This window comes from Saccharopolyspora mangrovi (genome assembly GCF_035320975.1).
Lineage (GTDB): Bacteria > Actinomycetota > Actinomycetes > Mycobacteriales > Pseudonocardiaceae > Saccharopolyspora > Saccharopolyspora mangrovi.
Genome location: NZ_JAWLNX010000035.1, coordinates 1 through 55,960, shown reverse-complemented (window position 1 = coordinate 55,960; position 55,960 = coordinate 1). Strand labels below are relative to the sequence as shown.

53 protein-coding genes (1 of these 53 cut by a window edge) are annotated in these 55,960 nt (G+C 70.1%); 26 read left to right on the top strand and 27 right to left on the bottom strand.

Annotated elements, in window-relative coordinates; genetic code table 11:
- Positions 1-2,147, top strand: partial view of a hypothetical protein gene (locus tag R4I43_RS31770; RefSeq protein ID WP_324269412.1) — the 3' portion only. 631 nt of this gene lie to the left of the window's left edge; only the last 2,147 of its 2,778 coding nucleotides appear in the window; its start codon lies beyond the left edge, outside the window; it ends in the stop codon at positions 2,145-2,147.
- Positions 2,148-2,198: 51 nt separating this feature from the next.
- Here the strand turns inward: R4I43_RS31770 and R4I43_RS31765 are convergent, their stop codons facing one another.
- The 4 genes from R4I43_RS31765 to R4I43_RS31750 all read right to left on the bottom strand — a co-directional run bounded on the left by R4I43_RS31765 (position 2,199) and on the right by R4I43_RS31750 (position 5,954).
- Positions 2,199-2,756, bottom strand: a complete 558-nt coding sequence (locus R4I43_RS31765; RefSeq protein ID WP_324269411.1) for a family 43 glycosylhydrolase — start codon at positions 2,754-2,756, stop codon at positions 2,199-2,201.
- A gap of 590 nt (positions 2,757-3,346) precedes the next feature.
- Positions 3,347-4,492 (bottom strand): damage-control phosphatase ARMT1 family protein, encoded by a 1,146-nt coding sequence (locus R4I43_RS31760; protein WP_324269410.1) that lies wholly within the window; start codon positions 4,490-4,492, stop codon positions 3,347-3,349.
- A gap of 77 nt (positions 4,493-4,569) precedes the next feature.
- Positions 4,570-4,803, bottom strand: a complete 234-nt coding sequence (locus R4I43_RS31755; protein WP_324269409.1) for a hypothetical protein — start codon at positions 4,801-4,803, stop codon at positions 4,570-4,572.
- Positions 4,800-5,954, bottom strand: a complete 1,155-nt coding sequence (locus R4I43_RS31750) for a collagen-like triple helix repeat-containing protein (RefSeq protein ID WP_324269408.1) — start codon at positions 5,952-5,954, stop codon at positions 4,800-4,802. The genes R4I43_RS31755 and R4I43_RS31750 overlap by 4 nt, the downstream gene beginning before the upstream one ends.
- 302 nt (positions 5,955-6,256) lie before the next feature.
- On the opposite strand from R4I43_RS31750, the gene R4I43_RS31745 reads away from it, so the two are divergent.
- From R4I43_RS31745 to R4I43_RS31730, 4 genes are all read left to right on the top strand, one after another.
- Positions 6,257-6,853 carry a hypothetical protein gene (locus tag R4I43_RS31745; protein ID WP_324269407.1) on the top strand — a complete coding sequence of 199 codons (597 nt, stop codon included), beginning with the start codon at positions 6,257-6,259 and terminating at the stop codon, positions 6,851-6,853.
- Positions 6,846-7,796 carry an SRPBCC family protein gene (locus R4I43_RS31740; protein WP_324269406.1) on the top strand — a complete coding sequence of 317 codons (951 nt, stop codon included), beginning with the start codon at positions 6,846-6,848 and terminating at the stop codon, positions 7,794-7,796. The genes R4I43_RS31745 and R4I43_RS31740 overlap by 8 nt, the downstream gene beginning before the upstream one ends.
- A gap of 107 nt (positions 7,797-7,903) precedes the next feature.
- Complete coding sequence (locus tag R4I43_RS31735) at positions 7,904-8,779, top strand: crotonase/enoyl-CoA hydratase family protein (RefSeq protein WP_324269405.1); 876 nt, start codon at positions 7,904-7,906, stop codon at positions 8,777-8,779.
- 100 nt (positions 8,780-8,879) lie between these two features.
- Complete coding sequence (locus R4I43_RS31730; RefSeq protein ID WP_324269404.1) at positions 8,880-9,830, top strand: esterase/lipase family protein; 951 nt, start codon at positions 8,880-8,882, stop codon at positions 9,828-9,830.
- Positions 9,831-9,846: 16 nt separating this feature from the next.
- Here R4I43_RS31730 and R4I43_RS31725 read toward each other — a convergent pair whose 3' ends face one another.
- From R4I43_RS31725 to R4I43_RS31710, 4 genes are all read right to left on the bottom strand, one after another.
- A complete protein-coding gene (locus tag R4I43_RS31725; protein WP_324269403.1) occupies positions 9,847-10,326 on the bottom strand; it encodes a Pycsar system effector family protein in 480 nt (159 codons plus the stop codon).
- A gap of 96 nt (positions 10,327-10,422) precedes the next feature.
- Positions 10,423-11,736, bottom strand: coding sequence for an MFS transporter (locus R4I43_RS31720; protein ID WP_324269402.1), 1,314 nt, complete (start codon positions 11,734-11,736; stop codon positions 10,423-10,425).
- A 182-nt stretch (positions 11,737-11,918) separates the two neighbouring features.
- Entirely contained in the window at positions 11,919-12,173 is a 255-nt protein-coding gene (locus tag R4I43_RS31715; protein ID WP_324269401.1) for a DUF397 domain-containing protein, read from the bottom strand.
- On the bottom strand, positions 12,170-13,027 hold the full coding sequence (locus tag R4I43_RS31710; RefSeq protein ID WP_324269400.1) for a helix-turn-helix domain-containing protein: 858 nt from the start codon (positions 13,025-13,027) through the stop codon (positions 12,170-12,172). The genes R4I43_RS31715 and R4I43_RS31710 overlap by 4 nt, the downstream gene beginning before the upstream one ends.
- Before the next feature lie 121 nt (positions 13,028-13,148).
- Between R4I43_RS31710 and R4I43_RS31705 the strand changes: the two genes are divergently transcribed.
- Together R4I43_RS31705 and R4I43_RS31700 are read left to right on the top strand one after the other, a co-directional pair.
- A complete protein-coding gene (locus R4I43_RS31705) occupies positions 13,149-13,367 on the top strand; it encodes a zinc finger protein (RefSeq protein WP_324269399.1) in 219 nt (72 codons plus the stop codon).
- 183 nt (positions 13,368-13,550) lie between these two features.
- Positions 13,551-14,060 (top strand): nitroreductase family protein, encoded by a 510-nt coding sequence (locus R4I43_RS31700; RefSeq protein WP_324269398.1) that lies wholly within the window; start codon positions 13,551-13,553, stop codon positions 14,058-14,060.
- 9 nt (positions 14,061-14,069) lie between these two features.
- Here R4I43_RS31700 and R4I43_RS31695 read toward each other — a convergent pair whose 3' ends face one another.
- Positions 14,070-15,080: a hypothetical protein gene (locus R4I43_RS31695; protein ID WP_324269397.1), complete on the bottom strand. Its 1,011-nt coding sequence runs from the start codon at positions 15,078-15,080 to the stop codon at positions 14,070-14,072.
- A 138-nt stretch (positions 15,081-15,218) separates the two neighbouring features.
- Between R4I43_RS31695 and R4I43_RS31690 the strand changes: the two genes are divergently transcribed.
- The 5 genes from R4I43_RS31690 (at position 15,219) to R4I43_RS31670 (ending at position 20,953) form a co-directional block, all read left to right on the top strand.
- The gene (locus R4I43_RS31690; RefSeq protein ID WP_324269396.1) at positions 15,219-16,532 is read left to right on the top strand and encodes an MFS transporter; all 1,314 of its coding nucleotides are present in this window, start codon (positions 15,219-15,221) and stop codon (positions 16,530-16,532) included.
- Entirely contained in the window at positions 16,529-18,148 is a 1,620-nt protein-coding gene (locus tag R4I43_RS31685) for an AMP-binding protein (RefSeq protein WP_324269395.1), read from the top strand. Before R4I43_RS31690 ends, R4I43_RS31685 begins: the two co-directional genes overlap by 4 nt.
- Before the next feature lie 63 nt (positions 18,149-18,211).
- Positions 18,212-18,835 (top strand): ClpP family protease, encoded by a 624-nt coding sequence (locus R4I43_RS31680; protein WP_324269394.1) that lies wholly within the window; start codon positions 18,212-18,214, stop codon positions 18,833-18,835.
- A complete protein-coding gene (locus R4I43_RS31675; protein ID WP_324269393.1) occupies positions 18,832-19,422 on the top strand; it encodes a ClpP family protease in 591 nt (196 codons plus the stop codon). Before R4I43_RS31680 ends, R4I43_RS31675 begins: the two co-directional genes overlap by 4 nt.
- A 79-nt stretch (positions 19,423-19,501) precedes the next feature.
- On the top strand, positions 19,502-20,953 hold the full coding sequence (locus R4I43_RS31670) for an amidase (protein ID WP_324269392.1): 1,452 nt from the start codon (positions 19,502-19,504) through the stop codon (positions 20,951-20,953).
- Positions 20,954-20,960: 7 nt separating this feature from the next.
- On the opposite strand, the gene R4I43_RS31665 is transcribed toward R4I43_RS31670, so the two are convergent.
- The 4 genes from R4I43_RS31665 to R4I43_RS31650 form a co-directional block, all read right to left on the bottom strand.
- On the bottom strand, positions 20,961-21,281 hold the full coding sequence (locus R4I43_RS31665) for a helix-turn-helix domain-containing protein (protein ID WP_324269391.1): 321 nt from the start codon (positions 21,279-21,281) through the stop codon (positions 20,961-20,963).
- 90 nt (positions 21,282-21,371) lie between these two features.
- Positions 21,372-22,304, bottom strand: a complete 933-nt coding sequence (locus R4I43_RS31660; RefSeq protein ID WP_324269390.1) for a S1C family serine protease — start codon at positions 22,302-22,304, stop codon at positions 21,372-21,374.
- A gap of 154 nt (positions 22,305-22,458) precedes the next feature.
- Positions 22,459-23,217 (bottom strand): ABC transporter permease, encoded by a 759-nt coding sequence (locus tag R4I43_RS31655; protein ID WP_324269389.1) that lies wholly within the window; start codon positions 23,215-23,217, stop codon positions 22,459-22,461.
- Positions 23,218-23,253: 36 nt separating this feature from the next.
- Positions 23,254-24,231, bottom strand: coding sequence for a LacI family DNA-binding transcriptional regulator (locus tag R4I43_RS31650; RefSeq protein WP_324269388.1), 978 nt, complete (start codon positions 24,229-24,231; stop codon positions 23,254-23,256).
- 118 nt (positions 24,232-24,349) lie between these two features.
- On the opposite strand from R4I43_RS31650, the gene R4I43_RS31645 reads away from it, so the two are divergent.
- Both R4I43_RS31645 and R4I43_RS31640 read left to right on the top strand, forming a co-directional pair.
- Positions 24,350-25,261, top strand: a complete 912-nt coding sequence (locus R4I43_RS31645; protein ID WP_324269387.1) for a dihydrodipicolinate synthase family protein — start codon at positions 24,350-24,352, stop codon at positions 25,259-25,261.
- Between the two features lie 120 nt (positions 25,262-25,381).
- Entirely contained in the window at positions 25,382-26,665 is a 1,284-nt protein-coding gene (locus R4I43_RS31640) for an Nramp family divalent metal transporter (protein WP_324269386.1), read from the top strand.
- Here the strand turns inward: R4I43_RS31640 and R4I43_RS31635 are convergent.
- The gene (locus R4I43_RS31635; RefSeq protein ID WP_324269385.1) at positions 26,635-27,666 is read right to left on the bottom strand and encodes a tetratricopeptide repeat protein; all 1,032 of its coding nucleotides are present in this window, start codon (positions 27,664-27,666) and stop codon (positions 26,635-26,637) included. The two genes, R4I43_RS31640 and R4I43_RS31635, sit on opposite strands and share 31 nt — an antisense overlap.
- Positions 27,667-28,037: 371 nt before the next feature.
- Here R4I43_RS31635 and R4I43_RS31630 point away from each other — a divergent pair, with 371 nt between their 5' ends.
- Entirely contained in the window at positions 28,038-28,409 is a 372-nt protein-coding gene (locus tag R4I43_RS31630) for a DUF4345 domain-containing protein (protein ID WP_324269384.1), read from the top strand.
- Positions 28,406-29,110: an AraC family transcriptional regulator gene (locus R4I43_RS31625; protein WP_324269383.1), complete on the top strand. Its 705-nt coding sequence runs from the start codon at positions 28,406-28,408 to the stop codon at positions 29,108-29,110. The genes R4I43_RS31630 and R4I43_RS31625 overlap by 4 nt, the downstream gene beginning before the upstream one ends.
- Here R4I43_RS31625 and R4I43_RS31620 read toward each other — a convergent pair.
- From R4I43_RS31620 to R4I43_RS31610, 3 genes are all read right to left on the bottom strand, one after another.
- Positions 29,065-29,901 (bottom strand): RNA-guided endonuclease InsQ/TnpB family protein, encoded by an 837-nt coding sequence (locus R4I43_RS31620; protein ID WP_324269426.1) that lies wholly within the window; start codon positions 29,899-29,901, stop codon positions 29,065-29,067. The two genes, R4I43_RS31625 and R4I43_RS31620, sit on opposite strands and share 46 nt — an antisense overlap.
- 19 nt (positions 29,902-29,920) lie before the next feature.
- Positions 29,921-30,487, bottom strand: a complete 567-nt coding sequence (locus R4I43_RS31615) for an RNA-guided endonuclease InsQ/TnpB family protein (RefSeq protein ID WP_324269425.1) — start codon at positions 30,485-30,487, stop codon at positions 29,921-29,923.
- A gap of 405 nt (positions 30,488-30,892) precedes the next feature.
- Positions 30,893-31,561, bottom strand: coding sequence for a haloacid dehalogenase type II (locus R4I43_RS31610; protein WP_324269382.1), 669 nt, complete (start codon positions 31,559-31,561; stop codon positions 30,893-30,895).
- A gap of 59 nt (positions 31,562-31,620) precedes the next feature.
- Here R4I43_RS31610 and R4I43_RS31605 point away from each other — a divergent pair, with 59 nt between their 5' ends.
- The gene (locus R4I43_RS31605) at positions 31,621-32,175 is read left to right on the top strand and encodes a TetR/AcrR family transcriptional regulator (protein WP_324269381.1); all 555 of its coding nucleotides are present in this window, start codon (positions 31,621-31,623) and stop codon (positions 32,173-32,175) included.
- Positions 32,176-32,323: 148 nt separating this feature from the next.
- Here R4I43_RS31605 and R4I43_RS31600 read toward each other — a convergent pair whose 3' ends face one another.
- Positions 32,324-33,493 carry an MFS transporter gene (locus tag R4I43_RS31600; protein ID WP_324269380.1) on the bottom strand — a complete coding sequence of 390 codons (1,170 nt, stop codon included), beginning with the start codon at positions 33,491-33,493 and terminating at the stop codon, positions 32,324-32,326.
- A 117-nt stretch (positions 33,494-33,610) separates the two neighbouring features.
- On the opposite strand from R4I43_RS31600, the gene R4I43_RS31595 reads away from it, so the two are divergent.
- The 4 genes from R4I43_RS31595 (at position 33,611) to R4I43_RS31580 (ending at position 40,030) form a co-directional block, all read left to right on the top strand.
- Entirely contained in the window at positions 33,611-34,483 is an 873-nt protein-coding gene (locus R4I43_RS31595) for a helix-turn-helix domain-containing protein (RefSeq protein ID WP_324269379.1), read from the top strand.
- A 163-nt stretch (positions 34,484-34,646) separates the two neighbouring features.
- Complete coding sequence (locus R4I43_RS31590; protein WP_324269378.1) at positions 34,647-37,301, top strand: glycosyl hydrolase family 65 protein; 2,655 nt, start codon at positions 34,647-34,649, stop codon at positions 37,299-37,301.
- A 146-nt stretch (positions 37,302-37,447) separates the two neighbouring features.
- On the top strand, positions 37,448-38,572 hold the full coding sequence (locus R4I43_RS31585; protein WP_324269377.1) for an NDMA-dependent alcohol dehydrogenase: 1,125 nt from the start codon (positions 37,448-37,450) through the stop codon (positions 38,570-38,572).
- A gap of 18 nt (positions 38,573-38,590) precedes the next feature.
- Positions 38,591-40,030: an aldehyde dehydrogenase family protein gene (locus R4I43_RS31580; RefSeq protein ID WP_324269376.1), complete on the top strand. Its 1,440-nt coding sequence runs from the start codon at positions 38,591-38,593 to the stop codon at positions 40,028-40,030.
- A gap of 20 nt (positions 40,031-40,050) precedes the next feature.
- On the opposite strand, the gene R4I43_RS31575 is transcribed toward R4I43_RS31580, so the two are convergent.
- Positions 40,051-40,974, bottom strand: a complete 924-nt coding sequence (locus R4I43_RS31575) for an AraC-like ligand-binding domain-containing protein (protein ID WP_324269375.1) — start codon at positions 40,972-40,974, stop codon at positions 40,051-40,053.
- 344 nt (positions 40,975-41,318) lie between these two features.
- On the opposite strand from R4I43_RS31575, the gene R4I43_RS31570 reads away from it, so the two are divergent.
- Complete coding sequence (locus R4I43_RS31570) at positions 41,319-42,440, top strand: AraC-like ligand-binding domain-containing protein (RefSeq protein ID WP_324269374.1); 1,122 nt, start codon at positions 41,319-41,321, stop codon at positions 42,438-42,440.
- Here R4I43_RS31570 and R4I43_RS31565 read toward each other — a convergent pair.
- Entirely contained in the window at positions 42,419-42,718 is a 300-nt protein-coding gene (locus R4I43_RS31565) for an EthD family reductase (RefSeq protein WP_324269373.1), read from the bottom strand. The two genes, R4I43_RS31570 and R4I43_RS31565, sit on opposite strands and share 22 nt — an antisense overlap.
- Positions 42,718-43,977, bottom strand: coding sequence for a styrene monooxygenase/indole monooxygenase family protein (locus R4I43_RS31560; protein ID WP_324269372.1), 1,260 nt, complete (start codon positions 43,975-43,977; stop codon positions 42,718-42,720). Before R4I43_RS31560 ends, R4I43_RS31565 begins: the two co-directional genes overlap by 1 nt.
- Positions 43,978-44,333: 356 nt before the next feature.
- Between R4I43_RS31560 and R4I43_RS31555 the strand changes: the two genes are divergently transcribed.
- Entirely contained in the window at positions 44,334-44,831 is a 498-nt protein-coding gene (locus tag R4I43_RS31555; RefSeq protein ID WP_324269371.1) for a flavin reductase family protein, read from the top strand.
- Positions 44,832-44,996: 165 nt separating this feature from the next.
- On the opposite strand, the gene R4I43_RS31550 is transcribed toward R4I43_RS31555, so the two are convergent.
- The 5 genes from R4I43_RS31550 to R4I43_RS31530 are packed head-to-tail and all read right to left on the bottom strand — an operon-like array spanning position 44,997 to position 51,970.
- Positions 44,997-46,913, bottom strand: a complete 1,917-nt coding sequence (locus tag R4I43_RS31550; protein ID WP_324269370.1) for an FAD-binding monooxygenase — start codon at positions 46,911-46,913, stop codon at positions 44,997-44,999.
- A gap of 35 nt (positions 46,914-46,948) precedes the next feature.
- Positions 46,949-48,007: a 3,4-dihydroxyphenylacetate 2,3-dioxygenase gene (gene hpaD, locus R4I43_RS31545; RefSeq protein WP_324269369.1), complete on the bottom strand. Its 1,059-nt coding sequence runs from the start codon at positions 48,005-48,007 to the stop codon at positions 46,949-46,951.
- A 26-nt stretch (positions 48,008-48,033) separates the two neighbouring features.
- Positions 48,034-49,521 (bottom strand): 5-carboxymethyl-2-hydroxymuconate semialdehyde dehydrogenase, encoded by a 1,488-nt coding sequence (gene hpaE / locus R4I43_RS31540; RefSeq protein ID WP_324269368.1) that lies wholly within the window; start codon positions 49,519-49,521, stop codon positions 48,034-48,036.
- 2 nt (positions 49,522-49,523) lie between these two features.
- Complete coding sequence (gene dapA, locus R4I43_RS31535; RefSeq protein WP_324269367.1) at positions 49,524-50,477, bottom strand: 4-hydroxy-tetrahydrodipicolinate synthase; 954 nt, start codon at positions 50,475-50,477, stop codon at positions 49,524-49,526.
- The gene (locus R4I43_RS31530) at positions 50,474-51,970 is read right to left on the bottom strand and encodes a fumarylacetoacetate hydrolase family protein (RefSeq protein WP_324269366.1); all 1,497 of its coding nucleotides are present in this window, start codon (positions 51,968-51,970) and stop codon (positions 50,474-50,476) included. Before R4I43_RS31530 ends, dapA begins: the two co-directional genes overlap by 4 nt.
- Positions 51,971-52,080: 110 nt before the next feature.
- Between R4I43_RS31530 and R4I43_RS31525 the strand changes: the two genes are divergently transcribed.
- Positions 52,081-52,758, top strand: a complete 678-nt coding sequence (locus R4I43_RS31525) for a GntR family transcriptional regulator (protein WP_324269365.1) — start codon at positions 52,081-52,083, stop codon at positions 52,756-52,758.
- On the opposite strand, the gene R4I43_RS31520 is transcribed toward R4I43_RS31525, so the two are convergent.
- A complete protein-coding gene (locus tag R4I43_RS31520; RefSeq protein ID WP_324269364.1) occupies positions 52,755-53,747 on the bottom strand; it encodes a LacI family DNA-binding transcriptional regulator in 993 nt (330 codons plus the stop codon). The two genes, R4I43_RS31525 and R4I43_RS31520, sit on opposite strands and share 4 nt — an antisense overlap.
- 230 nt (positions 53,748-53,977) lie before the next feature.
- Between R4I43_RS31520 and R4I43_RS31515 the strand changes: the two genes are divergently transcribed.
- Positions 53,978-55,420 carry an Nramp family divalent metal transporter gene (locus tag R4I43_RS31515; RefSeq protein WP_324269363.1) on the top strand — a complete coding sequence of 481 codons (1,443 nt, stop codon included), beginning with the start codon at positions 53,978-53,980 and terminating at the stop codon, positions 55,418-55,420.
- A complete protein-coding gene (locus R4I43_RS31510; RefSeq protein ID WP_324269362.1) occupies positions 55,417-55,749 on the top strand; it encodes a hypothetical protein in 333 nt (110 codons plus the stop codon). Before R4I43_RS31515 ends, R4I43_RS31510 begins: the two co-directional genes overlap by 4 nt.
- Positions 55,750-55,960 lie beyond the last annotated feature (211 nt).

Genomic DNA, 55,960 nt, shown 5'->3' with positions numbered 1-55,960 from the left:
GGCTGCCGCTGCCGGGCGGGTACCGGTGGTTCCGCCGCCAGAGCTACCTCGCCCCCGAGGTTCCCGGGAACTTCCTGGGTTTCGCCGAGCGCCTCACCGAGAACGAGTGGAACAAGGAGGTTCCCGAGCAGGTCGCGAAATTCCTGATCAACACCCTGCTGGAGGACCTCCGCCGCTCGTACCGCCGCTTCCCGTGGCGCCTGCGCGGGAAGTGGCGCACGACTTACACGACCGTGCTGCTGGACAACGTCACCCGCTCCAACGGCGGGTACGCGCTGCTGAAGATGGTCAACGACATCCGCAACGAGACCGGGCTGGTCGATCCGCTGCTGCTGATCACCACGAGTTCGCTGGTGCCGCCGCACGCGGTCGAGCCCACGGTCGACAACGTCCAGGACGTCGTGTGCCAGGCGCACGAGGCCGACCGGGAGGGTTATCGCGCGTGGCGGCACAAGCTCGCCGAAGCGCGGCGGGCGCGCCGGGACATGACCTGGTACCTGCCGGTCGAGATCCCGGCCGCGGCGGCCGAGGAATCCCGGCGGAGCGAGATCCGGCGGCACCTGGCCGCCACCGACAAGTACCGGCTGGACTCGCCGCCGTGGTGGTCGCAGCGCGCGGTTCCGGCCGCCCTGCTGCTGGCCCTGGCCGGCGCCGGGATCTTCGGCTACTACTCGTGGGGCGTCGAGCGCTGCGGGGTCCCGTTCCAGGCGCCGTGGACGTGGCTCGGCTCGTCCCCCGAGCTCGGTCACCTGGAGGCGGTGGGAGCGGAGTGCGTCGGCGTCACCGACGGTTCCCACCTGGACGCCTTCATCGACGCGACCCTGCCCGGCCAGACCCGCCAGGCCCAGGAGGGCGCGCGCCCGATGACCTCCGGGCTGCGGGCCATCGGCGAGGCGATCGCGCAGGAGAACGAGGCGGCGCTCGAAACCGGGCGCGCGACGGGACGACCGGTCTTGACGCTGGTCTACCTCGGTGACCTGTCCCCGGGCACGGACGCGTTCAACCTCGCGGCGCAGCACGAGACGCTCGCCGGCATCGCGGTGGCCCAGCGGGACCAGAACGCCGGCACGGACACGCCGCTGGCGCGGATCGTCATCGCCAACGGCGGCAAGGACATGGAGCGCGGCGAGCACGTCGTGCGCAACCACATCGCGCCGCTGGCCGCGCAGGATGCGGGCATCATCGGCGTGATCGGCCTGAACTACAGCCGCCAGGAGACCTTCCGGGTGATCAGGGACTTGGGCGAGGCGGGTCTGCCGACCGTGGCCTCCACCCTCTCCTACGACCACGTGCCGCAGTACTCGCCGCTGTACTTCCAGGTCTCGCCGCAGAACCGGACGCAGGCGCGGCGTGCCGTGGAGTTCGCCGACCAGCGCGGATTCACCCAGCACGCCAGGATCTACCGCAACGAGCGGGATCCGTACAGCACCAACCTCGCCGAGGACGTGGCGGCCGAGTTCCGCGGCAGGCATCCCGGCCGCACGACCGAGTGGCTGGCCGCCGAACCGCACGTCGCCGGTCGCGAGGCGTGCCTGGCGGGTCCCGACGAGCTGGTGTACTACGCCGGGCGGGGCGCGGACTTCCGCGTGTTCCTGGACGGGGTGGGCGCCAGCTGCCCGAACGATCCGCCGATGATCCTCGGCAGCGACGACGTGGGCAGCCACGTCGCCAACCGGGAGGCACGCTCCGCGAAGCTGGGCATCCCGTACTTCTTCCAGTCGTTCGCGGTCGCACCCAGCACACCGGAACCCGACGACCCGCGCGGGAACGGCCTGGACAGCGCCGCGCTGAACTTCTACTGCAAGCTCAACGGCTTCCTGGCGGGACCGGCGGTCCAGGACCAGTGCCCGCCCCGAGCCGGTGACCTGTCGCTGGACGGGCACGCCGCGCTCGCCCACGACGCGACCAGCGTCCTGCTCAGAGCGGCGAACCAGCTCCACCGGGGCGGCCCGATTCCGATCAACGCGGGCACCGTGTGGCGGCAGATCAACGCCGACCAGCACAACACGGAGAAGGACCTGCCCTCGAAGTACGGCCTGGCCACCGGCCAGATCGACTTCGGCAGCGACACCAACAACCGCGTCCCGAAGGACAAGATGGTCTGGACGCTGCACGTCGACGCCACCGGCCAGGTCACCGTCCCGTAGGACCTGCCTCGACCCGGCCGGTGGCGTCGAACCCGCGCACGGCGGCGCTGCTCAGGCTCGGCGCTCGACGTAGAGGCGGTTGCCCTTCGGGCCGGTCCACTCGACGCGGACGATGCCCGGGACCGCGGCGTTGGGGTCGTCCTTCCAGCGGCCCGCGACCGGGTTGCGGAAGAACGTGGCCCACAGCTGCCCGTCGGCGTCGGCGAACAGGTTGTTGTGGCCCGCGCCGATGCCCGCGGTCCAGCGCTGGGAGTACGGGCCCTCGAACCTGTCCGCGACCGCGATGATCGCGTCGTACTGGTCCTTCTCACCGTCGGGCGTGTACGCGTGCCGGACCTCGCCGTCCGGTGTGGTCGTCTTCTTGTTCCAGGCAGCGTGCACGAGGTAGTACTTGCCCTCGTGCTTGAGCACGTGCGCGCCTTCGAGGTAGGGCTCGGGCTCGTAGCGGGTCTGCTCGAACCGCGGGAGCTCGGTCTTCTGGACGATGTCCTCCATGTCGTCCTGGAACTCGGTGTAGAGGTCGTTGTGCAGCACCAGCCACGCCTTGTCGCCTTCGACGTGCATGCCGCCGTCGATGTGGTAGTAGACCTTCGGGTCGACGCTCTCCACGGCCCGTCCAGCGAGTCGGCGATCCACACGAAGATGCCGTCGTTCCACCGCTGCGCGGTCTCGCCCGCAGCACGGGTGGTGCCGGTGGCGACGTAGACGGTTTTGCCGTCGACCACGAAGCGGTTGACGTAGGTGTCGCGGATCCAGACCCGGCCCAGTTCCTCGTCCCTCGGGCGGGTTTCGAGTTCCAGGATCCGCGAGTTGTCATCGCGGGGTTCCAGGTCCTTCCGCGTGTCGGCGTTGCCGTAGGGCTCCACCGGAGGCCAGTTCGGCGGGTACTCCTGCTGCGGCGACACGCCCTCCGCCCATCCGCCGACGGGCAGGACGGCCGCCACCCCCAGTGCACCGGCGGTCCCGAGCAGCACGGACCGCCGGCTCAAGCCGGTTTCGAACCCGGACATCGAGAAGCTCCTCTTCGTAGCGCACCACATGATCTGACCGACATGCCCCCAGCCGGTCGCTGATCGACGCTACAGCGCTTTCCGCACGACGCCCCGGAAATCGTCGCCCCTCGCGCGAATCGCTTCGCGGTCAGATCAGCGGATGTTGCGCACGAGTGATCGGCGCCACAACGAATTCCCGGGGTCGTCCTAGGCCCTGGTCTGGATGAGGGCGTGGGAGCCCTGGGTTCGCCAAGCTTGGCCTTCGGCGTCCAGCGAGGACACGGTCGCGGCGGGCAGGCCCACGACGACCTCGGACTTGAGCACCCGCAGGGTGGCCACCGGTCCCGGGAAGTGCGAGACGACGTCGGCGAACGGCGTGGTCGCGGGCCAGTGCCGGTCCCCGACGAGCCGCCGGTAGTTGAGGTCGCCCTTGAAGATCGTGACCGCTGCCGAGGCGAACTCGGCGCGCAGGTCGTCCGGCATCTCGCCGAACTCCTTCGGCGCGCAGAAGAACCGGTGCGCCCGGACCGCGATCCGCCCGTCGCGCAACGCTTCCTCGACGCGGCGGCCGATCTCACCCGCCTCGCCGGGCGATCCGGTGAGGCGGTGCAGGACTTCGAGCACGTCGGTGGGCGTGGCGTCGGAGACGTAGTAGGGCGTCGGCTTGACGTGCAGGACGACGTGAGCGGCGCGTCCGGTGGTGAGCAGCCGGTCGATGAGAACGAGGTCGGCGGCGAGCTCACCCGCGGCGTTGTCGGCGACGAGGTGGACCTCGCCCGGCTCCGCGAACAGCGACCAGAACTCCTCCGGCGAGCCGGTGACCAGGCCGGACGTGGTTCCGCTGGCGTCGGTGGACAGCTGGAAGGCCAGGTCGGCCTGGTTGCCCCACACGGCGGCCGCCACCGCGGCGGCGTCCCGGTCCGCATCGGCGAGGCCCGGCAGCGCGTCCAGGGCCTTGAGCGTCTCGGCGGTGGCCGCGCTGCTGAGCTCTGCGCGCTTCATCGGCGCGAACGGGTCCACGCCGCGCCACGGGCCCGGGGCGAAGTAGCCGGTCGCGGCCAGCAGCTTCCGGAAGAAGTAGCTCTCCGCCCACAGGAACGACATCTCCGACCACGGCCGACCCAGCTGCCCAGCGGTCCAGGCCGTCCAGACGTCGTGGTCCGGCGCGTCCTCGTCCAGCGCTGCGACGACTCCTCCGGTCGTCTCCTCCAGCAGCGCCGACAGCGCATCGCGCACGTCGGGCCCGAACGGGTGCGCCGCGCGGAGCCGCTCGATCATCACCGGGTGGCGTTCGTGGAACACCCGCCACCCGAAGGACCCCGGTTCATCGATGCTGATCAACGGCGCGTCCACGGTCTCCTCCTCCAGCTCACGTGCGACGGGCCGATTCGATCACACGAACCGGGGCCCGCGCACCGGCAGGAGCCGCGTCAGCCGGCGTCCGGGTCGAGGTGGGCCTCGATCCGGTAGTCGACCTGGACGTCGCGGTAGGTCTCGTCCTCGCGGACCGGGTCGGGGAGGTTGGTCCGGTCGCTCCCGGAGGTGGATCGGTCGTCGGCGTCCCCGGAGAACTCGACGCTGGTCTCGGGCGCTTCGGAGAAGGTGATCTCCTCCGCGCGCACCGAGCTCGTGAAGGTCACGTCCGGTTCGTCCTCGGGGGTCATCGGCGTCGCTCCCTTCTGGACGGACGCGATGAGGAATCGCGGCTGCTGCTGCGCGTCCTGCGATCGGAACCGCTCGTCGTGCGGCGCTTTCGAGGGCGTTCCTCGTCCGAATCGTCCTCGTCGCCGTCACTTCCGCCGCCGACGACTTCGCGCGCGCCCTTGCCCGCCTGCTCGGCGGTCTCCCCGACGTCCTCGACGGCCTCCCCCGCCCCCTCGCCGACGCTCTCCACCGCACCACCAGCACCCGAGCCCACGTCCTCCACCGCACCACCAGCACCCGAGCCGACATCCTCGACCGCACCACCAGCACCCGAGCCGACATCCTCGACCGCACCACCAGCACCCGAGCCGACATCCTCCACCGCACCACCAGCACCCGACCCCACGTCCTCCACGGCCGAACCGGCACCCGACCCCACGTCCTCCACGGCCGAACCGGCACCCGACCCCACGTCCTCCACGGCCGAACCGGCACCCGACCCCACGTCCTCCACGGCCGAACCGGCACCCGACCCCACGTCCTTCACAGCCGATCCGGCCCCCTCGCCGACGTCCTCCACGGCCGAGCCCGCGCCCTCGCCGACGCTCTCCACCGCGCTCCCGGCGCCGGAGCCCACGTCCTTCACCGCTGAACCGGCACCTTCGCCGACGTCCTCGACGGCTTCTCCGGCACCCGCGCCCACGTCCTTGACGGCCGAGCCCGCGCCCTCGCCGACGTCCTCCACGGCGCGCCCCAGGCTCTGGGTGAGGTTCTCCAGGATCTGCGGGTTGCGGTCGATGGTCGTCAGGACCCGGTCGAGCACTTTGGCGACGTTGTCCAGGCGGACCTTGAGGAGGGCCTGCGCCTCCACGCCCTTGATCTGCAGCGCGACGCGCCCCAGCTCGGCGTCGACGCCGACGTTGAGCTTGAGCAGGTCGAGGACTTCGGCCTGCAGCGACACCCGGGCGCGCAGGTTCTCCACCTCGAGGCTGATCTCGTCGACCTTGACGACGGGAACGTCCAGGTAGACGTCCGGGTACTCGTCCTTGTGCCCGTCCTTGTGCCCGTCCCCGGACGCCTCTCCCCCGGACACCTGTTCGCCCTCGACGCCGGCTTCCACCAGCTCAGCGTCGTATCGGCCTTCTTCCGGCTGCTCGTCCCTGTCGGCCATCGTCGAATCCCCTCGCTCTCGCGCGGTGGCAGGCGCGGTCCGCGCTCGTGTCCAGCCTTGGTCGAGGGGTTTCCGACGGAGAAGAGGAATTCGACTCTACGAACCGCGGCAGCGCGCTCCTAGGTTCGTCCGCGGGCACCTCTCTTGGCCGCGTCACGCGATCATGCGGTTGACCAGCGCCAACATCATGGCGGCCCGCACCTGGACGATTTTCGGTGTCGATGTGTGCACGCACCCGTCCGGGGGTACGTCTGACTCGGACTGCACTTCGCAGCCCGAGGAATTCCTCGCAGGAGGTCGGGATGAAGCAGGGACCTCAGATCGCGACGGCAGTGGCGATCGGCTACGCGCTCGGTCGCAGCCGCCGGATGAAACTGGCACTCATGGTCGGCGGGGTCGTCCTCGGGCGGCGCATGGGCGATCCCAAGGAGCTGCTGGCGAAGGCCGGCGGAGCGGTGGCCCCCTCCGGCGAGCTCGGCGGCGCGCTCCGCGACCGTCTCGCCGAAGCGGCCAGGACGGCAGCCGTCGCCGCCGCGAGCAACGAGATCAAGTCCCTGAGCGACAACCTCTCCGAACGCGCCGCTCAAATCCGCTCCCCGCAGTCGGATTCATCGGAAGCCGAGGACGACGGGGAGGTCTCCTCGGAGGGCCCGGAGACTCCGGAGCAGCGCACCTCGAGCGAGGACGAACCGAGATCGGAGTCTTCGGAGAAGCGCACCTCGAGCGAGGACGAACCGGAATCGGAGTCTTCGGAGAAGCGCTCATCAACCGCGGACGACCAGCAGGCCGAGCCGGGCACGCGGGCTCGCGCACCGCGCAAGCCCTCCGCCCCGAGGAAGAAGGCCGCGGCGGGTTCGTCCAGCGGATCGAACCGCAGGTCAGGTGGGAACGATGGCTGAGACCGATCAGCGCGACAAGAGCCTGACGGACGAGCTCCCGCTCGACCGCCTCAAGGAGGCCGGGCAGGAACTCCTCGAAGCGGTGGTCTCCCGGGCGGTCGGCTCGGCCACCGGCAAGGTCACCGACCTCACCGACAGGCTGACCAGCGTCGCCGACAACGGCGGTTCCGGCCTGACCGCAGCGCTCACCGGCGCCAAGGACCTCGCCGAGGGGAAGTCACCGATGAAGGCCGCTCTCGGCGCCGGGATCGCCGGCGCGAAGGACAAGGTCAAGCAAGCCGTCGGCGGAGGCGGAGGTGGGGGCAGCAGCGACGCGAAGGTCGTCAACATCATCGAGGAGTTCGACGTCGGGATCCCGCTCCGCGTCGCCTACAACCAGTGGACCACGTTCGAGGACTTCCCCAGCTTCACCAGGAAGGTCGAGAAGGTCGAGCAGGAGTCCGACGAGAAGATCACCTGGCGGGCGCAGATCTTCTTCTCCCACCGCGATTGGGAGTCCACCATCGTCGAACAGGTCCCCGACGAGCGGATCGTGTGGAAGTCGACCGGCGCCAAGGGGTACGTCGACGGTGCCGTGACCTTCCACGAGCTCGCTCCGACGATGACGCGCGTGCTGCTCGTCTGCGAGTACTACCCGCAGGGCTTCTTCGAGAAGACCGCGAACCTGTGGCGGGCGCAGGGACGACGCGTGCGGTCGGACTTCAAGCACATCAAGCGGCACATGATGACGCGCACCATCCTCGACCAGGAGGAGGTCGAGGGCTGGCGCGGCGAGATCCGCGACGAGGAGGTCGTCAAAACCCACGAGGAAGCGCTCGACGAGGAAGACGAGGCCGACGGGACAGAAGAGACGGACGAGGGCGAAGACTTCGAAGACGAGTACGAGACCGAAGACGAGGAGGAGGAGGAGCGGGTACCCGCTCAGGCCTCGCGGAAGAGCTGAACCGCTTCTCGTGATCAGGGCCACGTCGATTCCGCGCACGGCTGTGCCAACATCGGTGAACGATCCGGCCTGCGCAGGGTCCACGACCCGACCACGAGGAGACGAGTGTGGAACTGAGCACCATCCGCCACGACGTCACCGACGGCGTACTCGTCGTCACGCTCCACCGCCCCGACCAGCTCAACGCCTTCACGCCCACGATGGCCGACGAGCTGGAGGAGACGTTCGTTCAGGTCAACGACGACTACTCGGTCCGCGCGGTCGTGGTGACCGGGGCGGGCCGGGCGTTCTGCGCGGGGATGGACCTCAGCAGCGAGGGCAACGTCTTCGGCCTCGACGAGTCCAAGTCTCCGACGCTGGCCGACATGCAGGACCTCTCCTCCCCGGAGCTGCGCCGCGTCCGCGACACCGGTGGGCGGGTCACGCTGGCCATCCACGACTGCCGCAAGCCCGTCATCGCCGCCATCAACGGCGCCGCCGTCGGCATCGGCGCGACGATGACGCTGGCGATGGACGCGCGGCTGCTGTCGAGCAAGGCGCGGTTCGGCCTGGTCTTCGGCCGGCTCGGCATCGTGCCCGAGGCCGCCTCGACGTGGTTCCTGCCCCGCATCGTGGGCATGTCGAAGGCGCTCGACCTCGTCTACCGGGCCGACGTCCTCGACGCCGCCGCGACGGCGGAGGCCGGCCTGGCCGACGCCGTGCACGAGCCCGATGACCTGCTGGATTCCGCCTTGGAGCTCGCCGACGCCTGGACCAAGGGCAAGTCGCCGGTCGCGACCGCTCTCACGCGGCAGATGATGCGCCGCAACAGCGCCCTCGACCACCCCCGCGAGGCGCACCGGATCGACTCGCTGGCGATGTTCCACACCAGCATCGGCGACGGCGCGGAGGGCGTCGCGGCGTTCACCGAGAAGCGCGATCCGGAGTTCCGCGGCCGGGCCTCCGAGCTCCCCGCGTTCTACGACGAGTGGACGGGTCGCTGAGGGCGAGCAATTCTGGTCCTCGATGCCCCGGAAATCGGATTGCGGGGCGGTCGAGATCGCCCTAGCGTTGATCGAACGTCAACCTGGGGGATGATGTTCGATGAGCGATCACCTGTGGCGGCGGTTGTCCGCGGCGGCTCTCGCCGCGGGTCTCTGCGCGAGCGCGCCCGCAGCGGCCTCGGCTGAACCGGCCGCTGCCGATTCCAAGCCGGTGCTGCTGGTCCACGGCTACAACGAAGGCGCCGACGCGCACTGCGACGAGCTGTGGGCGGACGCGAAGGCCGAGTTCAGCGGCCGGTCGGCGCGGACGATCGGCTACTACCAGGACGACTCGGGCTGCGCCGAGTACGTCGACGGCAAGGCGAACAACGACAACGAGACGCCGATCCAGGACATCGCGGAGGAATTCGCGAACCACATCTACTCCGACTACACCAGCAAGGGTCAGTCGGTGGACGTCGTCGCCCACTCGATGGGCGGTCTGGTCAGCCGCGTCGCGATCCTCGGGACCCGCGAGAAGTGGGAGGGTTTCCCGCCGAAGGTGGACGTCGAGGACGTCGTCACGCTCGGCACCCCGCACGGCGGGATCACCAAGGACCCGTGCTCGGACCCGGCCGATTGCACCCACCAGTGGTGGCAGATGACGCGCGCCCAAGACGGCGGGTCGGGTTTCATCAGCAAGCTGCACGAGTCGAAGGACGGTGCCGAGGACCGGGGGTTCGACGACCCGTGGGCCGAGGGGATCGACTGGAGCCTGGTCGGGTCCGAAGAGGACACGACGGTGGCCTACGACCGGGCCATCGACGAGGGCTACTGGGCGCACCAGAAGTACGGGTTCGACGAAGACCTGAACAACAACGGCGATCCGGACTGCACGAGCCCGAAGAACATCGACCACCAGGCCATCCGGGAAGTCCGCGACGGCGACTTCTGCCTCCGGTACTGGCACCACGGTGACAACGGGGGCCCGTTCACCACGGACAAGGGTTGGGCCCCGCTGGAAATCGCGCGCAACGCGATCAACCACGAGGGCGACAACCTCCCGCGCTGAAGTTCCGGCGGTGGCGTCACCACTGCGATGACGCCACCGCCAGCACCGCCGTGATCACGCCAGCGCCGATGAGCAACGTCGCCAGCCGCACCCTGCGGAACTTCGTCGCACCGAGCCGGGAGATGGTGAGCAGCTGCTGCCGGTACCAGCGCTGCGGGTCGTCGACGATCCTCTCGACGAAACCCGCCATCTCCTCGTCGGTCATCCGCCTGCTGTTGTGGAAACCGCTGCCGCGCAGGTGCGGTCGCACCACGGCGAGCAGGAGCAGCACCGCCAGCAGCAACAGCACCAGCGCGCACCACAGCACCGCCCGCCCGGTGGCGGGCAGCGGGATCCGCTGGACCGCCGCAGCGCCCACCGTCACGATCGGGCCGAACACCGCGAGCAGCACGCTCGCCTTCGTGTCGGTCCGGGCGATCGCGGCGTCCGCTCGCGCCAGCTCCGTCCGCAGCACCTCCAGCGCGGCATCGCCGTCCCGCTCCTCGACTCGCGCCACAGCGCAGCTCCCGTCGTCCGTCCCGCGATCACGGTGACGATACGGCGAGAACCCGCCCCGCGGGTGGGATCTCGCGAAGTTCGACCCCGCCCGGGATCAGGAGTTCAAGTCCGCTCCCCTGGGTTCCTTCACGGCGGTGACGGCGGCGAAGGAGATGACGCTCAGCGCCATGATGTAGGCGCCGACCGAGTAGGCGCTGCCGGTGGCCTGGGTGAGGGCTTGGGCGATGGTCGGCGCGAAGGCACCGCCGAGGATGGCGCCGAAGGCGTAGCCGATCGAGACGCCGGAGTAGCGGACCCTGGCCGGGAACATCTCGGCGTACATCGCCGACATCGGCCCGTAGGACAGCCCGATGCCGAACGACAGCACGACGATGGCCAGCGCGAACATCACGCCGCTGCCGGTCTCCATCATCAGGAACATCGGCAGCATCCACACGAACACCGCCGCGTAGCCGATCTGGAAGGTCCGCACCCGCCCGATCCGGTCGGACAGCGCGCCCGAGTGCACGGTGAACACCAGCCACCCGACTGCGCCGACGATCGTCGCCAGCAGCACCGTAGGACGGGACAGCCCGAGGGTCTTGCCGTAGCTGAGGAAGTAGGCGATGACCAGGTATCCGGCGGCGTTGTTGGCGATGAAGATCAGCGCGGCCAGCACCACGTTGCGGGTGTTGCTCCGGAACAGCTCCGTCAGCGGCGCCGAGGAGTAGGCCTTGCGCTCAAGCAGCTCCTTGAAGACCGGGCTCTCCTCGACGAGGCGGCGCACCAGGTAGCCGAACACGATGAGCACCACCGACACCAGGAACGGGATCCGCCAGCCCCACGAGTTGAACTGCTCCTCGCTGGTGGAGGAGCTGATCACCCACAGCACGCCGGTGGCCAGGATCAACCCGAGCGGCACACCCGTCTGCGGGTAGGAGCCGAAGTACCCGCGCTTGCCCTTGGGCGCGTGCTCGACCGCCATCAGCGCCGCGCCGCCCCACTCCCCACCAGCGGAGAAGCCCTGCAGGATGCGCAGCACGATCAGCAGGATCGGCGCGGCGACACCGATCTGCGCGTAGGTCGGCAGCAGCCCGATCAGCGCCGTCGCCGAACCCATCATGATCAGCGTCATCACCAGCATCGCCTTGCGCCCGAGCCGGTCGCCGAACCGGCCGGCGATCACGGCCCCGAGCGGCCGGAACAGGAAGCTGATGCCGATCGTCGCCAGCGACAGCAAGCTGGCCACCCCCGGCGCGTCATTGCTCAGCGGCGCGAAGAAGTGCGGCGCGAACACCAGGCTCGCGGCCTGCGCGTAGATGAAGAAGTCGTACCACTCGATGGTCGTCCCGACGAGCGTGCTGGCCAGCAGCCGCCGCTCGTCCCGAGTGCGCCCAGCGCCCGCAGCGTGCTGCACGGAGTCCGACATGGCTGAACCTCGTTGTTCCGTCGTCCTTGTCCTGGGTGTCTGTCTAGTCGGGACGACGCGCCAGGTCGAGAGCCCAGCCACAACGATTCACGACGAATCCGCTCCTCGCACGTTGCCCAGAAGGTCTGCTTCAGCCGAAATAGCTGTCCGTAGTCAGATCGGCACCGTCCGAAGCGACGCCCTCACCGCACGAACCGGTCGCCCTTGACCGCGTCGATGAACGCCCGCCACTGCGACGGCGTTGCGGTGAGGTGCCCCGCGTCCGGCACCTTCGAATCACGCACCGCGGCGTGGCCGGACAAGTCCCCCACCTCGACGCAGTCTCCGTTGGGGTGGCTGAAGCTGGACTTCCGCCAGCCGACCACGTGACCGACCTCGACGCAGTTCCCGTTCGGGTGGCTGTGCGAGGACTTCCGCCAACCCTGGATCTCACTCATCTCTCGATCCCTTTCTCCTCGGCGATCCTGCCTATGAGCTCCGCGCTAGCTTCAGGGCTCAGAGCCAGCTTGCCGATCGCACCGATTGCTTGTCGATACTCCTGCACATCAACGACATCGACGACGAAGGCGCCAGAGCTGTAGTGCTCGAAGTGAACCGTCGCCGGGGAATCGGGGAACTCGTAGAGCACGAACGGACCGACCAGCCCTGGGTGCCAGCCGACGAGCGAGGGAACCACCTGGATCGTCACGTTGTCCCGGCTGGCCATGTCTCGGAGGTGCGCGAGCTGATCGGCCATGACCTCGGAGGGACCGATCTGGTCGCGGAGCGCGTATTCACCGATCAAGGCGTGCAGCCGCAGCGGAGACCTTCGGGTGAGCACCTCGCGCCGTGACGCTCTCACCATCGCTCTGGTCTCGACCTCGTTCGGCGGCAAGCCCGCTGCGACGGAAGCGGCGCGGGCATATTCGGTGATCTGCAGCAGTCCGGGTACGGCCATCGGCGACCACTCAATGGCAGCCGACGCGGCACGTTCGCACTCCACCACTCCCGCGAGCTGGTGCGGAACACCAGGTATGCCAACAGTGAGCCAGTTCGGTTCACTCGCATGTCGGGCGAGGTCGACGAGTCGCCGTTTCTCCTCCCCTGTCACCCCGGCGACCGCGAGCAGCGATGCCACATCCTCCGGCGTCGGCACCCGTCGGCCGGTTTCCCAGTGCGAGATCGTCCCGTGGCTCATTCCGAGTCGTCTGCTCAGTTCTCGTCCACTGATCCCGGTTTCTTCCCGGACCGTTCGGATCGCAGCGGCGAGCGCCCGCGCTCGGGGCGTCACCGCGCTCACGTCTACAGGCATGAGACAGATCGTATGGTCGTTGACCTGGTATATCCATTCCACCATCGGGTAATTGATCAGTGCCTAGTAGACGCCGATTCTGGTCTTGACACGATCAACACGGAACCGCCTGGGGGTTGCGATGTACCAGTTCCACTGGGTGCCGGCGAACTCGTCGCGGCACGCGAGCACGGATCGGCGGCCGGACGGCGCGCTGGCCTATCCGACGGGGACCGCTGTGACGACGTTGTGCGGCAAGACCGATCAAGTCGCGGACAACTCCGAGCTCGCATGGCTGTGGTCGACCTGTCCGGAGTGCTATGAAGCGGCATTGCGGATGGCGAGGGCAGCGGACGGATGACGACCCGTCCCTGAACCTGGAACCGCTCGGCTTGACTCCGCGCCGAGCGGTTCCAGGTCGGCCGGTGCACCTTCCCCTCCCCCAGCACCGGCCGACCACCCTCGAACCAGAACGCCGCAGGCGGTGCGCCCGACCGCCGGGCTCCTCTGATCAGCGACGACGCGGGCCGATAGTGTCGGCTGCATGGTCGATGGACTCCGAGCGCTGGCATCGCTGCGGGCTACCCGGTGGTTCACCGAGGACGAGGTGGGCGACGACGTGCTGCGGCAGGTGCTGGAGACCGCGCGGTGGACGGGGTCCGCGCGCAATCGCCAGCCCTGGCGGTTCCACACCGTGCGGGATCCGGCCACGCGCGCGGAGCTGAGCCGCTGCGGCGCCTACGCGGTGCACCTGCGGACGGCGCCCGTGGTGCTGCTGCTCGCCCTCGACCACAGCTGGGGCGACGCCGAGTTCGACGGCGGCCGGGTGGCCCAGAACATCATGCTGGCCGCGCACGCGCTCGGCCTCGGTTCGTGCCCGGTGACGTTCTTCCCGGACGACAACGTCGAGCGGGTCACCGCTCTCGCGGGATTCAGCGCCCCGTGGCAGGTCCGCACCGGCATCGCACTGGGCCACCCCGCCCCCACCCCAGCCGGCCGCTCAGCGATCCCCACCGGCAGACACACCCTCGACACCCTCTGGACCTCCGACTAGCCCTCCGGATCACCGGGTTTCCGCGGTCTCGCGCTGCTGCTCCGGCCCGCGGATCAGCCTATGGCCCCGCAGTCCGAGCCAGGTCAGCATCGCCAGCACCGCTACGACGAGGTATTCGATCAGCGGGATGCGCACGATCTCGTCGAGTTCCAGCAAGGACCGGGTCGAGTACACCGCGATCGCCGCGCCGAGGTGGAAGGCGACCAACGTCCACCGGGTGCGCTTGGACAGGCCCAGGCCGTGCATCTGCGTGATGACGAAGACCGCGAGGAATCCGAACAGGAACATCGGCCACATTCCGCCCGGCCCGGAGTTCATCACCGCCACCAGCGTTCCGTGCACGGCCACCAGCAGTTCCAGGGTCAACGTCCACCAGCGGTCGGTGTGCGCCCGGGTGAAGAAGATGCTGCCCTGCAGCAGCAGCAGGAACATGTAGGCGAAACCGATCAGGTGGCCGCTCGTGGTCTCCATCGGGTGGTACCAGAACGTGTAGATCGCCGCCCAGCTGAACAGGTACCCGTGGTACTTGCGGAAGAACGCGGTGACCTCAGCGGAGATCGGGGCCGGCCTGCCGAAGAACATGCCCCGGCGGCGGTTTTCCAACACCAGCACAACGATGAGCAGCAGGATCACCGAACCCTGCGACGAGAAGATGGAGACGTCCTGCGCGAGTCCGTCGTAGAACACCTGCGTCTGCAGCTCGTGCAGCGCGATGAAGCCGAGGTTGGCCGCTAGCGCGACGACGTTCACCGGGTGCAGTCCGCCGGTGCAGTCGCGGACGCGCCGCTGCGCGTAGCAGATCAGCCCCCAGCTGACCAGTTGGTGTGCCGCGTACCCGGACCACGCCGACGCCCTGGTCCAGAACGTGGGTTCCGGGAGTTTCCAGTAGTACCAGGAAGCGCCCTGGTCGGGCAGCAACGCGATGTCGCCGAGCCACCAACCGCCCGCCCACACCCCGGCGGTGAGCACCAGGCACACCGCCGCTCCCGCCCCGAGCACCGTGCGCGCGTTGTTCGGCATGCCGCCCATTATCGCGTGAGACCCGGGGAGCTCTGGCGCGTTTCGCCTTGCGCGACCAAGTTGTCCGTTCTTGACCTGGGCTGACCGGCGACGTAGCTTGCCTAGCAAGCGCTTGGTTCGGATGAGGCGGGTGTGCCAATGGCGATGCCGGAGTCGGTTCCTGTTTCGGAGGCGGTCGGTCGCACCCGCGAAGTGCGGAAGGTGGCCCTGTCCGGGCTTTTGGGCACCGTGATCGAGTACTACGACTTCCTGCTGTACTCGACGATGGCGGCGCTGGTGTTCGGGACGCTGTACTTCCCGGGTTCGAGTCCCGCGGTGTCCACCATCGCCGCGTTCGGGACGTTGGCGGCCGGGTACGTGGCGCGGCCGCTCGGCGGGTTGGTGTTCGGGCACTTCGGCGACAAGCTCGGGCGCAAGTCCGCGCTGGTCATAAGCATGGTGCTGATGGGCGTGGCGAGCGTGCTCATCGGCGTGCTGCCCACCTACTCCTCGATCGGGCTGACCGCTCCGGTGCTGCTGGTGCTGCTGCGCTGCGTGCAGGGCATCGCGGTCGGTGGCGAGTACGGCGGGGCTGCGCTGATGGTCATCGAGCACGCCGATGCGCGACGTCGCGGCACCTGGGTGGGGATCATGCAGGCCGGTTCGCCGCTCGGTTCGCTGCTGTCGAACGGGGCCGTGGCGCTGGTGACGTTGCTGCCCCGGGAGGACTTCGTCTCGTGGGGCTGGCGGATCCCGTTCCTGGCCAGCGCCGTGCTGCTGATCATCGGGCTGTACGTGCGGTTGAGCGTGGTGGAGAGCCCGCTGTTCCGGCAGGCGATGGAGAAGGCCGGCGAGCGGGAGCCGCTGCCGCTGCTGCGGGTGCTGCGGCGACCGCGCGCGGTGCTGCTGGCCTGCGCTGCGGGGATCGGGCCGTTCGCGATGACGGCGCTGATCGGTTCGCACAGCGTCGCCTACGCCAAGGGCCTCGGCTACGACCTGCCGGACATCATGCGGGCTCACCTGCTGATCAGCCTCACCGGGCTGATCGGCATCCCGCTCTTCTCGGCGCTGTCTGATCGCCTCGGGCGGCGGCGGGTGCTGCTGATCGGCGCCGCGGGCGCGGTGCTGTTCGCGTTCCCGATGTACGCCCTGCTGGAGCTGCGGACGGTGCCGGCGATGATCGCGGCTCTGGTCATCGCCCAGGTCTTCCAGAACCTGATGTACGCGCCGCTGGCGCCGATGCTGTCGGAGATGTTCGGCACCCGCGTCCGCTACACCGGTGTGTCGCTGGGGTACCAGATGGCGAGCCTGATCGGGGCGGGCTTCACGCCGATGATCGCCGCCACCCTCGTGGCGAGCACCGGCGGCTCGAGCCTGCCGCTGAGCTGCATCATCGTGGGTGCGGTCGGCATTTCGATCGTCTCCGTGCTGCTGGTCTCGGAGACCCGGGGCAAGGACCTGGCCGGATCGTGAGGACCTTCGCCGAGATCGTGCACGCGCGCGCCCGCGACGAGCGGGTCGGGCTGCGCTTCGGCGACCAGGTGTGGACCTGGGCGCAGGTCGTGGCAGAGGGGTCGCGGCGCGCCGGTCTGCTGCGCAGGCGCGGCGTGCGGCACGTCGGGGTGCTGCTGGAGAACGTGCCGGACTACGTGTTCTGGATCGTGGCCGCCGCGCTGGAGGGCGCGGTGGTGGTCGGGATCAACCCGACGCGGCGCGGGTCCGGTCTCGCCCGCGACATCCGGCACACCGACTGCGATCTCATCGTCACCGAGAACCGGCTGGCGGGGCTGCTCGACGGGCTGGATCACGGGGCGGCGGTGCTCAACATCGACTGCGACGACCTCGACCTGGTCGACGAGGAGCTGCCGGCACGACTGCCGGATGCGGCACGAACGTTGCTGCTGCTGTTCAGCTCCGGATCGACCGACGCCCCGAAAGCGGTGATCTGCTCGCAGGGGCGACTCGGTGCGCTGGCGGAATCGCTGGCGGCGCGCACCGAGCTCACCCGGGATTCGGTGTCGTACCTGTGCATGCCGCTGTTCCACGGCAATTCGGCGATGATGAACCTGGCTCCCGCGATGCACGCCGGGTCGACGGTGTGCCTGGCTCGCAAGTTCTCCGCTTCCGGGTTCGCCCGCGACATCCACCGCTACGGCGTGACTTTCGTGAACTACGTGGGCCGGACCCTGTCCTACGTGCTCGCCCAGCCCGAAGGCCCGGACGACCGGTGCAGCGCCCTGCAGCTCGCGATGGGCACGGAGGCCTCGCCCGCTGACGCGCAGCGGTTCGCCGAGCGCTTCGGCTGCCAGGTGTCCGAGGGCTACGGCATGAGCGAAGGCGTGCTGCGGATCAACCGGACTCCCGAAAGCCCGCCGGATTCCCTGGGGTTGCCGGTCGGTGGCGCTGATGTCCGCGTGCTGCGGGAGGACACCGGCAGCGAGTGCCCGCCGGCGGAGTTCGACGAGCACGGGCGCCTGCTCAACGCCGACGAGGCGATCGGGCAGATCGTCGCCGTCGACCGGGCCGGGGCATTCGAGGGCTACTACCGGAACCCGGAAGCGCAGGCGGAACGCGTTCGGGGCGAGGACTTCTGGACCGGCGACCTCGCCTACCGCGACGCCGACGGCTACTTCTACTTCGCGGGCCGCACCGCCGACTGGCTCCGCGTCGACGGCGAGAACTTCGCCGCAGCCTCCCTGGAACGCGTCCTCCACCGCTGGGATCCCGTCGAGGCGGTCGCCGTCTACGCGGTGCCGGATCCGCGCACCGGTGACCAGGTCATGGCCGCCCTCCAGCTCCGAGGTGACTTCGACCCGGACGCCTTCGCCGAATTCCTGTCCGCTCAGCCCGACCTGGGCACCAAGTGGGTCCCCCGCTTCGTCCGCATCACCGCCGACATCCCCACCACGGCCAGCAACAAGACGGCCAAAGCTCCCCTGCGCCGAGCGGCCTGGCGGACCGAGGACCCCGTCTACCACCGCCCGGGCCCCAGCCCCGACTACCGCCTCCTCACACCGGCCGCCCGCGACGAGTGGGAACAGCCCTTCACCACCCACGGCCGCGCGGCACTGCTCCCACCGCGCTGCTGAGGGCGGATCTGCTGTGGGCAGCATGGGGCGCCGGACCCGGGCGTTCGGCGGCAGGGTGGGGGCATGAGCGATGACCAGAAGCAGCCGATGTTCGACCACCGGCTTCGCGAGAAGTTCCTCAGCCAGCGGGTTCTGGTGCTCGACGGACCGCTGGACGACGACAACGGCACGGTGCTGATCACGCAGATGCTCTCGCTCGCCCACGCCGATCCGGGCAAGGACATCGCGCTGTGGATCCACTCCCCCGGCGGCTCGGTGCCGTCGATGCTGGCGATCCGGGACGTGATGCGGCTCGTGCCGTGCGACGTGTCCACGCTCGCGCTCGGTTTGGCGTGCAGCGCGGGGCAGTTCCTGCTGTCGGCGGGCACGCCCGGCAAGCGCTTCGCGCTGCCGCACGCCCGGATCCTGATGCACCAGGGCTCGTCGGGCATCGGCGGTTCGGCCGTCGAAGTGGAGGTGCAGGCCGACGACCTGCGCTACACGCGGGACACGGTGCTCGGCCTGATCGCCGAGGACACCGGCCAACCCGTCGAGCGGGTCTTCGCCGACTCGCTGCACGACCGCTGGTTCAACAGCGAGCAGGCCCGCGAGTACGGGTTCGTCGACCACATCGTCGAGGGCTTGGGCCAGGTGATGCCCACGCGCACACCGATGGGCCTCAACGCGGAAACGGGGGTCCGGGCATGAGCAGCTACACGATCCCGAACGTGATCACCCGCAGCGGCAACGGCGAGCGGATCATGGACGTCTACTCGCACCTGCTCGCCGAGCGCATCGTCTACCTCGGCACGCCGATCGACTCGGGCGTCGCCAACGCGCTGATCGCCCAGCTGCTGCACCTGGAGGCCGACAGCCCCGACCGGGAGATCAACCTCTACATCAACTCCGAGGGCGGAGACCCGTCGGCGATGCTGGCGCTCTACGACACCATCCGCTACATCAAGGCCCCGGTCGCCACGACCTGCGTGGGCCAGGCGGTCGCGGCCAGCGCGGTGCTGCTCGCGGCCGGGGCTCCGGGCCATCGCGCCGTGCTGCCGCACACGCGGGTGGTGCTGCACCAGCCCGCCGCGCAGGGACGGGGCGCGATCCCGGACCTGATCCTGCAGGCCGACGAGATCGTCCGGGTCCGCACCCAGCTGGAGGAGATCCTGTCCAAGCACACCGGCCGCGACGTCCCGACGCTGCGGCACGACACCGACCGCGACCGCGTCTTCGACGCGCAGGAGGCCGTCGCCTACGGCCTGGCCGACCACGTCCTGGACGAGCGGAGTTGAGAGGAGGCCTTCCCGAGCGTTTTCCCTTGCGGGAGAAAGGATTTTATGGCTCCGGCGGCGGGCCGCTAGCGTCGGGACCATGGAGTGGAACCTTCGGTCGGCCGGAGAGCTGTTGGCCGCGTTGCGCGCTGGTGAGGTGTCCTCGGTGGAGTTGACCGAGGCGGCGATCGCTGCGATCGAACGGGATGACGGGGTGATCAACGCGATCTGCGTGCGCGACTTCGACCGCGCCCGGGAGGCTGCGCGCCAGGCCGACCGGGCGCTCCGGCGGGGCGAGGATCGGCCGCTGCTGGGCGTTCCGGTGACGGTCAAGGAGTCCTACGACGTGGCTGGGCTGCCCACGACCTGGGGCATGCCGCAGCACCGGGACTTCGTGCCGGTCGAGGACGCGGTGCAGGTGTCGCGGCTCAAGGACGCGGGCGCGGTGGTGCTGGGCAAGACCAACGTGCCCCTGGGCCTGCAGGACCTGCAGAGCTTCAACGAGATCTACGGCACCACCAACAACCCGTGGGACCACGACCGCACCTCGGGCGGCTCCTCCGGCGGATCGGCCGCGGCCCTGGCGTGCGGGTTCGGCGCGTTGTCCATCGGTTCCGACCTCGCCGGTTCGCTGCGCACGCCGGCGCACTTCTGCGGCGTCTACGCGCACAAGCCGACGCTCGGACTGGCGGCCACCCGCGGCATGGTGGCTCCGCCAGCCCCGCCGTTGCCGGTCGAGTTCGACCTCGCCGTCGTCGGTCCGATGGCCCGCACGGCGAGCGACCTCGCGCTGCTGCTCGACGTGATGGCCGGGCCGGACCCGCTGACGCTGGGCGTGGCGCACGAGGTGACGTTGCCGCCGCCGCGCCACGAGGTTCTCGGGGACTTCCGGGTTCTGGTCCTCGACGAGCATCCGCTCCTCGCGACCGGGGCCGCGGTGCGAGCGGGCGTGAACCGGGTGGCCGATGCGCTCGTCGCCAGCGGGGCCCGCGTCGAACGGCGCAGTCGCCTGCTGCCCGATCTGGCCGAAGCCGCGTCGCTCTACACGCAGTTGCTGTTCTCCGGCTCTTCGGCGCACTTCCCCGTCGCGGCCTACGAGCAGCTGCAGGTCCGCGCAGCCGCTCTGGACCCGGACGACCAGGGCCTCGACGCGGCACGGCTGCGCGGGATGGTGTTGAGCCACCGCGACTGGATCGAGGTGACCAACCGCCGCGAGCTCCACCGCCACGGCTGGCGGCAGCTGTTCACCGAGTTCGATGCCGTGCTGTGCCCGGTCACGCCGACTCCCGCGTTCCCGCACGACCACAACCCTGATCTGCTGGAACGTCGGCTCGACATCGACGACGTCGAGCACCCGTTCTTCGACCAGCTCGTCTGGGCCGGTCTGGCGACCATGCCCGGACTGCCCGCCACCGCGATTCCCGCGGGCCGGTCGCCCGGAGGTCTGCCGGTGGGCGTGCAGCTCATCGGCCCGATGTTCGAGGACCGCACCACCCTGCGGCTGGCGGAACTGCTCGAACAGCAGCTCGGCGGCTTCCAGCCACCGGTGTAGCCGACGGCTAGGCCGCCATGAGGACGGGGCCCGCTGGGTGGGCCGCACCGCGGGTGCGGCGGACGTCGCCTGCGATGTTGATGAGCAGGTCGGGCAGCTCGATGCCGAGAGCGCCGGTGATGGCGGCGATCATCTCGCTCGACGGCTCCTTGCGGCCCCGTTCGACCTCCGAGAGGTACTGCGGCGACACACCGGCTCGCTCGGCGACGTCGACGAGCCGGTCACCGAGGTCCTCCCTGGTCGTGCGCAGCGTGCGGCCGAGCTCCTCGCGCCACAGCGGCTCAGGCCTGGCCTCGCGCTTCTGCTGGAAGTCGACGACATCGCCCATGCGCCAATCCTGACATCGATCGAGCCGCCACTCCCCCGATTTCCGCTGACGGCGGAACCGATCACTCCTGCTCGCCCACGGCTGGTGCGCTCATGCCGATGTGTCTTGGAGTTCGGTGGGTTCTGCGATGACGTCGACCATCGCGCCGTTGCGGGTGACCGTGATCTGCAGGGGTCGTCCGATGGCTTCGGCGAACATCAGCCGTTGCAGGCCCTGGGCGTTGCGGACCGGCTCGCCCGCGGCCGTCAGCACGAGGTCTCCGGGGTGCAGGCCGGCCCGGTCGGCCGGGCTGCGGCGCATCACGTCGACCACGCGCAGGCCGGTGCGCTGGTCCAGGCGCGCGGCCAGGTCTTCGGGAAGCGGAGCGGGTGTGGTGACCAGGCCGAGGTAGGCGCGGCGGACCCGGCCGGAACGCATCAGCGAGTAGATGATGCGCCGCGTGGTCGAGTTGATGGGGACCGCGAGTCCGACGCCGACTCCGGCCACGGCGGTGTTGATGCCGACGACGACGCCTCGCGCGTCGGCGAGCGCCCCGCCGGAGTTGCCCGGGTTGAGCGCGGCGTCGGTCTGGATGACGTCCTCGATCACCCGCGCGGCACGACCGCCGCCCGACGGCATCGACCTGCCCAGGCCGCTGACGACCCCCGCGGTGACCGACCCGGTAAGCCCGAGCGGATTGCCCACCGCGACCACCAGCTGACCCACGACCAGCTGGTCGCTGTCGCCGAGCTCGACCGGCCTCGGGTGCTGACCGTCGACCCGCACCACCGCCAGGTCCGACAGCGGATCGGATCCGACGACGGTCAGCTCGCCGCTGGTGCCATCGGCGAAATCGGCGGTCGCCTCGCTCGATCCACCGAGGACGTGCGCGTTGGTCAGCAGGTATCCGTCGTCGGTGAACACCACCGCCGAGCCCTTGGCCTCACCCCACTCGCCGCGGGTGCGCAAGCTCGCCACGCTCGGCGTGATCGCGGCGGCGACCGAACTGACGGTGCGCGAGTAGGCGTCCATCGCGTCAGTCATCTCGACCTCCCCGCCTCGAACCACTACCCGTCAGAACACCGCGCCACCACCTGGGCATTCCCGTCGATCGCGCGGCCGTTCCACCGGGTTCAGCTGTAGGCGCGGAGGAAGGTGTCGACTCCGTCGGCGATGGCGGCGCGGACGGGCCGAGCGATCAGGGCTGCTGCGCGGTCGGCCGGGTCACCAGGCCGCGGGCGACGATCTCCAGCACCGCTGCGATCGCCATCGCCTCGACCGCCAGCAGCCCCATCAGCACGAACAGCTGCACCACGGCCGCCTGGACCGGATCGGCACCGCCCAGCAGCATTCCGACGAACGCGCCCGGCAGGGTCACCATGCCGACGGTGCGGGTCTGGTCCAGGGCCGGCACGAGAGCGGTTCCCGCCACGGGGCGGCTGATTTCGAGGCGGGAGTCCCTCCCGGACAGCCCCAGCGCCAGCGCCGCCTCGACCTCCCCGCGGCGCTGCGCCAGCTCGTCGAGCAGTCGGCGACCGGCCAGCGCCGTGGCCGTGAGCGCTCCCCCGATCAACTGCCCCACCAGCGGAATCAGCACCAACCCGGTCAGCGGCACGGCTCTCGTCGCCAGCAGCAGGGCCACGACCGGGCCGACACCGACGGCGATGGGCGCGGCCGCCCACCACCAGGTCCGATCGCTCGTGATGCGCCGTCCCGCCGTGCGCACCGCGATCGCGAACATCACGACGATGAACACCGCGACCAGCCACGACCACCGCACCACGTAGGTGATGATCAGCGACACCAGCAGCAATTGCACCGCCCCGCGCGCCCCGGCGCGCAGCACCGCCCACTGCCGGCCGATCCCGCCGAGCCACACCACCGCAGCGGCCACGACCAACAGCAGCGCGACAACTCCACCGAGCACCGGCGTCACCGGCACAGTCCCCGAACCCACCCCGCGACCTTACGGCCCGGGCGCGTGGCCCCGCAGCTACCGGGGAGCGGCGGTGGAGCCGCGCGGGATGAGAGTCGGTGCGCTGACCAGGGTTTCGCCGCCGCCCTGCCCGTCGTCGAGGAGCAGGCGCAGCGCGTCGGCGGCGATCTGGCGGAACGGCACCCGCACGGTGGTGAGCGGGACCGGCAGCCTGCTGACCACCGGGATGTCGTTGTAGCCGACGATCGACAGGTCCCGAGGCACTTCGAGGCCCAGCGCGTGCGCGGCGGCGAGCACACCGATCGCCGTGTTGTCGTTGACGGCGAACACCGCGCTCGGCCGGTCCGGGCGGTCCAGCAGCGCACGCCCGGCGATCTCGCCGGCCTCGATCGAGAACGCGTCACCGGCGACCAACGCGGGGTCGAAGCCGATCTCGCCGCTGTCGAGCGCTTCCTGGTAGCCCTCCGCGCGTCCTCGGGCGCTCGAGGCGTACGCGGGTCCGCCGACCAAGCCGATCCTGCGGTGCCCCAGGTCGATGAGGTGCCGGGTGGCCAGTTGCGCTCCGAGGCGGTCGTCGCCGATGGCGGCCGGGCTGCTGCCGTCCGTGCGGAGCGCGAGGGCGTAGGAGGTCTTGCCGACGTCGACCGGTTCGCCGACGCGCGCGGTGGTGAGGATGAGCCCGTCGACCCTGCGCCGCCGCAGCGACTCCACGGCCTTGTCCTGCGCTTCGGGCAGGTCTTCGGTGGTGGCCACGACCGTGAACAGGTCACGTCCGGCCGCGACCTCGGTGATCGCCTCGTAGAGCATCGCCATGACCGTGTCGGTCAGCCTGGGGACGATCACCCCCACCGTGCTGGTCCCGGAGCGGCGCAGGCCGGAGGCGAGCGGGTCGCGGACGTAGCCGAGCTCGGCCGCGACCTCGCGCACGCGCTCCGCGGTCGCGTTGGTGGAGCGCGGAAGGCGTTCGTCGAGCACGCGGGAGACCGTGGACTTGCTGACCCCGGCCGCCCGGGCCACATCGAGAATCGTCACCACGACCCGGAGCCTACCGGAAGTTGGGAACGTTCCCGGGATCGGTCTTGACACCCGGCGAGTCGTGACGCATGGTTCTGGGAACGTTCCCGCGACCGTTCCCAGAAATGGAGTCCCAGGCATGTCTCTCGATCTCCGCGGCCTCAACCCCGCTCCGGTCACCCCGTTCACGCCGGACGGCGAGGTCGACCACCAGGCGATGGCCAAGCTCGGCCAGTGGCTGGCCGGCCACGACGGCGTCAAGAGCCTCGTGGTGCTCGGCCACGCCGGCGAGGGGACCTTCCTGACCCAGGACGAGCAGGTCGCCACCATCTCCCAGCTGGTCGATGCCGTCGACGTCCCGGTCATCGCCGGGATCACCGGCGAAGGCACGCACGTGGCCGTCGAGGAGGCCAAGCGCGCGGTCGCCGCCGGAGCCCAGGCAGCGCTGGTGTACCCCTCGCACGGCTGGCTGCGGTTCGGCTACCAGCAGGGCGCCCCGCAGGAGCGCTACCGCGCGATCTACGAGGAGGCGGGCCTGCCCTGCATCCTCTTCCAGTACCCGGACGTCACCAAGGCGAACTACGACCTCGAGACCCAGCTCGAGATCGCCGCCCAGCCGGGCGTTTTCGCCACCAAGAACGGCGTGCGCAACATGCGCCGCTGGGACACCGAGATCCCGGTGCTGCGGCGGGAGAACCCCGATCTGCAGATCCTGTCGTGCCACGACGAGTACCTGCTGCACACCATGTTCGACGTCGACGGGCTGCTGGTCGGGTACGGCAACATCGCCCCCGAACCGCTGCTCGAGCTCATCGCCGCCGGCAAGGCCCAGGACTACGCGGCCGCCCGCGCGGTGCACGACCGGCTGCTGCCGGTCACCAAGGCCGTCTACCACCGCGGCTCGCACATGGAGGGCACCGTTGCCCTCAAGCTGGCGCTCAAGGCGCTCGGGGTGCTGGAGAACGCGACCGTGCGCTCCCCCCTGATCGACCTCTCCGCCGAGGCCGAGCAGGAGATCGTCCAGGCGCTGCGCACCGCGCAGCTCATCTGAGCCACCCCGCGGGCCGGGTGCGCGTGCGCATCCGGCCCTTGCCGGCCACCCGGCCGGTCCGGTGACAATGCCGTCCCCGAACGACCCCGCGACAATGCCGCGTGGGGGTGAGGAAGCACGATGTCCGACGCAGCACCCGCCCGGATGAACAACGGGCCCAGCGACACCTCCGGTTCCGCTCCGGTCGGCCGTGGACGCCGAATCATGCGGATGCTGGCCCTGATGGGGCCGGCCTTCATCGTCGGCGCCTGGCAGTTCGGGCCCGGCAACCTCACCTCGGCGGTGCAGGCCGGGAGCCGCTTCGGGTACTCCCTGATCTGGGTCATCGCCGTCTCGACCGTGCTGATGCTCGTCTACGCCGACATGAGCATCCGCATCGCGCTCGTCTCGAAGGGCTCCGTCGTCCAGACGATCAAGGAGCACCTCGGCCGCCGGGTCGGCGGGCTCGCCGGGTTCGGCGTCTTCGCCATCACCCTGATGTTCTCCGTCGGCAACGCGGTCGGCTCGGGCCTGGGCCTGTCGCTGGTGTTCGGCGGCTCGCCGATGTGGTGGACGCTGGCCTGCACCGCCGTGGTGGTCGGGATCCTCTTCGCGCGACGGCTCTACACGCTCATCGAGAAGCTCGTGCTGGTCATCGTCGCGATCATGGCGGCATCGTTCGTCGCCACCGCGATCGTGACCCGGCCCGACTGGGGCGCGGCCGCCGTCGGGTCCGTGGTCCCGATCGTCCCGTCCGGGGTGGGGCTGCTGATCGTCGCCCTGGTGGGCACCAACTTCTCGGTCAACGCCGCGTTCTACGCCGGTTACGCCTCGCGTGAGCGAGGACTTCGCCGCGAGCAGTACCGCGAGACCACCATCGCCGACACCATCCCCGGCATCGTCGCGCCCGGGATCATGACCGCGCTGGTCATCATGGCCGCCGCCGCGGTCTTGCCCGGGGTCGGCGGCGAGGAGGGCGCCACGCTCAAGCAGTTCTCGGCCGTGCTCACCCCGATCGCCGGCGAGGCCGGGCGGACCATCTTCTCGCTCGGCTTCACCGGGGCCGCGCTCTCAGCGATGATCGCCAACGCCACCGCGGGCGGCACACTGCTCTCCGACGGACTCGGCTTCGGCAACAAGCTCGCCTCGTGGCGGGTCCGCGCCGGGATCCTGGGCGTGCTCGGCTTCGGCGCCCTGGTCACCGTCATCGCGCGAGGGCAATCACCGGTCCAGCTGATCATCGCGGCGCAGGCGTTGACCGTCGTCGTCGCTCCCGTCCTGGCCGTGCTGCTACTCGTGCTGGCCAACCGACCCGGCCTGATGGGCGACCTGCGCAACAAGTGGTGGCAGAACGCGCTGGCCGCCATCGGGCTGGTCGCCATCGCCGCGGTCTGCTACCAGCTCGCGGTCACCAGCTTCTCCTGACCGACGAGTTCGCGGTGTGCGGCCTGCGCCATGTCCGCCGCGTGGTGCAGGCCGCTCTCGGTGAAGCGGGTGTGCAGCGCGCGCAGGTCCGCGTCGACCTGCCCGGGTGAAGCGCCTTGGCGCGCTTGGGATTTGACCAGACCGAGGCGGGCGAGGGCTTCTCCCCGGGGCTCGGAGATGCGGGTGAACTCCTCGATCGTGTCCCGGTAGACCTGCTCGGCTTCGGCGTAGCGGGCGGCCCGGTAGAGGACGTTGCCGCGCATCTTGTGGTTGTAGGCCAGGGCGGCCTCCAACCGCATCTCGCGGCAGGTCTCCTCGGCGTCGGCCAGCAGCTCCAGGGCCCGCTCGACGTCCCCGCGCAGCGAGGTGAGGTCGGCGATGCCGCGCAACGCCCACGCCCGTCCGCGCTGGTCATCGCCCTGGGTGGCGATCTCGCACGCCTCGGTGAACAGGGCCAGCGCGGTGTCGTGGTCGCCGTGGTGCCGGTGGATCTGCGCGATCCCCTCCAGCGCCCACACGACGTGCCGGGGCTGACCGTCCGCTCGCGCCTCCCCCAGCAGCTGCTCGTGCAGCCGCAAGGTTCCGGCGAAATCGCCTTGCACACGACCGGTTTCGGCCAGACCTGCCAGGGCGTAGCCGCGGGCCATCCGGTCGGTCCCGCGCTCGGCGGTCGCGGCGGCGTGGGAGAGCAGCCGGTGCGCGAAGACGTACCGGCCGCGCTGCCGGGCCAGGGTTCCGCCGCTCCACAGCGCCCAGGCCATCGCCGCGGCATCACCGGCGTCGCGGCCGGTGCGGTAGCTGGCCCGCCACGCGCGTTCCGCGCGCTCGACCCGCCCCAGTCGTCTGCACGCCTCCGCGATGGCCAGCTGCGCCCCGGCCCGTTCCAGCGCGGTGGTCGCCGCCGCGTCGTGCTGCTCGGCCTGTTCGAGCACCTCGTCCAGCGACGCGTTGACCGACAACGCGGCGAGCCCACCCCGGTACTCGGCTGCCTTGGCGTGCATGGGTCTCCCTCCAGTAGGCGGATCACGCCGGTCCGCGAGGAAGGACGGCATGATCAATTCCACTGAGAACGCTATGGAGAACGCGGCCCGGAAACCTCAGGTCTCACCCCGGAAACCATCCCCGAGGCCCCCTAGGGGCCGTCCCGTACAACCAAAGTCGGTCTCCCCCACCACCCAAAACCGAAGCCCCACCCCAGAAGACCCCGCAACCCCGGACAACCAAGGCACACCGGGCCCCGGATTACCGCCGTATTCCGTCCCCCGATTACGGCGGTAATCCGTCCCTGTGGCTTGGCAGCACGTTCTCGGAAGCACCTGGCAGCGCTGGTGTGTGACGATCCGCTGCACCCGAAACCAGAGGAGCCAGTTCGATGGAGGAAGTCGTGTTGGCCGCGAGTGCGGTGTTCTTCGCCGGGATGGGCCTGTTCGCGCTCGTGTCACCGGCAGCGCTGGTGCATCCGTTCGGCCTGGTGGCCACGAGTGCGGTGAGCCGTTCCGAGGTGCGCGCGGTCTACGGCGGGTTCGGCCTGGCGATGGCCGGGGTACTCGCCTGGTGCGCCGCGGGCGACGGCGCGATGCGCGACGGTGCTGCTTCAGCGGTCGCGATCGGGCTGGCGGGCATGGCCGTCGGCCGGGCGATCTCCCGTCTGCTGGACGCCCCGACGAGCTTCTACCCGAACTGGTTCTACTGCCTAGTCGAGATCACCGTCGGCGGCCTGATCCTGGCAGTCGTGCGAACATGACAACCACGACCGCGGAATGCCGGAAGGTGTGGCTGTGGCCGGGACGAGCCACCTTCCTCGGTCCCGATGAAGGTTCCTGGCGCCGCCGGAGCGCCCTGATACCAGCGCGCGTTCCGCACCGGATCGAGGCCGGTGCCGGGCGCATGCTCTTCCACTACCTCGATCCCGGATCGGCCCACGCCACCGGAGTGCGAGGCCGCATGACCGAGACGCTGGGAACGATCGCCGCCACCCACCTCGCCGAGCAGGCGATGCTCGCCCAGGTGCACGACCCGAACGAGTTCAGCCGACTCGCGCTCGGCGACACCTCGAACTGCGCCGTCGACCCGCGGATCCGCACGGCGATGGACGCGGTGCTCGCCGCACCGGAGCGGGAGCACGACGTCGCCTCCTGCGCCGCGGCGGCCGGCTTGTCCCGCTCCCGGTTCCTTCACCTGTTCTCGGAGAACGCGGGAACCAGTTTCCGGCGGTTCCGGGTATGGGCGCGCCTGCTCAGAGTGGGAACGGCCATCGAATCGGGCGCGAGCGTCACAACCGCGGCGACCGAAGCGGGATTCGCCTCGGCGAGCCACTTCAGCGACACGTTCCGCCGGATGTTCGGCCTGTCCGCAACCACACTCCTGACCAGCAGCACCCAGTTGATCACCATTCCCGATCACCGATCACGCGAAGTGCGCCAGGACGGCGGCGGTGAGGGCTGAGCGCTCGAGCATGCCGGTGACGGTGGCGTGTTCGCTGCGAGCGTGGGCACCGCCCCACGACTCCGAGGCCGTCGAGGACGGGAATCCCGGCCGCCTACGCGAAGTTGCCATTGGCACTGGCAGACATGACATTCAGATTTGACGTCCTCCCCCTCCCTGACGGGGGGGTTCCTACTACACGGCATGCGCGTCTCGGTGGGTTCCTGCTTCAACCCCGTCTGCCCCGGTAGGGGTCTTACATCGGATCCACAGGCGTTTAGCCTCTCCGCACGTCCTGCGGCGAGGATGTTCCTAGCGGCGTTCACGTCGCCGTCGTGTTCGGCGCCGCATGGGCACGACCACGACCGGACGTTGAGGGGCTTCTTCCCGTCGATGCGCCCGCAGGCGGAGCAGGTCTGCGAGGTCGGCAACCAACGGTCGATCACGACCACATCGCGTCCGTACCTTGCGGCCTTTTCTCCCAGCAGGCGCCGGAACGTGCCCCAACTGGCGTCGTGCACGCTCTTGGCGAGGCGGGTGCGAGCGAGACCGGACACCGCAAGATCCTCCACATAAACCGCTTGGTTTTCGCGGATCAGCGTGGTCGTTGCCTTGTGGAGCCAATCGAGCCGGGCATCCCGAACCTTGGCGTGTTGACGTGCCAGGCGACGCCTGGCTTTATTGCGGTTGTTACTGCCCTTCTGCTTCCTGGACATAGCACGTTGCAACCGCTTCAGCTTACGTTCCGCGCGTCGCAGAAACCGCGGGTTATCGATGACACCACCCTGGTCATCTACGGCGAACGCCGACAACCCCAAGTCGATGCCGAGTTCATTCAACAGGTTCGAGGGCTTCGTCCCCAACCTCAACCACGAAGGACACGAAGTACCGGTCGTCTGCGGTCTTGATGACCGTCACCGACGACGGAACAGAAGGCAGGTCTCGCGACCACGCGACCTTGATGTCACCGATCTTCGCGAGCGTTAGCTTTTCGCCGTTTGCGGTGCTGAACGAGCCCCTGGTGAAACGGATGGCCTGTCGGAACTCCTTGCGGGACTTGAAACGCGGACGACCCATCTTCCTGCCCACGCGCCTGCCTTTGAGGCTGTCGAAGAAGTTCGTGTACGCCTGGTCGCAGTCCCGCACGGCCTGCTGGAGCATCTGCGCGGGCGCTTCGCTCAACCACGCGCGTTCTGGGGTCTTTTTGGCATCGGTGATCAACCGCTTCTGCAACACCGTGCTGCTCGGATACTCCTCGCCGTTGGCGTAGGCAACGCGGCGAGCGGCAACAGCGTCGTTGTAGACAACGCGTGCACACCCAAACGCCCTTGAAAGGCTAGCTTCTGCCCCGATGTAGGGTACAGACGGTACTGGTAGCGCAACTGCACGATTGATCACCTCCAACCGTGGTCACCGTAGCGATCCCCCCTGAGAGTCCAGAGAACCGCCGTCCGGCGGACGATCGCGCTGACCTGCAGTCACCCGTCCACCGCGAGTTCCTCGGCGACGGCGGTCTCGAGCTCGCCCGGTGTCGTCGGCGGCGCGCCAGTCGGCCCGCTCGTACGGCGGAGCGTGCGAGGGCCGCAGGTCGGCGGAGGCTTCGGGTGGCAGCGGACCGGTGCCCGAGTCCGGCGCCGAGGCCCGTTGAGCTGGAGCGCCGCGACAATGCGGCGATCCACCTCGTCAGGACGCTAACCAGCAGAACAACCGCGGTCAACGCTGGAATCCTGCAAAGTTCCTGGTGAACACGATGTTTCCAGCCACGCCTGGCGGCCTCCAGCGGGAAACCCCCAAGCCAGATCTTCAAACCGGCGAGCCGAGCAGGCCCCGGACGACTGCGGGGAGGTCGTCGGCCGCGACGTCGGCCGGGTCGAAGGTGGGGTTGTAGCGCCCTTCCAGGCGGCTGACCCATCCCGTTCGCAGGCCCGCCCGCTTGGCGCCGTGGCAGTCCCAGGCGTGGGCGGCGACGAGGGCGACCTGGTGCGGTGGGAGGTCGAGCCAGGTCGTGGCGTAGCGGTAGGCGCCGGGAGCGGGCTTCCAGACGCCGACGTCGGCGCAGGACAGGACCGTCTCGACGTGCTCGGACAGGCCGTTGTGGGCGAAGAACCCGCTGATCGTCCTGGCCGATCCGGTGGTCAGGCCGATGACCCGCACACCGGCGGCGCGGAGGTCCTCCAGCGCCGGGAGCACGTCGTCGTGCGCCGGGAAGCGGTCCCAGCCGCCGAGCACGTGGTCGATCGTCGCCTTCTCGACCTCCTCGCCGGTGATGTCGCGCAGCGCGGCGGCGCAGATCTCGTCGAAGTCGCGGTAGCCACCGGCGGCGGCCAGCGCCATCCCGTCGCGCACGGCGCGGTTGAACCACGCGTCGAAGAGCCCTGCGGGATAACCGCGTTCGGCCAGTCGGCCGGGAACCTCGGCCAGCGACATCAAGGTTTCCACGACGTCGAACGCGACGGCCTTGAGCTCGGGCACAGCCACCTCCAGGAGCAGAACGGTCGTTCTGGTAGAACGACCGTTACACTAGTCCCGTGATGGCGAAACCGGCAACCCCGGCGCGGGAGCGCCTGCTCGCAGCGGCGGACGAGCTGTTCTACGCGCGGGGCATCAACGCCACCGGCATCGACGCGATCGTCGAGAGCGCGGGCGTGGCGCTGGCGACCTGCTACAAGCACTTCGGCGGCAAGAACGAGCTCGTCGCCGCCTACCTCGCCGAGCGCGACCAGCAGTGGCGGGCGGCCTGGGAAGCGGCCATCGCCGAGACCGACGAACCCCTGCTGGCCCTGTTCGACGCCCTGGAGCGCTGGTGGGACACCTCGGGGCAGCACCGCGGGTGCGCGCACGTGGACGCGGCGGTGGAGCTCACCGACCCCGACCACCCCGCCCTCGCCGTGGTCGCCGAGCACAAGCGCCACCTGCTCCACCGGCTCACCGAACTCGCCGCCGCCGAGGGCTTTTCCGCACCCGCGGAGCTCGCCGCGGACCTCCTCCTGATCTACGAGGGCACCCTCAGCGCGCTGCTGCTGAACATCACGGCCGACCCGTTCGCGCAGGCCCGGCGCCTCGCCGCAGCGCGCACCTCGCGCTGACCGCCCAGGTGTCGCACGACCTCGCCGGAGCGCGCCCGTCCTGCTGCACCGAATCCGCGTCCACGCGGCGGGAGCCCCGGACGACGTCCTCACCCCCGCCACGATCAACGAGGTCTGGACGCCGTCCTGAGCCCACCCCCCGGACGACTCAGACCGGTTGCGCGACGGGCACTTCCGGTGTTCCGGCACGCGCGCCGGGCCGGGTCGCCAGGAAGGCGACCAGCCCCAGCGCCGTCATCGCCGCGCCGACCACGGCCAGCACCGGGTAGTCGAGCGTGCGGGCCAGCACGGTGCCGCCCACCGCAGAGCCGAAGGCGACCCCGAAGTTGAAGGCGGCCGCGGCCAGAGCCGAGACCAGCGCCGACGCCGTGCCCGCGACCTGCAGGACGTAGGACTGCAGCGGCGGCACCATGCCGAAACCGGTTCCGCCGAGCAGCACCAGCAGCACGATCACGGCGGGCAGCAGGGAGCCCAGCGCCCACAGCGCCAGCAGCGACACGACGAGTCCGCTGAGGATCACCACGACCGTGCGCGTGACCGACCGGTCCGCGTAGCGGCCGCCGAGGCTGTTGCCGACGATCAGCCCCACGCCGAACAGCAGCAGCAACCAGGTCACCGCGCCCTGCGACACACCGGTCACCGAGATCAGGAAGGGCGCGATGTAGGTGTGGACGACGAACAGCCCGCCGTAACCGAGCGAGATCGCCAGGAACAACGTCCACAGCCGGCCGTTGCGCAGGACGCCGAAGCCCCGGTCCTCCGCTGCCCCGCCGGGCGCGCTGGGCAGCACCAGCCACATCGCCACGACGCCGACCGCCGCGAGCGCGGACACCAGCCAGAACGCGGCCGACCACCCGGCGGCGCGACCGGCCAGGTTGCCGAGCGGCACCGCGATCACGTTGGAGGTGGTGAACCCGGTGAACACCACGGCGATGGCGGTGGCCTGCTTGGACGGTGCGACCAGACCGCGGGCGATGGTGATCGCGGTGCCGAGGAACCCGCCCAGCATCGCCCCGGCCAGGGCCCGCGACAGGGCCACGACCAGCAGCGATCCACCGGAAGCCGTGACGGCGTTGGCGACCAGGAACACCAGGGTCAGGCCGATCACGAGGGTTTTGCGCGGCAGGCGGAGGGTGGCGGCGGCCACGATCGGGCCGCCGATCACCGCGCCGAGGGCGAAGCTCGTGGTCACCCAGCCGGCCAGGGACACCGAGATTCCGAGATCACTGCTGATCAGCGGCAGCAGACCGTTGGGCACGAGCTCTGCGGTGCCCAGCGCGAACGCGGTGAGGGCCAGAGCGACGATCGGGATTGGCATGCTCCCGACACTGCGCGGCTGCGCAGGCGGCTACCAGCTCCCCTTCGTGGGCTCCTCGCGGTGGGTGGCACTCGCGGGGATACCTTCGCACCACACGATCCGGGCTACCGTTGAGGTGTGAACGATCCGGGTGAGCTGGGAATCTTCCTGCGGGGCAAGCGCGCGGCGCTACCGCCGGAAGCGACCCCGCTGAACGGCTTCGGGGTGCGACGCCGGGTTCCCGGCCTGCGCCGGGAGGAGGTCGCGCAGCTCGCGGGCGTCAGCGTGACCTACTACACGCGGCTGGAACAGGGGCACAGCCGCAACGCCTCCGACGAGGTGCCGCTGGCCCTGGCCCGGGCGCTGCAGCTGTCGGTCACCGAAACCGAGCACCTGCTCGACCTCGCGCGCGCCCGCCGGACGACGCCCGACCAGGGGCCGGAATCGGCCAGCCCGCAGGCCCTGGTCCTGTTGTCGCTGGTGAGCGCTCGCCCGGCGATCGTCCTCGGCAGGCGCAACGACGTCCTGGCCTGGAACGAGCTCGGTCACGCGCTCGTCGCCCCGCACCTACCCGCCGACGCGCCGGAGTCACCCGCCGCGCGCCCGTCGCTGCCGCGGATGCTGTTCCTGGACCCGAAGGCCCGCGCGCTCTACCGCGATTGGGACCGGGAGGCCGCCGATTACGTCGCCTACCTGCGCATGGCCAGCGGCAAGCACCCCGACGACGAGGCGCTGACGCGCATGATCGGCGAGCTGTGCATCCGCGACGACGCGTTCGCCGACCTGTGGACCTCGGGCCGGGTCGGCGAGTGCGTGGCCGGGACCAAGCGCATGGCGCACCCGGGCGCGGGCGAGATCACCGTCGACTTCCAGCTGTGGGCCCAGTCGGATCGACCCGAGCAGCGCCTGGAGATCTACACCCTCCGCGACGACCCCGACGGCACCCGCACCCGATCCCTGCTCGGCGCCACCTCGGCGACCTCCGGCAGGAGCGCGCTCCCAGGGGCGTAATCGGCGCCGCTCACCGGGGCTCATGATCGAACCGGCTGGTCAGCGTCCGGTTGGCGGGTCTCTCGACCGGGGCATGATCGATCCCACGTCGGCTTGACGGGCACCTCCCTTCGCAGCAGGATTCGCGATCACCATCCGAATCGAACAAGGGAGTTGAGCTCGGGTGAAACTGCATCGTTCCAGCGGGGTCGCGGCCGCTGCGCTGATGGTCGCCACGGCGGCGGTCGCGCCCAGCGCAGCTGCCGCTCCTGCCGCAGAACGCTCGCGCTGCGCGACCGGTGAGGCGTGGGAGATGTCGACCGACCAGTTCGACCCCGCCTACACCGCGCACGCCTTCGTCGGCAACGGCTACCTGTCGCAGCGCGTGCCACCGACCGGTGCGGGCTACGTCGCCACCGGCGAGAAGACCGGATTCCCGCTCGAAACACCCCGCTACGACGGCGCTTTCGTCACCGGGCTCTACGGCGAGGGGCCGAGCTCGCAGAGCGATGTGCCGCGGCACGCCATCGCGGCCATCCCCACCTGGTCGTCGCTGACCGTCCGCGCCGGCGACCACGTGTTCACGCCGCAGACCCCGCCAGAGCAGATCTCGGACTTCCGCCAGTCGCTCAACGTCCAGTGCGGCGTGCTGTCGACGTCGCTGACCTGGACCACGCCCGACGGCAAGGCCACCGACCTGGCCTACGACGTGGTGGCCGACCGGACCAACCCGCACGTCGGTGCGGTGCGCGTCCGGGTGACACCGCGCTGGTCCGGGCAGTCCGAGGTGACCGGTGCGATCGAGGGCGCCGGCGCGCGCCGGATGCACCCGACCGCCGGAGCGGTCGACGGCGCAACCGCGCGCGTCGGTTTCGAGACCGAGGGCGTCGGCGCGCGAGGCACCGTGGCCTCCACGGTCGTCGCACCGGACGACGTCCGAACCGCCCCCGAGCAGCGCGTCGACGGACTCGACGCCGAGCAGAAGTACCGCTTCGACGCCCAGCAGGGGCGGACCTACGAGTTCGCCAAGTTCGTCGGCGTCGACACGACGGTCACCACGCCCGACCACGAGGCGTCCGCCGTCAAGGCCTCCCGGGAGGCCGCCGAACGCGGCTGGGACGACCTCCTCGACGCCCACGTGGCCGCGTGGAAGAAGCTGTGGGAGAGCGACATCCGCGTCACGGGCCGCCCGGACCTGCAGAAATCGTTGCGCTCCAGCAAGTACGCGATCCTGTCGAGCATCCGCGAAGGACAGGACACCAGCGTCGCCCCGGCTGGCCTGAGCAGCGACAACTACGCGGGACTGAACTTCTGGGACACCGAGCTGTGGATGTACCCGAGCCTGCTGCTGCAGCACCCCGACATCGCCAAGTCGGTGGTGGCCTACCGCGAGAAGATGCTGCCCGCCGCGCGCAACAACGCCCGCTCCATCGGCCAGCAGGGCTCGTTCTACCCGTGGACCAGCGCCGACAGCGGTGACCTGCAGAAGGACTGCCACAGCTGGGACCCGCCGCACTGCCTGACCCAGAACCACCTGCAGAGCGACGTCGCGCTGGCGACCTGGCAGTACTACCTGGCCACCGGCGACGAGGCGTGGCTGCGCGAGCACGGCTGGCCGGTGCTTCGCGGAGTCGCCGAGTACTGGGCCGGACGCGTCACGCCGAATCCCGACGGCAGCGTTTCGATCAACAACGTGGCGGGCCCGGACGAGTACAGCAACGGCGTCAACGACGCGGTGTTCACCAACGCCGGCGCGGCCAAGGCGCTGCGCGACGCCACCGAGGCCGCGCGGATCCTCGGCGAACCCGCCCCGCCGGAGTGGAACGCCATCGCCGACAAGGTGCGGATGCCCTTCGACCAGCAGGCGCAGGTGTTCCAGCAGTACGACGGCTACTCGGGCCAGCGGATCAAGCAGGCCGACGCGGTGCTGCTGCAGTACCCGCTGGAGTGGCCGATGCCGCCGGAGGTCGCCCGCAACACCCTCGACTACTACGCGCCGCGCACCGACCCGGACGGCCCGGCGATGACCGACTCGGCGCACGCCATCGACGCCGCCGCCATCGGCGAACCCGGCTGCGCCACCAACACCTACCTGAACCGGTCGATCCGGCCGTTCGAGAAGGACCCGTTCGCCCAGTTCTCCGAGGCGCGCGGTGAACGCGCCGGGGAGGGCGCGGGAGCCCCGACGTTCAACTTCCTCACCGGCGCCGGCGGCTACACCCAGGTCTTCACCCACGGGCTGACCGGGATGCGCTGGCGCGGCGACGAGGTCGTGCTGGACCCGACGCTTCCGCCGCAGCTGGACGGCGGTGTCGAGCTGACCGGGCTGAAGTGGCAGGGCCGCACGTTCGACGTGCGCATCGGCGGCGACCAGACCGCAGTGGTCCTGCGCGACGGTGACCCGTTCACGGTGCAGGCACCGGAGGGCGAGCACGTGGTCAGCGAGCAGCAGCCGCTCATGCTCAAGACCCGCAGGCCCGACCTGACCCCGACCGACAACCTCGCCCGCTGCAAGCCCACGGAGGCCACCAGCGAGGAGCCCGGTCGCTACGCCGAGGCGGCCTTCGACGGCAACGCGGCCACCCCGTGGCACCTCAACGGCGCTCAGGGCTCGGCGACGGTCGACCTGGGCGCGGCGCGGGAGATCTCGTCGATCACGCCCCGCTGGAGCGAACTCGCCCCGACCTCCTCCCGGCTCCTGACCTCCCTCGACGGCAGGACCTTCACCGAGGTCCCGGCCCAGCCGCCGCAGGGCCACCTCGCCCGCTACGTGCGGGTCGAGATCACCGGCCCCGAGGGCCCGGAGCACGCAGGGGTCACCGAGCTCGAAGTCCGCTGACACCACTCCCAGGGCGAGAACCGCGGTTCTCGCCCTGGGGTGGTCGGGTCGTGCACGGATTGGCGAGGGGTGTGCGCGGATTGGTGATCGGGTGAGCCTTTCGGCCCGTTGTACTGGGCGTGACGACGGAGTCACCGGAGGTATCAATGCCGATCACCACCCGCACGTCCATCATCCGCCAGGTGCCCGGGACCTACGAGACCGTGGAGGTCGAGCTCGACGACCCGCGGCAGGGCGAAGTGACCGTCAAGCTGGCCGCGTCGGGGTTGTGCCACTCCGACGACCACGTCGCCACCGGTGACGTGCCGGTCGGCGTCTACCCCTACGCGGGCGGCCACGAGGGAGCAGGCGTCGTGACCGCGGTCGGACCCAACACGCCCGGGTTCGAGGTCGGCGACCACGTCGTGTTCTCCTTCCTGCCCGCTTGCGGCAGGTGCGAGTTCTGCGCGCGCGGCCTGTCGAACCTCTGCGACCTCGGCGCATCGCTGCTCACCGGTGCGCGCGCCGACGACCCGTCGAGCTTCCGGATGCACCTCGACGGCGAGCCGGTCGGCCAGCAGTGCGGCATCTCGACATTCAGCGAGCACACCACGGTCTCCATCGACTCCGTGGTGAAGATCGACGAGAGCATCCCGCTGCGCTCGGCCGCGCTCGTCGGCTGCGGCGTGCCCACCGGCTGGGGCTCGGCCGTGCGCTCGGCGAACGTCCAGCCGGGCGACACCGTGATCGTGATGGGCATCGGCGGCATCGGGGTCAACGCGCTGCAGGGCGCCGCGCACGCCGGGGCGACGACGATCATCGCCGTGGACCCCGTTGCGGCCAAGGAGGATTGGGCCAAGCAGTTCGGCGCCACCCACTTCTGCACCACCATCGACGAGGCCGCCGAGCACGCTCGCTCGGTCACCAACGGCCAGGGCGCCGACGCCACGATCGTCACCATCGGCGTCGTTCGGGGTGAGCACATCGGCGAGGCGCTGGCCTCGATCCGCAAGGCCGGCACGGTCGTGGTGACCGGGCTGGGCGACATCACCGCCGTGGGGGCACCGATCGCCCTCGGCGACCTCACGCTCATGCAGAAGCGGTTGCAGGGATCGCTGTTCGGCGAGTCCAACCCGCGCCGCGACATCCCGAACCTGCTGCGCATGTACCAGCAAGGTCGCCTCAAGCTCGACGAGCTGGTGACCAAGACCTACACGCTCGACCAGGTGGCCGAAGCCTACGACGACATGCACGCCGGCCGGAACCTGCGCGGCGTCATCGTCTTCGACTGAGATCCTCGAGGAGTTCCCTTGCGCACTGACATGTTCATCAGCGGGAAGTGGACCGGCGGCGACGGCACCACGTTCTCGACCCGCAACCCGGCGACCGGCGAGGTCATCGCCGAGCTCCCGGAGGCGACCGCGTCCGATGTGGACGCAGCCGTGGACGCGGCGCAGGCCGCGTTCGCCTCGTCGGAGTGGGCCGGGTTGCTGCCCGCCCAGCGCGCCCGCCTGCTGCTGAAGGCCGCTGACCTGCTCGAAGAGCGGGCCGACGAGTTCGCCCGGCTGGAGACCACCGACCAGGGGCAGCCGCTGGCGATCAGCGCCGGGTTCTCGGTGCCCAACGCCGTCGAGCACCTGCGCTACTACGCGGGCTGGTGCACCAAGATCACCGGCGTCACCACCGCCCTGTCTGTCCCCGACGTCGACCACCGCACCCGGCGCGAACCGCTGGGCGTGTGCGCGCTGATCACGCCGTGGAACTTCCCGCTGATGATCCTGGTCTGGAAGCTCGCCCCGGCCCTGGCCACCGGCAACACCGTGGTCGTCAAACCCGCCGAGCAGACGCCGCTGACCACCCTGCTGCTGGCGGAAGTGCTGGAGCAGGCGGGGATTCCGGCGGGCGTGGTCAACGTCGTCACCGGCGGGCCTGAGGCGGGCAAGGCGCTGGTGCGCCACCCCGGCGTCACCAAGATCTCCTTCACCGGTTCCACCGCCGTCGGCCGCGAGATCGGCGCCGAGGCCGGACGGGCGTTGAAGAAGGTGTCGCTGGAGCTGGGCGGCAAGGCGCCGAGCATCATCGCCGCCGACGCCGACGTCGACGCGGTCATCGAGGGCAACCTGATGTCCGGCCTGCTCAACTCGGGCCAGGTGTGCGCGGCGGCGACCCGCTTCTACGTCGACAGCAAGCGGGCCGACGAGTTCGCGGAGAAGATGGCCGGCGCGGCCGGAGCCATGAAGCTGGGACCCGGGCTCAACGAGTCGACGCAGCTGGGACCGGTGGCGTCGCTGGAGCAGCTGGAGCAGATCGAGCGCTACGTGGCCATCGGCAAGTCCGAGGGCGCGCAGCTGCTCACCGGCGGCAGCCGCGCCGACGGGCCCCTCGCCAACGGCTACTTCTTCCAGCCCACCGTGTTCGGCGGGGTCGGTCAGGACATGCGGATCGCCCGCGAGGAGATCTTCGGGCCGGTGCTCACGGTGCTGCCCTACGACGACCCCGAGGAGCTGGCGCCGCGCGCCAACGACACCGAGTACGGCCTGGCCGCCTACATCTGGAGCCGCGACATCGGCACCGCGAACCGGCTCGCGCACCAGGTCAAGGCGGGGACGGTGTGGATCAACATGCCGCCGCTGCTGGACGCGGGCGCCCCGTGGGGCGGGATGAAGTCCTCCGGTTCCGGCCGGGAGATGGGCTGGGAGGCGATCGAGGCCTTCACCGAGGTCAAGAGCATCTGGACCAGCCTGGCGTGACGGAGGTGCTCGGCGGGTGGCTACCGCGCCTCCCGCCGGATCTCCATCGCGGTCAGCCCGAACTCGGCCTTGAGCGCGCGGCTGAGGTGGGTGGCGTCCAGGACGCCCCAGCGGGCGGCGATCGCGGCGGCGGTGCGGTCGGCCAGCGCCGGGTCGGCGAGGTCGCGCCGGATGCGCTGCAGGCGTTGCCGCCGGATCCAGGCGGAGAGCGTCATCGGCCGCTCGGCGAACAGCTTGTGCAGCTGGCGAACGGAAACGTGATGGGCGCGTGCCACGGATTCCACCGTGAGACCCGGGTCGTCGAGGCGGGCGAGGCAGTGCGCCAGCACCCGGTCGGCGAGGTCCTCGCCGGGCTCGGGGCGCAGCTCGGCGAGCTCGGAGATCACCATCGACACCAGCGCGTCGGTGAGGTGCCTGCCCGCGTCACCGCTGAAACCGCCGGTGTCCTCGCCGAGCACGTCGGTCATGGTGCGGAAGAACCCGCCGACGACCCGCTGCACCCCGCGCGAGGTGGGCACCGCGATCGCGCTGCGCGTGGCGAGGGTGTCGACGTGACCGCCGAGCAGCCACTTCGGCACCGCCACCACGGTGATGTCGTAGGGGGCGGGGAAGTTCAGCTGGTAGGGCCGGTCGGTGTCGTAGTTGACCAGATCGCCGGGCGTGAGCACGCAACGCCGGCCGTCCTGCTCGACCTCACCGCGGCCCTCGGTGAGCATGGTGACCTTCACCAGGTCGCGGTCGCCCGAGCCGATCAGCCGCGGCGTGCGGCGCACCTGGCAGGGGGCGCACCTGATGCGGGTGACCGCCACTTCCCCCGCGGAGGTGGCCCGCAGCGAGCTCCGGAACGGTCCCGGCCGCAGCGGCCGGATGCGCAGCGGGGCGAAGACCGTCGAGGCGGAGGCCTCGAACTCCCCGACTTCCTCGTCCGAGCTGACCGACATCATCGTCCGTCCTCACCGATCGTTCAGCAACGGCAAACACTACGTCGTGACCAGCACCGATGGCAACGCTCCCCACCCCGCTCCCCCGATTACCCCGGTATTCCGGGACCCGATTACGCCGGTATTCCGGGATTCGATTACGCCGGTATTCCGGGTCCCGATCACAGCGGCGCCCCGGTGCTGGAGGCGGGAGGGCCCGGATTACTCCGGTAATCGGGGAACGGATTACCGGAGTAATCCGTCACCTGCGTCGAGAACCGGGCACTGGCGGGAGACCGACCGAGCTGGTTTAGTACCTGCCGCCGAACTGAGCGCACCGCCGCGGGTTCTGGGACGTCGTCTGGTGAGTGCGTCGCGACGCCGTGCCGGGCGTCGGCATCGGCATCGGGCGCACGGGCCAGGTGGTGTTGCGGGTTCTGCTGCTCGCACCGCCGGGTTCGACGACCGCAGGAAGAGTTGCCCTCGACGTCGAGGAGGCACGCATGGCACTGCCGCCGGTGGCGTTCGCGACTGAATCGGTGCTGGCCTGGCAGCGGGTGGTGTCGTCGTCGTTCGTGCCGCTGGTCGTCGACGACCTCAGCGACGGCCGGTTCGCCGCCACCATCCGGGGCCGGGTCATCGACGAGGTGTTCTTCTCCCGGCTGCAGGTCACCCCGCACGAGGTGCACCGGACCCCGGCGCTCATCGACGCCTCGCAACGGCTGTTCTACAAGGTGACGCTGATGCTGGAGGGCACCGGTGAGCTCGTGCAAGACTCCCGGACGGCGCTGATGCTGCCCGGCAGCGTCAGCGTCTACGACACCGCGCGGCCCTACGACCTGCGCTTCGCCGACCCGATCGACGCCGTGGTGATCATGTTCCCGCGCGACCTGATCGATCCGAGCCCCGACCACGTCCGCGCGATCACGGCGACCTCGCTGGGCCCGGAGGAGTCGCTGACCAGGCTCGTCACTCCCCTGCTGACCGAGATCTCCAGCGACTTCGCCGCGCTGGAGGGCCCGGCCTCGGCGCGGGTCGTGCGCACCGCGATCGAGCTGATCTCGGCGCTGCTGAGCACGGCCGCGCTCGCCCGCACCACCGACCACGACCGGGAGCACCTGTCGCTGATGCTGCGCATCCGCGAGCACATCCTGGACAACCTCGGTGACAGCGAGCTGAGCCCGGACAGCATCGCGCGGGCGGTGTTCATCTCCACCCGGCACCTGCACGGGCTGTTCCACCAGCAGGGCACCACCGTGTCGGCCTGGATCCGCGAGCAGCGGCTGGAGGCGATCCGCCGCGAGCTGGCCGATCCCCTGCAGGCGCACCGCCCGATCTCGGAGATCGCGACCTGCTGGGGGTACCCGGATCCGTCGCACTTCTCGCGGACCTTCCGCCAGCAGGTCGGCACGGCGCCCAGCGCCTTCCGCCGCGCCGCCCTGGGACGTGCTCAGCGCGGCGGCGGGGATCAGCGGCTGACCACCGGGTAGTCGAGCACGACGGCGCCGGTGGCGTAGTTGGGCACGTCGGCCTGGACGGCCTCGCCTTCGGGGGACGCCAGCGCCGCGGCCATCGTCGCGGCGTCGGGGAAGTCGGCCTCGAACACCGCGAAGTAGGGGCTTTCCGGCTCGGCGTGGACGTTCAGCGAGTACCGGTGGTCCAGCATTCCCGGCAGCTTCGCCGCGAGCGGGAGGTGGACGCCCTCGTAGTGGGCCTGGAAGGCCGCCGGGTCCTCAGGATGCGGGTAGAGCACCAGGAGCTTGTGCATCAGGACACCTTTCCGGTGGTCGGGTCGTTGCCGAGCGCGGCGTGCCGGGCGATCGCGGCGTCCACGCGTTCCGGGGTGGCGACCATGTCGCCGTTGCGGTGCGGGTAGCTGAAGTTCTCGGTGAACTCGTCGCAGAGCGTGCGCATCTGCGACATCGCTCCCAGCAGCTTCTGCAGGTGCGGCGGCGTCGGGGTGGCGATCATGGTGTTCACCCAGGTGCTGAGCCCGTCGACGCGTTCCCGGAGGCGCAGCGCGACCTTCTGCGCGAAGCGCTCGTCGACCACGCCGTCCTCGATGATGGCGTCGGCCGCCACCTGAGCTTCGAAGGACGCCGAGTTGGCGCCCTGACCGGTCACCGGGTCCACAGTGGAGTGCGCGTCGCCCAGCGACAGCACCACGGTTCCGTCCGGCAGCAGCCGGTAGTCCTCGCGCACGACCGGCCGGGCGGCGCCTTGGAGGACGTCGCCGGGGCGCATCAGCTTGAAGCGGGACTCGTCGATGCGCTCGTGGACGGTCGGGTGGTGCTCCTTGAGCTTGTCCAGCGTCAGCCGGCGGTAGGCCTCGGGATCGTCGGATTCCTTCTGCGTCATCAGGACTTCCAGGTCACCGCCCGGGACGTTCTCGCACAGCAGGGCGCTGGCCCAGCCGTCGAAGGTGGTGATCGGCAGGTCCAGGAGTTCGCCGTGGCCGGGCGAGATGCTCATCGTCACCGCGCGGGGTTCGGTCTGCGCGACGCCGTCCCAGAACCCGACCGCGAGGTGCCGCTGCGGCTTGGCGTAGGGCGAGACGTCGGGGCGTTCGCCGAAGTACTCGGCGAAGGAGCGCTTGCCGGCCGCGACCACGATCAGGTCGTGGTGGCGGGCGAGCTGCTCGAAGTCGGCGGGTTCGACGGAGCGCTGCTCGATGGTCCCCCCGCGCTCCTCGTACTCGGCCATCAGGCGCGGCAGGTATATGCGGTAGTCCAGGACCCGGGAGGGCCGCAGGAAGTCGCCGCGGAACACCGGCGGGCCGTCCGGGACGTTGAGGTGGTGGTAGTGGACCTGGTACCCGTACTCCTCGACCGGCCAGAAGTTCACGCCCATCGCGCTCTCGCGGGCGAGGGTGGGCGCGTGGTGCGACACGCTGTTCTGCGGTCGTCCCGACGCCACCTGCTCGGCGGTCTGGTTGGTGTAGATCCGGGTGGTGACCCCGGCCTGCTGGAGCAGCAGCGCCAGGTGCAGGCCCGCGGTTCCGGCTCCGATGATTCCGATGTTCGGCATCTGCGTCTCCTCGTTGAGGCGTGCCCGGTCGCGGTCATCGTGGCCCGTCGCGCGCGGTCGCCGGAAGTGCGCCGGGCCGGTGTTCACCGAGGTGCAGGTCCGCTGCGCTGGCGGTCAAGTGCCCGCCCCGACGCTGCCACAGGAGGGCGGTTCGGCGCTGTCCACCGAGCGCACGGCTCTGTGCACGCGGAGCACGGCGTCGTGCGGCCGTTGCCCGGCGCCGGAGCCGATCCTAGCGTCGATCGGTACCGGAGCGGCCCGTTCCAGGCCGAGGATCGCGGCGCAGCCGCTGTTCCAAGTGCGGGACTCCGCACCGCCGAGCAACGCAACCACAAGACCTCTCCTAGGAGCGATCGATGATGATTGCAACCTCGGCTCAGTCCTCCAAGCAGGTGTTGCGCGGGTGCCTGGGGCGGTTCGCCACCGGTGTCGCCGTGGTGACCTTCGACGGCGTCGCCGACGGTGCGGTGAAGCGGCACGGGTTGACCGTCAACTCCTTCACCTCGGTGTCGATGGACCCGCCGCTGGTGCTGGTCGCGATCCAGCGCTCGGTCCGCGCGCACGCGCTGCTGACGGGGCGCGCGTTCACCGTCAACGTCCTCGGCGCCGAGCAGCGCGACCTCGCGATGCACTTCGCGGGCAAGCCCCACGTCGAGCCCGCCTGGGTCGAAGGCACCCGCGCACCTCGTCTCTCCGGAGCGGTGTCCTGGTTCGAGTGCACCCCGTGGACCGAGCACGACGGCGGCGACCACACCCTCTTCCTCGGCAAGGTCGAGCGCTTCGACCACCGCCCGGGCCCGTGCCTGGGCTTCGCCGACGGCACCTTCATCACCATCCCCGAAACCACCCCCTGACCAAGTCCCCACCCCGGAAACCCCCGATTTCAGTGGAACTCGAGGTCCCGATCTCCACTGAAGTCGAGGACACGATTTCAATGGAAGTCGTGGACGCGAGTTCCACTGAAGTCAGGTCCCCGATTTCAATGGAAATCGAGGGTCCGAGTTCCGTTGAAATCCGGTTCAGGGGGACGGGACTGCCCCTTCGGGGTGCGGGGTCGGGTGACGTGTGGTGATGCCGTGGAAGAACGCGGTGAGGTCGTCGCGGGCGTCGAGCGGCAGGACGTGGGAGACGTAGTGGTCCGGGCGGACGACCACGAGAGCGCCGTCCCTGGTGATGTTGCGGGCGTCGAAGATGTCGTCGGCGGGATCGGCCGCGTAGACCTTCTCGTAGTCGATGAGGTGGTACGGGCCGACCTTCGGCAGGTACGCGGCGGGAACTCGGCCGAGGTCGATCCCGGTGTGCGGCTGCTGGTAGATGACCTTGACGTCGAAGCAGGCGTCGACGTCGCGGCCTCGCGGGGTGTGGGTGAGCACCGGTGAGTCCGGCGAACCGGTGATCCACTCCGCGAAGTCGGTGGCCCTCGACGGCTCGCCCGGGCCCGGCCGGTCGGCGAAGACGTAGAGGCGCCAGCGGCCGTCGGCGCGGTGGTGGTGGCCGAGGTGCACGGGGTTGCCGTCGCAGACGCGGGTCACCGGGTGGGACTTGAACCGCTTGCCGATCGGGAACCCGGCCGCGAGGTCCTGGTGCTCGGCTCCGGCGGTGATCATCGACTGCTGGTACTGGGTCATAAGACCGGCCGGGAACTCGGCGGTCTTGACGTAGAAGTCCTCCAGCTCGGTCGGGTCGGAGAGCTCTTCCGGTTTGGCCGCCATGAGCTTCGACCAGCGGCGGTCGAAGTCGATGAGGTTCTGGGCGATGACCTGCCGTTCGGCGGAGTAGGTGTCCAGCAGCGAGGGGTCGGCGCGCCCCTCGAGGACGTGCCCGACCTTCCAGGCGATGTTCCAGCCGTCCTGCATCGACACGTTCATGCCCTGCCCGGCCTTGGCGCTGTGGGTGTGGCAGGCGTCGCCGGTGATGAACACCCGCGGTCGCCGCACGCCCACGAGCTCGGCCGGGACGTCGTCGAACTTGTCGGTCAGCCGGTGCCCGACCTCGTAGACGCTGCGCCAGGCCACGTGCTTCACGGTCAGCGAGTACGGGTGCAGGATGCGGTTGGCGCGCGCCTCCACCTCGGCCTGCGTGGTGTCGCGGACCTTGCCGTGGTCCTCGTCGGAGACCTCGCCGAGGTCGACGTACATCCGGAACAGGTGGTTGCCCTCGCGCGGGATGAGCAGGATGCTGCCGCCGTCGTGGGACTGGATCGCGCACTTGGTGCGGATGTCGGGGAAGTCGGTCTCGGCGAGCACGTCCATCACGCCCCAGGCGTGGTTGGCCCGGTCACCGACCAGTTCCCGCCCGATCGACTCCCGCACCCGGCTGCGCGCGCCGTCGCAGCCGATGACGTACTGGGCGCGCACGGTCCGCTCGGCGCCCTCGTCGGGACCCGTGGTGCGGCGCAACCGAACGTCGACCCCGTCCTCGCCGACGTCGAGGTCGAGGAATTCCCAGCCGTAGTCGGGTTCCACCCTGGCGGGGGCGTTGCGGGCGGCTTCGGCGAAGTAGTCGAGCACGCGGGCCTGGTTGACGATCAGGTGCGGGAACTCGCTGATCCCCGTCGGGTCGTCGGGGGCGCGCGCGGCCCGGACGATGCGGCTGGGCTGGTCGGGGTCGGGCTTCCAGAAGGCCATCTCGGTGATCCGGTAGGCCTCCTCGGTGATCCTCCCGGCGAAGCCGAACGCCTGGAAGGTCTCGACGCTGCGGGCCTGGATCCCGTCTGCCTGGCCGACTTCGAGCCGACCGGGCCGGCGCTCGACGAGCCGGGTGGTGATGTTCGGGAACTGCGCCAGCTGCGCGGCGGCGATCATGCCGGCCGGGCCGCTGCCCACGATGAGCACGTCGACCTCGCCCGGCAGCTCCTCGGGGCGGTCGAGCCCCACGCCCGCGGCGGGCTGCACGCGTGGATCACCGGAGACGTATCCGTGGTGGTGGAACTGCAACGATCTCTCCTCACTCCATCGTGAGCTCTGACCGCTCAGAGCGAAGTCCCGAGCTTGAAGCCCTGCTCCTCGTCGCCCTTGCGGGTGTAGGAGAAGCCGTCGGCACCGACGGTGACGGCCATTTCGCTGCTGTCGGTGCGCTTCTCCAGCGGCTGGGGGGTGCCGTCGAGGTCCAGCACCGGGGAGGCCTCGGTGTACCAGGACGGCACGACGGGGTTGCCCCACCAGTCGCGTCGCTGGTTGTCGTGGACGTCCCAGGTCACCGTGGGGTTGTCGGGATCGCCGGTGTAGTAGTCCTGGGTGTAGATCTCCACCCGGTGGCCGTCGGGGTCGCGGATGTAGAGGTAGAAGGCGTTGGACACGCCGTGGCGGCCGGGGCCGCGTTCGATGACGTCGGACATCCGCAGCGCGCCGAGCTTGTCGCAGATGGACAGGATGTTGTGCTTCTCGTGGGTGGCGAAGGCGATGTGGTGCAGCCTCGGTCCGTCGCCGCCGGTCAGGGCGGTGTCGTGGACGGTGTCCTTGCGCCGCAGCCACGCCGCGTAGGTGGTGCCCTCGGCGTCCTGGATGTCCTCGGTGACCCGGAAACCCAAGTCCTCCAAGTACTCCCGGCCCTTCGGCACGTCCGGGGTGACCTGGTTGAAGTGGTCCAGGCGCACCAGCGCGCCCGGGGTGTAGAGGTCGTAGCGCCACGCCAGCCGCTCGACGTGGGCGACCTCGTAGAAGAACTCGTAGGGGAACCCGAGCGGATCGGTGACCCGCACCGAGTCGCCGATCCCCTTCGCGAACCCCTCGGCCCGGCGTTCGGTGCGGCAGCCGCGCGCGGCGAACCACTCCTCGGCCCGGTCCACGTCCTCAGGCGTGCGGACGCGGTAGGAGAACGCCGCCGCGGCGGCAACCGGCCCCTTGCGCAGCACCAGGTTGTGGTGGATGAACTCCTCCAGCGTGCGGAGGTAGATCGCCTCGTCGTCCTCCTCGGTGACCACCAGGCCGAGGACGTCGACGTAGAACTCCCGCGCCTTGGCCAGGTCGGTGACGACCAGGTCGAGGTAGGCGCAGCGGACGATGTCGGGAGGGGTGAGGTCGGCACTCATCGTTGAACGCTCCTCCGTTCCGGGCGTCAGGCGCCGAACTTGGGGGTGTGGACGGGGGCCAGCGAGATGTGCACGGCCTGCTGGTCGGAGTAGAAGTCCAGCGACCGGTAACCGCCCTCGTGGCCGAGACCGGATGCCTTCACGCCGCCGAAGGGGGTGCGCAGGTCGCGGACGTTGTGCGAGTTCAGCCAGACCATCCCGGCGTCGATGCGCTGCCCGACGTTGTGGGCCCGCTCCAGGTTCGAGGTCCACACGTACGCGGCCAGCCCGTACTTGACGTCGTTGGCCAGGCGCACGGCTTCCTCGTCGGTGTCGAACGGCGTGATCGCCACGACCGGCCCGAAGATCTCCTCCTGGAAGATCCGAGCGGTGGGCGGCACGTCGATGAACACCGTGGGCCGCACGTAGTTCCCGGACTCCATGCCTTCCGGGCGCCCGCCACCGGCCGCCAGCGTGGCCTCGGTCTTGCCGATCTCGATGTAGCTGGTCACCTTCTCGTAGTGCTCCGGGTGCACCAGCGCGCCGACCTCGGTGGCCGGATCGTGCGGATCGCCGACCTTGACGTTCTCCGCCCGCGCCACGTACCGGCGCACGAATTCGTCGTAGACGCCGCGCTCCACCAGGATTCGGCTGCCGGCGGTGCAGCGTTCGCCGTTGAGGGAGAACACGCCGAACACCGTCGAGTCGATCGCCGCGTCCAGATCGGCGTCGGCGAACACGATCGCCGGGCTCTTGCCGCCGAGCTCCATCGACAGCGCCTTGAGCGTCGGAGCGGCGTTGGCGAAGATCAGCTTGCCGGTGGCCGATTCACCGGTGAAGGAGATCAGCTGGACGTCTTCGTGCTTGACCAGCGCGTCGCCCGCGTCCTCGCCGAGACCGTTGACGATGTTGAAGACCCCGTCGGGAACACCGGCCTCGCGGAAGATCTCCGGCCACAACCCGGCCGACAGCGGCGTGAACTCAGCGGGTTTGAGCACCACCGTGCAGCCGGAGGCCAAGGCGGGCGCCAACTTCCAGCTCTCCAGCATGAACGGCGTGTTCCACGGCGTGATCAACCCGGCCACGCCCTTGGGCTTGCGGTTGACGTAGTTGACCTGCTTGCCCGGCACCTTGTAGGTGTCGTCGGCCTGGGCGACGATCAGGTCGGCGAAGAACCGGAAGTTCTCCGCGGCGCGCTTCGCCTGCCCCAGCGCCTGCGTGATCGGCAACCCGGTGTCGAAGGTCTCCAGCTCCGCCAGGCGCTCGTTGCGGGTCTCGACGATGTCGGCGATGCGGTTGAGGATCCGGGCGCGTTCGCGCGGCAGCATCCCCGGCCACGGACCTTCGTCGAAGGCCTTGCGGGCGGCCGAGACCGCGCGGTCGATGTCGGCCTGCTTGCCCGACGATGCCTCCAGGTACGGCTTGTTCGACACCGGGTCGAGGACCTCGAAGGTGTCGCCGTCGAGGCTGTCGACGAACTCCCCGTCGATGAAGTGCTGGATCCGCTTCGGCAGATCCGCCGGCACGTGCTGCATGATCAGTTCCCTCCGGCGATGGTGTCGGTGTCCTCGACCGGCGACAGGTGATCAGCGCCCTCGGCCAGCAGCGCGCGGATCTTATCCTTGCCCGCGTCGGTCGGTGTGATCAACGGCGGCCGGACGTGCTCGGAGCGGATCAGGCCGCGCTGCGCCAACACCCACTTGACCGGGGCCGGGTTGGTCTCCACGAAGATCAGGTCCACCAGCGGGTGGACCCCGTAGTGGATGTCCAGCGCCTCGTCCATCCGTCCACCGTGGAACGCCTCGTACATCTTCTTCGTCGCGCCGGGCGCGATGTTGGCCGTGGCGCTGACGAAACCGGTGCCTCCCAAGGCCAGCAGCGGCAGGCACAGCAGCTCGATCCCGGACCACACCAGCAGGTCCCGGCCCGCCGCCTTGATCACCCGCGAGAAGTGCTCGAAGTCCTTGGTGGTCTCCTTGATGCCCACGAAGTTCGGCACGTCGCGGTGCAACCGGGCCACGGTTTCCGGCGCGATCTCCACCGCCGTCCGGCTCGGCACGTTGTAGGCGATGATCGGCAGCTCGGGGTACTCCTCGGCCACCGTCTTGTACCAGACGTAGAGCGCTTCCTGCGTCGGCCGCGCGTAGTACGGCGTGATGATCAGCGCCGCGTCCACGCCCGCGTCGTAGGCCGCACCGGTGAGCTCGATCGTCTCGTCCAGCTTCGCCGATCCGGTGCCCGGAACGACCGGTGCGCGCCCGTCGACGGTCTTGAGCACCGTGCGGATCGCATCGGCCCGCTCGTCGATGGTCTGCGCGCTGGGCTCGCCGGTGGACCCACCGATGGAGATCCCGTCGGAACCCTGCCTGAGCTGCCAGTTCACCAGGTTGGCCAGGGATTCGTGATCCACCGCCCCGTCATCGGTGAACGGGGTGATCACCGGGGCGATCGACCCGGTCAGCTCTTCGGGGCGTGTGCGCCAGTTCGTCATCGGGTTCCTCCCTGGTCGTCGTGCTCCGCGTCGTAGCGGCGGCGCCACTCGCCGGTCAGCGGGTAGAGCCCGTCCACCGCCGCGCCTTCGGCGACGCGGGCGGCGATCCACTCCTCCTCGGCCTCCTGCTCGATCGCGGCGTCGAGCACCTCGTCGAGCAGCGCGGGCGGGATGACCAGCACGCCGTCGTCGTCGCCGACGATGACGTCGCCCGGCTGCACCGTCGCCCCGCCGCAGGCCACGGTGATGTCGTTGTCCCACGGCACGTGCTTGCGCCCGAGCACCGCCGGGTGCGGCCCGCCGGAGAAGGTGGGGATGTCGAGCTCCTTCACCGCGCTGTGGTCGCGCACGCCGCCGTCGGTGACGATGCCCGCCGCACCCAGCACCTGCGCCCGCAGCGCCAGGATGTCGCCGACGGTGCCACTCCCCCGCTCGCCGCGCGCTTCGACCACCAGCACGTCGCCGGGCTTCAGCGAGTCGAAGGTGCGCTTCTGCGCGTTGTAGCCGCCGCCGTGGCTGCGGAACAGGTCCTCGCGGGCGGGCACGAAGCGCAGCGTGCGGGCGCGACCGATGACCTTGCTGCCGGGCTTGTCGATGCGCACGCCGTCGATGGAGACCTGGTTGTAGCCGTGCTTGCGCAGCTGCGCCGACAGCGTCGCGACGGCGACCTTCCGCAGCTTGGCGACGCGGTCCTCGGTGAGCTCGAACGGCGGTTCCAGCCCGGCGGCCTCGCGGCTGCCCCAGGCCTCGGCCCGCTGGTGGTCGTCGACCGACGGCTGCGCGCTGAACTCCGGCAGCGGCTCGGTCCCCGCGACGACGGTGGTGCGCAGCCGGCCGGAGCTGCGCTCGGCGCCGGGCACGTCCACCTCGACCTCGACGACGTCACCGGGCCCGACCACCGACGATCCGGCGGGCGTGCCGGTGAGCACGACGTCGCCGGGCTCCAGGGTGATCAGCTGGGAGAGGTCGGCGACCAGCTCGCCGAAGGGGAAGACCACGGTGCCCGACGAGTCGTCCTGGACCTGCTCGCCGTTGACCCAGGTGCGCACCCGCAGCTCCGCCGGGTCGATCTCGGCGGCCGGGATGAGCTCCGGACCGAGCGGGGTGTAGCCGTCGCCGCCCTTGGAGCGCAGGTTGGCGCCCTTGTCGGCAGCGCGCAGGTCGTAGACCCCGAGGTCGTTGGCCGCGGTCACCGCGGCGACGTGCGACCAGCCGTCCTCGCGCGGGACGCGGCGCGCGGTCTTGCCGATGACCAGCGCGATCTCGCCCTCGAAGGCCAGCAGCTCGGCCCCGGCCGGTCGCTCGACGGTCTGGTCGGTGGCGGCCAGCGAGGTCACCGGCTTCAGGAAGTACGACGGCTTCGACGGCGCGCGGCCGCGCTGGGCGATCCGCGACGGGTAGTTCAGGTGCAGCGCGATGACCTTGCCCGGCCGCCCGACGAGCGGGTGGTGCGCGAGGCCTTCAGCCGGAGAACGAACGGCATCGGTCGTCATGACCGAGGATCGTATACGATGCCATATCTGATTACAATGCAGAACGCGGCAGGGTCCGGAGGATCGCGCCTCGGGCAAGATGAACTGCCACGCCGGCGAAACGAGGAGCGATGACCACCGACGCAGCGGACGAGCGCACCGCGACCAGCAAGTCCCAGCTGGCCTACGAGTGGCTCCGCGACCGCATCGTCTCGCACCGGTTCACGCCCGGCTACCGGTTGGTGCTCAGCCAGCTCGCCGCCGAGCTCGGCGTGAGCACCGTCCCGGTCCGCGAGGCCATCCGCAGGCTGGAGGCCGAGGGGCTGGTCACCTACGAGAAGAACGTCGGCGCGCAGGTCGCCCTGGTCGACGAGGGCGAGTACGTCACCACGATGCAGACCCTCGCGGTCGTCGAGGGCGCCGCCACCGGGTTCTCCGCTCCCCTGCTCACCGCCGAGGACCTGGCCAAGGCGCGCGCGATCAACGACCGCATGCGCGAAACCCTGGAGCACTTCGACCCGCGCCGCTTCACCGAGCTCAACGAGGAGTTCCACTCGGTGCTGTTCCTGCGCTGCCCCAACGAGCACATGACCGACCTGGTCCGCCGCGGCTGGAGCCGGCTGCGCATGCTGCGCGACTCCACCTTCAGCTTCGTGCCCGGCCGCGCCGTCCAGTCGGTGGCCGAGCACGACCACCTCATCCACCTCATCGAGACCGGCGCAGCCCCCATCGACGTCGAGCTGGCGGCCAGGAACCACCGCACAGCGACCCTCGACGCCTTCCTCAGCGCCCAGCACCCGGCCCGCTAATCGCCCACCTGCGCGATGCTGGGCCGGATCACCAGCTCGCTCGGGAGCCGCTTCTCCCTGCGGCGCAGGCGTTCCGGGGAGTTCAAGCGCGTGTGGAGCATGTCGACCGCGTGCCGCGCCAGCTCGTCGAGCCGATGACGAACCACGGTCAGCGGCGGCGAGGTCAGCGCCGTCCACTCGGCGTCGTGGAAGACGATGACCGAGAGGTCCTGGGGCACTGAGATCCCCGCCGAACGCAGGTGCGTGACGACGCTGGCCGACACGGCGGTGTTGCCGACGATCAAGGCCGTCGGCGGCTGCGGCAGCGCGACGATCCCCGCCAGGGCGGTCTCCGCCTCGACGGGGCGGAAGGCGAGTTCGATGACCAGACCGGGGTCTTCGTCGATGCCGTGCTCCTGCAACGCCCTCCGATGACCCGCGATGCGCTCGCGACCGGTCGAGGTCTCACTCGGTCCGCTGACCAGCGCGATCCGCCGGTGACCTCGTTCGATGAGCGCCGTGGTCGCCGAGTGCGCGGCGTGCTCGTTGTCCATGCCGACGACGTCGATGCCCGGGATGCGGTCGATGAAGCGGTCCACGAAGGTGAGCTCGACGCCGGTCTCGCGCATGTGCCGCCACGCGGCGGCGTTCTCGGTGCCGGGTGCTGCGATCACGCCGCCCACGCGCTTCTGCAGCAGGAGCTCGATGCTCTTGAGCTCCATCGCCGGGTCTTCCTGCGTGGTGGTCAGCAGGACGCCCAGGCCGACGTCCGCCGCGTGCCGCACGATGTGGTCCGCCAGCTGCGAGAAGAACGGGTTGGCCACGTCGGCCAGCACCAGGCCGATCGTGTTGGTGGTGCGGGTGCGCAGTTCGCGCGCGGCGCTGTGCGGGCGGTAGCCGAGCTCGGCGATGGAGGCCAGCACCCGCTCGCGGGTCCGCTCGGACACCGAGCCGTTGGCGTTGACCACGCGCGACACCACGCCGGGCGAGACGCCCGCGTGCTCAGCCACGTCCTTCACCGTGGGTTCGCGACCTCGCGACATGGTCCCCTCTCCCGTCGAGCGCAGGTCCGCTCGCGCAGGTCAAGGGTTGACAGCGGAGCGACCGGATGACACAAAGTACAACGTTACACCTGGAGTATAACGTTATACATGACTGACGAAGGAGTCAGCATGATCGGCATCGGAGTCACCCGAACCCCCGCGATCGCACCCGATTTCGGGACAACGGAGGTGCGGAGATGAGCACGCAGGACGCCGGCTTGCCCGCGGAGCAGGCGCGATTGCCGGAAGTACCACCGGAACTGGCCAAACGACGCCTCAGCTTCGGCACGATCGTCAAGTTCTTCGGCCCCGGCGCCATCATCGCCTCGCTGACCGTCGGCAGCGGCGAAACCGTCCTCGCATCGCGGATGGGGGCGGTGTTCGGGTTCGCGGTGCTGTGGGTGGTCGTCGTGGGTGCCGTGGCCAAGGCGGCGGTGATCTACTCCTCCAACCGCTACATCGTGCTCACCGGGGAACACCCGATGCGCGGCATGGCGCGGGTGATCCCGGGGCCGCGCGGCTGGTTCCCGATGCTCATCGGTGCGCTCGCGGTCCTGTCCTTCCCGTTCGTGGCCAGCGCGCTGGCCTCGGGGATCGGCGGTTACCTCAACCGGGTCGCGGGCGGCCCGGCCATCGCGTGGGGTCTCGTCCTGCTCGTGCTGGCGGCGGCGATCGCCTGGTTCGGGTGGTACGCGCTGCTGGAGCGCGCCCAGATCGCGATCGTCGCGCTCAAGGTCACCCTGGTCGTCGTGGCGGTGTTCGCGGCCAACCCGCAGTGGCTCGACGTGCTGGCGGGCTTCGCCCCGCAACCCTTCTCCTACGAACACTTCGTGCACGTCGAGTACCCGGACATCGCCGCGGAATCGGCCTGGGTGGAGGCCGTGGTGTTCATGGGCGGCCTGGGCGGCGGCATGTACGACTACATCGGCTACGCGGGCCTGATGCGCGAGAAGCGCTGGGGCGCGCTCGGATTGCCCGGTCGCGGCGACGACGTTCCGGTCGTGGAGCCGATCGCGCTGCCCGACACCGACCAGGAGCGGCGCAAGGCGCGCGGGTGGGCTCGAGCGCCGCTCGGCGACGTCGTGCTCAGCTTCGCCACGATGGCGCTGACCGCGGTCGCGTTCATCATCACCGGCAAGGAGATCCTCGGCGCCGCGCACAACGTGCCCAGCGGCAACGACGTGCTGACCTACCAGGGCGACGTGCTGGGCGTGATCCACCCGCTGTTCCAGTACTTCTACATCGTCGCGATCATCATGGTCTTCCTCGGCACGATGTACGCGATCTGGGAGGTCTACACCCGCACCACGCACGAGTCGCTGTCGGCGGTGTCGAAGCGCGTGCACGCCGGTGGCGTGGGCCGGACGCGGCGCTGGGTCTACGGCTACGTGCTGCTCGGCGGTATCGCCCTCATCCTCACCGGCGGCGACCTGGTGAAGCTGATCAGCCCGGCCAACATCGTCGGCGGGACGGTGGCGGTGGGCGCCTACGGCTTCGGCCTGCTCGCCCTGGAGAAGCGGGTGCTCCCGGCCCGCTTCCGGATCAACCGCGCGGGCAGGGCGCTGATCTGGGCTTCGTCGCTGGTCCTGCTCGGCGCGGGCCTCATCGCGCTGGCGCAGTACGTGGGGCTGGTCCAATGAGGACGATCACGCCGGGGTACGCGATCGGGGCGGGCTGCTTCCTGCTGCTCGCCGGGTTCCGGCTGACCGAAGGCCGGTGGGTGTGGGCGCTGGTGTTCGCGCTCGCCGCGGCCTGCCAGGTCTACTTGGGACTGCGCGCCGCCCCGGCAACCCCCGCGCGCGAGGCGCCCGCGCACACCGAGCGCGAACTCCGCACCTGGCGAGCGCTGGCCCTCTCCTCGTGCGCCCTGACGGCCGCACTCCTGTTCCTGCAACCGGTCCTCAGCCCGGTCGCCGCAGGCGCCGGGGTGTACTGCCTGTGGAGGATCGGACGCCGCCGTCCCGCATGAACGCGATTTCAATGAGGTGATCTCAGTAAGGCGTGGTGGGTGTCGCCGTGGCGTGATCTGTGGAGGCGGCAGAGAGCCTGCCTAATGGAGTGGGACGTGGGGGCTCCTGGTAGAAGAACTCCGACCAAAGATGATCTTCACCAGGTAAGGCCCCCACGTGATCACCTATCGTGCCATCCTCGATGTTCCTCGTGATCTCGCCCTGTATCTC

What these genes read in the sequence shown, in the direction of transcription:
- R4I43_RS31755 (WP_324269409.1), bottom strand. Translation starts at nt 4,803, where the DNA reads ATGACCCCCGAGGACGAACCGGACGTGACCTTCACGAGCTCGGTGCGC.
- R4I43_RS31750 (WP_324269408.1), bottom strand. Translation starts at nt 5,954, where the DNA reads ATGGCCGACAGGGACGAGCAGCCGGAAGAAGGCCGATACGACGCTGAG.
- R4I43_RS31745 (WP_324269407.1), top strand. Translation starts at nt 6,257, where the DNA reads ATGAAGCAGGGACCTCAGATCGCGACGGCAGTGGCGATCGGCTACGCG.
- R4I43_RS31740 (WP_324269406.1), top strand. Translation starts at nt 6,846, where the DNA reads ATGGCTGAGACCGATCAGCGCGACAAGAGCCTGACGGACGAGCTCCCG.
- R4I43_RS31730 (WP_324269404.1), top strand. Translation starts at nt 8,880, where the DNA reads ATGAGCGATCACCTGTGGCGGCGGTTGTCCGCGGCGGCTCTCGCCGCG.
- R4I43_RS31720 (WP_324269402.1), bottom strand. Translation starts at nt 11,736, where the DNA reads ATGTCGGACTCCGTGCAGCACGCTGCGGGCGCTGGGCGCACTCGGGAC.
- R4I43_RS31715 (WP_324269401.1), bottom strand. Translation starts at nt 12,173, where the DNA reads ATGAGTGAGATCCAGGGTTGGCGGAAGTCCTCGCACAGCCACCCGAAC.
- R4I43_RS31710 (WP_324269400.1), bottom strand. Translation starts at nt 13,027, where the DNA reads ATGCCTGTAGACGTGAGCGCGGTGACGCCCCGAGCGCGGGCGCTCGCC.
- R4I43_RS31705 (WP_324269399.1), top strand. Translation starts at nt 13,149, where the DNA reads ATGTACCAGTTCCACTGGGTGCCGGCGAACTCGTCGCGGCACGCGAGC.
- R4I43_RS31700 (WP_324269398.1), top strand. Translation starts at nt 13,551, where the DNA reads ATGGTCGATGGACTCCGAGCGCTGGCATCGCTGCGGGCTACCCGGTGG.
- R4I43_RS31695 (WP_324269397.1), bottom strand. Translation starts at nt 15,080, where the DNA reads ATGCCGAACAACGCGCGCACGGTGCTCGGGGCGGGAGCGGCGGTGTGC.
- R4I43_RS31690 (WP_324269396.1), top strand. Translation starts at nt 15,219, where the DNA reads ATGGCGATGCCGGAGTCGGTTCCTGTTTCGGAGGCGGTCGGTCGCACC.
- R4I43_RS31680 (WP_324269394.1), top strand. Translation starts at nt 18,212, where the DNA reads ATGAGCGATGACCAGAAGCAGCCGATGTTCGACCACCGGCTTCGCGAG.
- R4I43_RS31675 (WP_324269393.1), top strand. Translation starts at nt 18,832, where the DNA reads ATGAGCAGCTACACGATCCCGAACGTGATCACCCGCAGCGGCAACGGC.
- R4I43_RS31670 (WP_324269392.1), top strand. Translation starts at nt 19,502, where the DNA reads ATGGAGTGGAACCTTCGGTCGGCCGGAGAGCTGTTGGCCGCGTTGCGC.
- R4I43_RS31665 (WP_324269391.1), bottom strand. Translation starts at nt 21,281, where the DNA reads ATGGGCGATGTCGTCGACTTCCAGCAGAAGCGCGAGGCCAGGCCTGAG.
- R4I43_RS31660 (WP_324269390.1), bottom strand. Translation starts at nt 22,304, where the DNA reads ATGACTGACGCGATGGACGCCTACTCGCGCACCGTCAGTTCGGTCGCC.
- R4I43_RS31645 (WP_324269387.1), top strand. Translation starts at nt 24,350, where the DNA reads ATGTCTCTCGATCTCCGCGGCCTCAACCCCGCTCCGGTCACCCCGTTC.
- R4I43_RS31640 (WP_324269386.1), top strand. Translation starts at nt 25,382, where the DNA reads ATGTCCGACGCAGCACCCGCCCGGATGAACAACGGGCCCAGCGACACC.
- R4I43_RS31635 (WP_324269385.1), bottom strand. Translation starts at nt 27,666, where the DNA reads ATGCACGCCAAGGCAGCCGAGTACCGGGGTGGGCTCGCCGCGTTGTCG.
- R4I43_RS31630 (WP_324269384.1), top strand. Translation starts at nt 28,038, where the DNA reads ATGGAGGAAGTCGTGTTGGCCGCGAGTGCGGTGTTCTTCGCCGGGATG.
- R4I43_RS31625 (WP_324269383.1), top strand. Translation starts at nt 28,406, where the DNA reads ATGACAACCACGACCGCGGAATGCCGGAAGGTGTGGCTGTGGCCGGGA.
- R4I43_RS31605 (WP_324269381.1), top strand. Translation starts at nt 31,621, where the DNA reads ATGGCGAAACCGGCAACCCCGGCGCGGGAGCGCCTGCTCGCAGCGGCG.
- R4I43_RS31600 (WP_324269380.1), bottom strand. Translation starts at nt 33,493, where the DNA reads ATGCCAATCCCGATCGTCGCTCTGGCCCTCACCGCGTTCGCGCTGGGC.
- R4I43_RS31585 (WP_324269377.1), top strand. Translation starts at nt 37,448, where the DNA reads ATGCCGATCACCACCCGCACGTCCATCATCCGCCAGGTGCCCGGGACC.
- R4I43_RS31575 (WP_324269375.1), bottom strand. Translation starts at nt 40,974, where the DNA reads ATGATGTCGGTCAGCTCGGACGAGGAAGTCGGGGAGTTCGAGGCCTCC.
- R4I43_RS31565 (WP_324269373.1), bottom strand. Translation starts at nt 42,718, where the DNA reads ATGCACAAGCTCCTGGTGCTCTACCCGCATCCTGAGGACCCGGCGGCC.
- R4I43_RS31560 (WP_324269372.1), bottom strand. Translation starts at nt 43,977, where the DNA reads ATGCCGAACATCGGAATCATCGGAGCCGGAACCGCGGGCCTGCACCTG.
- R4I43_RS31555 (WP_324269371.1), top strand. Translation starts at nt 44,334, where the DNA reads ATGATGATTGCAACCTCGGCTCAGTCCTCCAAGCAGGTGTTGCGCGGG.
- hpaD (WP_324269369.1), bottom strand. Translation starts at nt 48,007, where the DNA reads ATGAGTGCCGACCTCACCCCTCCCGACATCGTCCGCTGCGCCTACCTC.
- hpaE (WP_324269368.1), bottom strand. Translation starts at nt 49,521, where the DNA reads ATGCAGCACGTGCCGGCGGATCTGCCGAAGCGGATCCAGCACTTCATC.
- dapA (WP_324269367.1), bottom strand. Translation starts at nt 50,477, where the DNA reads ATGACGAACTGGCGCACACGCCCCGAAGAGCTGACCGGGTCGATCGCC.
- R4I43_RS31530 (WP_324269366.1), bottom strand. Translation starts at nt 51,970, where the DNA reads ATGACGACCGATGCCGTTCGTTCTCCGGCTGAAGGCCTCGCGCACCAC.
- R4I43_RS31525 (WP_324269365.1), top strand. Translation starts at nt 52,081, where the DNA reads ATGACCACCGACGCAGCGGACGAGCGCACCGCGACCAGCAAGTCCCAG.
- R4I43_RS31515 (WP_324269363.1), top strand. Translation starts at nt 53,978, where the DNA reads ATGAGCACGCAGGACGCCGGCTTGCCCGCGGAGCAGGCGCGATTGCCG.
- R4I43_RS31510 (WP_324269362.1), top strand. Translation starts at nt 55,417, where the DNA reads ATGAGGACGATCACGCCGGGGTACGCGATCGGGGCGGGCTGCTTCCTG.